Annotated in this window: 49 protein-coding genes, 3 tRNA genes and 2 pseudogenes (1 of these 54 cut by a window edge); 30 read left to right on the forward strand and 24 right to left on the reverse strand. The window is 66.1% G+C overall.

All coding sequences use genetic code 11. The annotated features are described in order from the left end of the window. Positions 1–95: 95 nt before the first annotated feature. From AC07YR_RS08505 to AC07YR_RS08520, 4 genes are all read right to left on the reverse strand, one after another. Positions 96–1,256: a globin domain-containing protein gene (locus AC07YR_RS08505; RefSeq protein WP_028271061.1), complete on the reverse strand. Its 1,161-nt coding sequence runs from the start codon at positions 1,254–1,256 to the stop codon at positions 96–98. A 122-nt stretch (positions 1,257–1,378) separates the two neighbouring features. After that, a complete protein-coding gene (locus AC07YR_RS08510) occupies positions 1,379–1,828 on the reverse strand; it encodes an RrF2 family transcriptional regulator (protein WP_494733696.1) in 450 nt (149 codons plus the stop codon). Between the two features lie 20 nt (positions 1,829–1,848). After that, positions 1,849–2,319, reverse strand: coding sequence for a hypothetical protein (locus AC07YR_RS08515; protein WP_494733697.1), 471 nt, complete (start codon positions 2,317–2,319; stop codon positions 1,849–1,851). A gap of 9 nt (positions 2,320–2,328) precedes the next feature. Further along, complete coding sequence (locus AC07YR_RS08520; protein ID WP_055800691.1) at positions 2,329–3,747, reverse strand: phosphomannomutase/phosphoglucomutase; 1,419 nt, start codon at positions 3,745–3,747, stop codon at positions 2,329–2,331. Between the two features lie 124 nt (positions 3,748–3,871). Here AC07YR_RS08520 and AC07YR_RS08525 point away from each other — a divergent pair, with 124 nt between their 5' ends. Beyond that, entirely contained in the window at positions 3,872–6,061 is a 2,190-nt protein-coding gene (locus AC07YR_RS08525; RefSeq protein WP_494733698.1) for a RecQ family ATP-dependent DNA helicase, read from the forward strand. A 94-nt stretch (positions 6,062–6,155) separates the two neighbouring features. Then, entirely contained in the window at positions 6,156–7,601 is a 1,446-nt protein-coding gene (locus AC07YR_RS08530) for an MFS transporter (RefSeq protein WP_494733699.1), read from the forward strand. On the opposite strand, the gene AC07YR_RS08535 is transcribed toward AC07YR_RS08530, so the two are convergent. The 3 genes from AC07YR_RS08535 to AC07YR_RS08545 all read right to left on the reverse strand — a co-directional run bounded on the left by AC07YR_RS08535 (position 7,598) and on the right by AC07YR_RS08545 (position 11,863). After that, complete coding sequence (locus AC07YR_RS08535) at positions 7,598–9,298, reverse strand: phytoene desaturase family protein (RefSeq protein ID WP_494733700.1); 1,701 nt, start codon at positions 9,296–9,298, stop codon at positions 7,598–7,600. The genes AC07YR_RS08530 and AC07YR_RS08535 overlap by 4 nt on opposite strands. 93 nt (positions 9,299–9,391) lie before the next feature. Further along, positions 9,392–9,479: transfer RNA gene (locus tag AC07YR_RS08540), tRNA-Ser, on the reverse strand. Positions 9,480–9,538: 59 nt separating this feature from the next. Beyond that, positions 9,539–11,863: a prolyl oligopeptidase family serine peptidase gene (locus AC07YR_RS08545; RefSeq protein WP_494733701.1), complete on the reverse strand. Its 2,325-nt coding sequence runs from the start codon at positions 11,861–11,863 to the stop codon at positions 9,539–9,541. A 60-nt stretch (positions 11,864–11,923) separates the two neighbouring features. Between AC07YR_RS08545 and AC07YR_RS08550 the strand changes: the two genes are divergently transcribed. Then, entirely contained in the window at positions 11,924–13,936 is a 2,013-nt protein-coding gene (locus AC07YR_RS08550) for an FAD/NAD(P)-binding protein (RefSeq protein ID WP_494733702.1), read from the forward strand. A gap of 300 nt (positions 13,937–14,236) precedes the next feature. Here the strand turns inward: AC07YR_RS08550 and AC07YR_RS08555 are convergent, their stop codons facing one another. From AC07YR_RS08555 to AC07YR_RS08565, 3 genes are all read right to left on the reverse strand, one after another. Next, complete coding sequence (locus AC07YR_RS08555) at positions 14,237–18,829, reverse strand: ExeM/NucH family extracellular endonuclease (RefSeq protein WP_494733703.1); 4,593 nt, start codon at positions 18,827–18,829, stop codon at positions 14,237–14,239. A 375-nt stretch (positions 18,830–19,204) separates the two neighbouring features. After that, positions 19,205–20,026, reverse strand: coding sequence for a VOC family protein (locus AC07YR_RS08560; protein WP_494733704.1), 822 nt, complete (start codon positions 20,024–20,026; stop codon positions 19,205–19,207). 179 nt (positions 20,027–20,205) lie between these two features. Then, positions 20,206–20,293, reverse strand: a tRNA-Ser gene (locus AC07YR_RS08565). Between the two features lie 123 nt (positions 20,294–20,416). Here AC07YR_RS08565 and AC07YR_RS08570 point away from each other — a divergent pair. The 7 genes from AC07YR_RS08570 to AC07YR_RS08600 all read left to right on the forward strand — a co-directional run bounded on the left by AC07YR_RS08570 (position 20,417) and on the right by AC07YR_RS08600 (position 26,884). Further along, positions 20,417–21,400: an NAD(P)H-quinone oxidoreductase gene (locus AC07YR_RS08570; protein ID WP_494733705.1), complete on the forward strand. Its 984-nt coding sequence runs from the start codon at positions 20,417–20,419 to the stop codon at positions 21,398–21,400. A 134-nt stretch (positions 21,401–21,534) separates the two neighbouring features. Beyond that, complete coding sequence (locus AC07YR_RS08575) at positions 21,535–22,071, forward strand: PadR family transcriptional regulator (protein WP_436056684.1); 537 nt, start codon at positions 21,535–21,537, stop codon at positions 22,069–22,071. A 143-nt stretch (positions 22,072–22,214) separates the two neighbouring features. Further along, positions 22,215–24,515: a carbon starvation CstA family protein gene (locus tag AC07YR_RS08580; RefSeq protein ID WP_494733706.1), complete on the forward strand. Its 2,301-nt coding sequence runs from the start codon at positions 22,215–22,217 to the stop codon at positions 24,513–24,515. 13 nt (positions 24,516–24,528) lie between these two features. Next, the gene (locus AC07YR_RS08585; protein ID WP_055800663.1) at positions 24,529–24,720 is read left to right on the forward strand and encodes a YbdD/YjiX family protein; all 192 of its coding nucleotides are present in this window, start codon (positions 24,529–24,531) and stop codon (positions 24,718–24,720) included. Between the two features lie 155 nt (positions 24,721–24,875). Then, positions 24,876–25,499 carry a bacterial proteasome activator family protein gene (locus AC07YR_RS08590; protein ID WP_055800660.1) on the forward strand — a complete coding sequence of 208 codons (624 nt, stop codon included), beginning with the start codon at positions 24,876–24,878 and terminating at the stop codon, positions 25,497–25,499. A gap of 7 nt (positions 25,500–25,506) precedes the next feature. Beyond that, positions 25,507–25,962, forward strand: a complete 456-nt coding sequence (locus tag AC07YR_RS08595; RefSeq protein WP_055800657.1) for a hypothetical protein — start codon at positions 25,507–25,509, stop codon at positions 25,960–25,962. Positions 25,963–26,038: 76 nt separating this feature from the next. After that, complete coding sequence (locus AC07YR_RS08600) at positions 26,039–26,884, forward strand: aldo/keto reductase (protein ID WP_055800655.1); 846 nt, start codon at positions 26,039–26,041, stop codon at positions 26,882–26,884. Positions 26,885–26,983: 99 nt separating this feature from the next. Here the strand turns inward: AC07YR_RS08600 and AC07YR_RS08605 are convergent, their stop codons facing one another. Beyond that, on the reverse strand, positions 26,984–27,220 hold the full coding sequence (locus AC07YR_RS08605) for a hypothetical protein (protein WP_436056686.1): 237 nt from the start codon (positions 27,218–27,220) through the stop codon (positions 26,984–26,986). 39 nt (positions 27,221–27,259) lie between these two features. Then, positions 27,260–28,264, reverse strand: a complete 1,005-nt coding sequence (locus tag AC07YR_RS08610; RefSeq protein WP_494733707.1) for a hypothetical protein — start codon at positions 28,262–28,264, stop codon at positions 27,260–27,262. Positions 28,265–28,350: 86 nt separating this feature from the next. On the opposite strand from AC07YR_RS08610, the gene AC07YR_RS08615 reads away from it, so the two are divergent. Together AC07YR_RS08615 and AC07YR_RS08620 are read left to right on the forward strand one after the other, a co-directional pair. Continuing rightward, positions 28,351–28,827: a hypothetical protein gene (locus AC07YR_RS08615; RefSeq protein ID WP_494733708.1), complete on the forward strand. Its 477-nt coding sequence runs from the start codon at positions 28,351–28,353 to the stop codon at positions 28,825–28,827. An 81-nt stretch (positions 28,828–28,908) separates the two neighbouring features. Then, positions 28,909–31,788: a cation-translocating P-type ATPase gene (locus AC07YR_RS08620; RefSeq protein ID WP_494733709.1), complete on the forward strand. Its 2,880-nt coding sequence runs from the start codon at positions 28,909–28,911 to the stop codon at positions 31,786–31,788. Here the strand turns inward: AC07YR_RS08620 and AC07YR_RS08625 are convergent. Then, a complete protein-coding gene (locus tag AC07YR_RS08625) occupies positions 31,702–33,027 on the reverse strand; it encodes an MFS transporter (RefSeq protein WP_494733710.1) in 1,326 nt (441 codons plus the stop codon). The genes AC07YR_RS08620 and AC07YR_RS08625 overlap by 87 nt on opposite strands. A gap of 92 nt (positions 33,028–33,119) precedes the next feature. Here AC07YR_RS08625 and AC07YR_RS08630 point away from each other — a divergent pair, with 92 nt between their 5' ends. After that, positions 33,120–33,527: a hypothetical protein gene (locus AC07YR_RS08630; RefSeq protein WP_156372362.1), complete on the forward strand. Its 408-nt coding sequence runs from the start codon at positions 33,120–33,122 to the stop codon at positions 33,525–33,527. A 95-nt stretch (positions 33,528–33,622) separates the two neighbouring features. Beyond that, a pseudogene (gene thyA / locus AC07YR_RS08635) lies at positions 33,623–33,999 on the forward strand (thymidylate synthase); the annotation flags it as partial. On the opposite strand, the gene AC07YR_RS08640 reads toward thyA, so the two are convergent. Both AC07YR_RS08640 and AC07YR_RS08645 read right to left on the reverse strand, forming a co-directional pair. After that, complete coding sequence (locus AC07YR_RS08640; RefSeq protein WP_494733725.1) at positions 33,960–34,547, reverse strand: hypothetical protein; 588 nt, start codon at positions 34,545–34,547, stop codon at positions 33,960–33,962. The pseudogene thyA and the gene AC07YR_RS08640 sit on opposite strands and share 40 nt — an antisense overlap. A 340-nt stretch (positions 34,548–34,887) precedes the next feature. Then, positions 34,888–35,367: a hypothetical protein gene (locus tag AC07YR_RS08645; RefSeq protein ID WP_494733711.1), complete on the reverse strand. Its 480-nt coding sequence runs from the start codon at positions 35,365–35,367 to the stop codon at positions 34,888–34,890. A 125-nt stretch (positions 35,368–35,492) separates the two neighbouring features. On the opposite strand from AC07YR_RS08645, the pseudogene AC07YR_RS08650 reads away from it, so the two are divergent. Then, positions 35,493–35,641 (forward strand): annotated as a pseudogene (locus tag AC07YR_RS08650) (GatB/YqeY domain-containing protein); the annotation flags it as partial. 303 nt (positions 35,642–35,944) lie between these two features. Here AC07YR_RS08650 and AC07YR_RS08655 read toward each other — a convergent pair. Next, a tRNA-Thr gene (locus tag AC07YR_RS08655) sits at positions 35,945–36,017 on the reverse strand. Between the two features lie 236 nt (positions 36,018–36,253). Here AC07YR_RS08655 and AC07YR_RS08660 point away from each other — a divergent pair. Then, entirely contained in the window at positions 36,254–37,009 is a 756-nt protein-coding gene (locus AC07YR_RS08660; protein ID WP_436056692.1) for an HAD family hydrolase, read from the forward strand. 103 nt (positions 37,010–37,112) lie between these two features. Here AC07YR_RS08660 and AC07YR_RS08665 read toward each other — a convergent pair whose 3' ends face one another. From AC07YR_RS08665 to tmk, 3 genes are all read right to left on the reverse strand, one after another. Continuing rightward, complete coding sequence (locus AC07YR_RS08665) at positions 37,113–38,687, reverse strand: alpha/beta hydrolase (RefSeq protein ID WP_436056693.1); 1,575 nt, start codon at positions 38,685–38,687, stop codon at positions 37,113–37,115. Between the two features lie 69 nt (positions 38,688–38,756). Continuing rightward, complete coding sequence (locus AC07YR_RS08670) at positions 38,757–39,899, reverse strand: DNA polymerase III subunit delta' (RefSeq protein WP_436056694.1); 1,143 nt, start codon at positions 39,897–39,899, stop codon at positions 38,757–38,759. Next, the gene (tmk, locus tag AC07YR_RS08675; protein WP_436056695.1) at positions 39,896–40,588 is read right to left on the reverse strand and encodes a dTMP kinase; all 693 of its coding nucleotides are present in this window, start codon (positions 40,586–40,588) and stop codon (positions 39,896–39,898) included. Before tmk ends, AC07YR_RS08670 begins: the two co-directional genes overlap by 4 nt. Before the next feature lie 89 nt (positions 40,589–40,677). On the opposite strand from tmk, the gene AC07YR_RS08680 reads away from it, so the two are divergent. Then, entirely contained in the window at positions 40,678–41,862 is a 1,185-nt protein-coding gene (locus AC07YR_RS08680) for a trans-sulfuration enzyme family protein (protein ID WP_436056696.1), read from the forward strand. A 9-nt stretch (positions 41,863–41,871) separates the two neighbouring features. Further along, positions 41,872–42,261 (forward strand): DUF2516 family protein, encoded by a 390-nt coding sequence (locus AC07YR_RS08685; RefSeq protein WP_055800623.1) that lies wholly within the window; start codon positions 41,872–41,874, stop codon positions 42,259–42,261. 51 nt (positions 42,262–42,312) lie between these two features. Here AC07YR_RS08685 and AC07YR_RS08690 read toward each other — a convergent pair whose 3' ends face one another. Then, positions 42,313–43,140 (reverse strand): class I SAM-dependent methyltransferase, encoded by an 828-nt coding sequence (locus AC07YR_RS08690; protein ID WP_436056697.1) that lies wholly within the window; start codon positions 43,138–43,140, stop codon positions 42,313–42,315. Positions 43,141–43,255: 115 nt separating this feature from the next. Between AC07YR_RS08690 and AC07YR_RS08695 the strand changes: the two genes are divergently transcribed. After that, positions 43,256–44,002: a phosphoglyceromutase gene (locus tag AC07YR_RS08695; RefSeq protein ID WP_055800621.1), complete on the forward strand. Its 747-nt coding sequence runs from the start codon at positions 43,256–43,258 to the stop codon at positions 44,000–44,002. A 77-nt stretch (positions 44,003–44,079) separates the two neighbouring features. Here AC07YR_RS08695 and phoU read toward each other — a convergent pair whose 3' ends face one another. Further along, positions 44,080–44,742 carry a phosphate signaling complex protein PhoU gene (gene phoU, locus AC07YR_RS08700; protein ID WP_055800618.1) on the reverse strand — a complete coding sequence of 221 codons (663 nt, stop codon included), beginning with the start codon at positions 44,740–44,742 and terminating at the stop codon, positions 44,080–44,082. A gap of 203 nt (positions 44,743–44,945) precedes the next feature. Between phoU and AC07YR_RS08705 the strand changes: the two genes are divergently transcribed. After that, the gene (locus AC07YR_RS08705) at positions 44,946–46,166 is read left to right on the forward strand and encodes a sensor histidine kinase (protein WP_494733723.1); all 1,221 of its coding nucleotides are present in this window, start codon (positions 44,946–44,948) and stop codon (positions 46,164–46,166) included. Beyond that, positions 46,163–46,843, forward strand: coding sequence for a winged helix-turn-helix domain-containing protein (locus AC07YR_RS08710; protein WP_011690590.1), 681 nt, complete (start codon positions 46,163–46,165; stop codon positions 46,841–46,843). Before AC07YR_RS08705 ends, AC07YR_RS08710 begins: the two co-directional genes overlap by 4 nt. A 120-nt stretch (positions 46,844–46,963) precedes the next feature. On the opposite strand, the gene AC07YR_RS08715 is transcribed toward AC07YR_RS08710, so the two are convergent. Then, positions 46,964–47,506 carry a hypothetical protein gene (locus AC07YR_RS08715; RefSeq protein WP_055800613.1) on the reverse strand — a complete coding sequence of 181 codons (543 nt, stop codon included), beginning with the start codon at positions 47,504–47,506 and terminating at the stop codon, positions 46,964–46,966. A 351-nt stretch (positions 47,507–47,857) separates the two neighbouring features. Between AC07YR_RS08715 and AC07YR_RS08720 the strand changes: the two genes are divergently transcribed. From AC07YR_RS08720 to rlmB, 6 genes are all read left to right on the forward strand, one after another. After that, positions 47,858–48,340 (forward strand): CarD family transcriptional regulator, encoded by a 483-nt coding sequence (locus AC07YR_RS08720; RefSeq protein WP_011690592.1) that lies wholly within the window; start codon positions 47,858–47,860, stop codon positions 48,338–48,340. A gap of 112 nt (positions 48,341–48,452) precedes the next feature. Beyond that, on the forward strand, positions 48,453–49,274 hold the full coding sequence (ispD, locus tag AC07YR_RS08725; RefSeq protein WP_494733712.1) for a 2-C-methyl-D-erythritol 4-phosphate cytidylyltransferase: 822 nt from the start codon (positions 48,453–48,455) through the stop codon (positions 49,272–49,274). A gap of 2 nt (positions 49,275–49,276) precedes the next feature. Beyond that, on the forward strand, positions 49,277–49,771 hold the full coding sequence (ispF, locus tag AC07YR_RS08730; protein WP_436056699.1) for a 2-C-methyl-D-erythritol 2,4-cyclodiphosphate synthase: 495 nt from the start codon (positions 49,277–49,279) through the stop codon (positions 49,769–49,771). A gap of 68 nt (positions 49,772–49,839) precedes the next feature. After that, a complete protein-coding gene (locus tag AC07YR_RS08735) occupies positions 49,840–50,166 on the forward strand; it encodes a hypothetical protein (protein WP_055800605.1) in 327 nt (108 codons plus the stop codon). Positions 50,167–50,210: 44 nt separating this feature from the next. Beyond that, positions 50,211–51,680, forward strand: coding sequence for a cysteine--tRNA ligase (cysS, locus tag AC07YR_RS08740; protein ID WP_494733713.1), 1,470 nt, complete (start codon positions 50,211–50,213; stop codon positions 51,678–51,680). Between the two features lie 112 nt (positions 51,681–51,792). Continuing rightward, positions 51,793–52,779 carry a 23S rRNA (guanosine(2251)-2'-O)-methyltransferase RlmB gene (rlmB, locus tag AC07YR_RS08745; protein ID WP_055802360.1) on the forward strand — a complete coding sequence of 329 codons (987 nt, stop codon included), beginning with the start codon at positions 51,793–51,795 and terminating at the stop codon, positions 52,777–52,779. A 167-nt stretch (positions 52,780–52,946) separates the two neighbouring features. On the opposite strand, the gene AC07YR_RS08750 is transcribed toward rlmB, so the two are convergent. Beyond that, the gene (locus AC07YR_RS08750; RefSeq protein WP_436056701.1) at positions 52,947–53,765 is read right to left on the reverse strand and encodes a carbon-nitrogen hydrolase family protein; all 819 of its coding nucleotides are present in this window, start codon (positions 53,763–53,765) and stop codon (positions 52,947–52,949) included. Positions 53,766–53,893: 128 nt separating this feature from the next. On the opposite strand from AC07YR_RS08750, the gene glgX reads away from it, so the two are divergent. From glgX to AC07YR_RS08765, 3 genes are read left to right on the forward strand one after another with little or no spacing between them, the layout of a single operon-like run. Next, positions 53,894–56,008 carry a glycogen debranching protein GlgX gene (gene glgX, locus AC07YR_RS08755; RefSeq protein ID WP_055800598.1) on the forward strand — a complete coding sequence of 705 codons (2,115 nt, stop codon included), beginning with the start codon at positions 53,894–53,896 and terminating at the stop codon, positions 56,006–56,008. A 21-nt stretch (positions 56,009–56,029) separates the two neighbouring features. Then, positions 56,030–56,494: a guanyl-specific ribonuclease gene (locus AC07YR_RS08760; RefSeq protein WP_494733714.1), complete on the forward strand. Its 465-nt coding sequence runs from the start codon at positions 56,030–56,032 to the stop codon at positions 56,492–56,494. Positions 56,495–56,501: 7 nt separating this feature from the next. Beyond that, positions 56,502–56,858, forward strand: a complete 357-nt coding sequence (locus AC07YR_RS08765; RefSeq protein ID WP_436056703.1) for a barstar family protein — start codon at positions 56,502–56,504, stop codon at positions 56,856–56,858. A 127-nt stretch (positions 56,859–56,985) separates the two neighbouring features. On the opposite strand, the gene glgP is transcribed toward AC07YR_RS08765, so the two are convergent. Further along, a protein-coding gene (glgP, locus tag AC07YR_RS08770) for an alpha-glucan family phosphorylase (RefSeq protein WP_494733715.1) crosses the window boundary here: on the reverse strand, positions 56,986–57,084 show its 3' end. Its footprint extends 2,520 nt past the window's final position; the window shows 99 of its 2,619 coding nt (coding positions 2,521–2,619); the start codon falls outside the window, past its right edge; its stop codon occupies positions 56,986–56,988.

Genomic DNA, 57,084 nt, shown 5'->3' on the forward strand with positions numbered 1-57,084 from the left:
CCCCCCCCCCCCCCCCGCCGTCGTGCGTTAGCACCGAAGAAGCGCGAACGGGCACTTAAGCCCCGGGGCCTAAATGTCCGTTCGCGCTAGTGACTTTAAGAAGCCAGCCAGATGTCCGGGCCGAAGACTTCGTAGTGGATCTTCGTCGCGGGGATGCCGGCGTTGATGGCCTCGTTGCGGATGTGCTTCATGAACGGAAGCGGGCCGCAGAGGTACAGCGACGCATTGGCGGGCAGGTCCACTTCGCGCAGCGACATGAAGCCGGCATTCGCACCGGCCTGCGGCTCTTCCAGCCAGAGCTGGAGGTCGGCACCCTCGAGGCGCTCGACGTCGTCCGTCATCTGCCCGCGCAGGGCCCAGCTTTCCAGCGTGCTTTCCGCGTGGAGCACCAGCACCCGGCGGTCGGAACCGGCCTCGGCCAGCGACCGCAGGATGGACGCAGTGGGGGTGCAGCCGATGCCTGCCGAAGCCAGGACCACGGGGCCGTCACCCTCCTTGAGCGTGATCTCGCCGTACGGGTTGGAGATTTCCAGGATGTCGCCAACCTCGACGCCGTTGTGCAGCACCGGGGAGACCTCGCCGCCGTCGTCGAGCTTGGTGGTGAAGGTGCGGCTGGTGCCCGCGTCGTCGGAGAGGGAGTACTGGCGGACCTGGCGGAGGCCGTCCGGGAGCTGGACCTTGACGCTGACGTACTGGCCGGGAAGGGCGGGGGTGATCGGGGTGTCGTCGGCCGGTTCCAGGGTGAAGGTCATGGCGCCGGTGCCGGCGGGCGTCTTTGCGGCAACGCGCCAGGGGGTCCACATCTTGTCGTTGGCCTGGATGGCGTAGAGGCCCTTTTCGATCTTGATGAGGGCGTCGGCCATGAGCCAGTAGACCTCGGTCCAGGCTTCGGCGATTTCCGGGGTGATGACCTCGGCGAGGTCCTCGGCGATGGCGGCGAAGAGGTGCTCGTAAACAACCTGGTACTGGGGCTCGGTGATGCCCAGGGAAGCGTGCTTGTGGGCGATCCGGGAAAGGACTGTTTCCGGGAGGGTTCCGGGGTTGTTCACCAGGTGCGTGGCGAAAGCGGCGATGCTTCCGGCCAGGGCCTGCTGCTGGTTGCCGGAGCGCTGGTTGGAACGGCTGAACAGTCCGTCCAGCAGCTCCGGGTGGGCGCCGAAGAGCCGCGCGTAGAACTTGGGGGTGATGTCGCCGATCCGGGATCCGACCAGCGGCAGGGTGGCCTCGATGACAGGGCGGGATTTGTCCGAGAGCATGTGTACTCCTGAGGTAGGGGCCCGGGTTTCGTACGGACCGCGATCAATACATGTATATGAAATACGAGTATTTATACCTAAGTTCTACACGTCGTAGAAAAGAATTCAAAATCGAAGGGGGATCAGAGCCCGGGGCGGAGCCCGATTGCCTGGAAGACCGGCGCCATCTGGCGCGTGCCGGGGAGGGTGGACACCACGATGTCGTCGAGCTCGCGGTAGAAAGCCTCGCGTGCCCGAGCCAGGGCTCCGCGGAGCTTGCATTCGTTGATGAGCGGGCAGTCGCCGTTCACGGAATGGCAGTCGGCCGGATCCGTTCGGGTGTTGAGCTGCCGCAGGAGCTGGCCGACGGTGGCGCGGCGTCCGGCGTCATTCAGCCTGGACCCGCCGTTGCGCCCTCGCTCGACGTCGATGACGCCAAGTTCGCGGAGCTTCGCCATGGCCTTGCTGACATGGTTGTAGGGCGTTCCTACGGCATCGGCGATGCTCTGCGTGGTCAGCAGGCTGCCGTGCGGTGCCGCCGCGAGCACCATCATGGCGCGCAGGCTCACGTCCGCGAACGCATTGATCTTCATGTCAGCAACCCACTGGAGGTCTAGTCCACCCAGATGGCGGGTTCGCTGGAATCAGCTGCAAGCTGTCCGAACTCCCATTCGCGTGACTCGGCGTTGGGCTCGTAGGGCAGCACCGCGGCAAAAACGGATCCGTCGCGGTGCTCGGCCGCCACGTGGACGGCGTCGGTGGCCTCTTCCAGCAGTGTGATGTCACACACCACCGCCGCGGCACGGAAATCGTCCCGGTTCTGCCGGAGCAGCTCCGTGAGGTCACTGATCATCGCGTCGGCGTCGAAGTCGCCCTCAGAGCCGTCTTCCGCATCAGCCGGGGTGACGGCGACAAGGCGGACCTCGCCGTCGTTCTCCACCACCAGGGCGAACGGCAGGAAACCGCCGTTGCGTCCGAGCTGCTCCTGGGCAGCACCGACGCCGGTGCCCAGCAGGTTTTCAAGGTCGGTGGCCGTGGCCTCGGGCACAGAGTCCCGCCAGGACGTTCCGGAAAGTTCAGCCATGCGGGCGGCCTAGCCGTTGACCAGGGCCAGCACGCGGTCGCGGATGCGTTCCATGGTGGGACGGTCCGTGGCCTCGGCGTTAAGGCGGAGGAACGGTTCGGTGTTGGACGGGCGCAGGTTGAACCACCAGCTGCCGTCGCGGGCAGTGAAGGTGCTGCCGTCCAGCATGTCGATCTCGACGTCTTCGCCGGCAAAATCGGCGCGGACCCGCTCCACGGCGCCCGCTTTGTCCTCGATTTCGGAGTTGATTTCCCCGGAGGAGATGTAGGGCTCGTACTCGTGGCCGAGTTCGGACAACGGGCGGTCCTGCTCACCGAGGGCGGCCAGGACATGCATCGCGGCGAGCATGCCGGTGTCTGCGTTCCAGAAATCGCGGAAGTAGAAGTGCGCGGAGTGCTCGCCGCCGAAAACGGCGCCTTCCTCGGCCATGACTGCCTTGATGAACGAGTGGCCCACACGCGTGCGGACCGCGCGGCCGCCGTCGTGCGCCACCAGTTCCGGGACGGCCTTGGAGGTCAGCAGGTTATGGATGATGGTGGGCGTTTCCTCGCCCTGCGCCTTGGCGCGGGCGATTTCGCGGCGGGCCACCATGCCGGTGATGGCCGATGGCGACACGGGGTTGCCCTTCTCGTCGATGACGAAGCAGCGGTCGGCGTCGCCGTCGAAGGCCAGCCCGATGTCCGCGCCGTGTTCGACGACCGCGGCCTGCAGGTCCAGCAGGTTTTCCGGCTCGAGCGGGTTGGCCGGGTGGTTCGGGAAGGACCCGTCCAGCTCGAAGTAGAGGGGAATGATGTCGAACGGCAGCTTGGGCAGCAGGGCGTCGCCGAGGACCGCGGGGGTGGTCAGGCCGGCCATGCCGTTGCCGGCGTCGACGACCACTTTCAGGGGGCGGGATCCCTTGAGGTCCACCAGCTTGCGGAGGTATTCGGAGTAATCCTTCAGGACATCGTGGACTCCGATGAGGCCGCGCTTGCCGGCAGCCGGGATGGATCCGGCGTGGAGGTAGTCCTCCGCGCGGGCCTGGATTTCCTTCAGGCCTGACTCGGACGAAATGGGCTGGGCGCCGGCCTTGGACATCTTGATGCCGTTGTACTCGGCGGGATTGTGGCTGGCGGTGAACGTGGCGCCGGCCGCGTTGAGCGCACCGCAGGCGTAGTAGAGCTCGTCGGTGGAGATGAGGTCCAGCAGCTGGACGTTGGCTCCGCGCGTGGCGGCGCCGTTGGCGAATGCCTTGCTGAACTCCGGGGAGGAGGGGCGCATGTCGCCGCCCACCAGGACCGTCTGGCCCTCGAGCTTCAGGACATCCACGAATGCGGCGCCTACGGCTTCGACGATTTCGGCGGTAATGGACTCGCCCACAATGCCACGCACGTCGTAGGCCTTGAACGATGCCGAAAGGTCAAAAGTCTTTGTCTGGTCGCTAGTCACGCGTTCCATCTTACGGTGAAGCGCAAAATGGCTGTGGAGGAGTAGTTGCATTACGCGGGCGCGCCGTCCACATGGCCCAACCCCCGGCTTCGCGGCTGTCGGAGGGGGCTGGGATACTGAACCAATGGCCAATAACCAGAATGCTGCTGTCCTTTCCGCTTCCGCCGATCTCCCCACAGGTGGAGAGGGGACCCATGCGCAGGCCCTGGAAGTTCTTCGCGGCCTCGTGGGACATCCCGAGGCCAGCTTCCATGACGGCCAGTTTGAGGCGATTGAAGCATTGGTCGACGGCGGGCGCCGCGCCCTTGTAGTCCAGCGCACCGGCTGGGGAAAATCGGCCGTCTATTTTGTGGCATCGCTGCTACTCCGGCGCCGTGGCGCCGGTCCCACGCTGATCGTTTCGCCGCTGCTGGCCCTGATGCGGGACCAAGTGGCGGCAGCCGCGAGGGCAGGAGTCCGTGCGGTTGCCATCAACTCCGCCAACCAGCTCGAATGGGACACCGTACGCGAGCAGCTCGCGGCGGACGAAGTGGACGTGCTGCTCGTGTCCCCGGAGCGGCTCACCAACCCGTCGTTCCGGGAAAACCAGCTGCCGGAACTGATCCGCCGCACCGGGCTCCTGGTGATTGACGAAGCACACTGCATCTCCGACTGGGGCCATGACTTCCGTCCCGACTACCGGCGCATCGCGGACCTCATCACGCAGTTGCCGGACACCGTGCCCGTGCTGGCCACCACAGCCACCGCCAACTCCCGCGTGGTCCACGACATCGAGGAGCAGTTAGGCGACGGCGTGCTCACCATCCGCGGCGCCCTGGGCCGTGAATCGCTCCGGCTCGGTGTGCTGCAGCTGGCGGATTCCCGCGACCGGCTGGGCTGGCTGCTGACCCATCTGGCGGACCTGCCCGGGAGCGGCATCATCTACACCCTCACGGTCTCCGCGGCGGAGGACACCGCCCGGCTGCTCGCTGAAGCCGGCCATGAGGTGCTCGCCTATACCGGCCGTACCGATCCCGCGGACCGGGAACGGGCGGAACAGCTCCTCAAGGACAACCAGGTCAAGGCGCTGGTGGCCACTTCGGCCCTGGGCATGGGTTTCGACAAACCGGACCTGGGCTTCGTGGTGCACCTCGGCGCCCCGTCGTCGCCGGTGGCCTACTACCAGCAGGTGGGCCGCGCGGGGCGTGGCGCTGCCAACGCCGACGTCCTGCTGCTGCCCGGCTCCGAGGACCGCGACATCTGGCAGTACTTTGCTACCGCTTCCATGCCGTCTGAGGAAAAGGCCGCGGCCGTCCTGACCGCCCTCGCCGAGGCCGGTGCCGCCGTGTCCACGGTGGCACTCGAAGCCCGCGTGGACCTGCGGCGCACACCTTTGGAACTGCTGCTCAAGGTCCTGTCCGTGGACGGTGCCGTGGAACGGGTGGGTGGCGGCTGGCGCTCCACCGGCCAGCCCTGGAGCTACGACGCTGACCGGTACACCCGCATCGCCGAGGCCCGCGTGGATGAGCAGGACTCCATGGTGATCTACCAGGACACGGCCGGCTGCCGGATGGAGTACATCACCTCGGTCCTGGACGATGAAACAGCCCGCGCGTGCGGCCGCTGCGACAACTGCGCCGGACCCTGGTTCCCGTCCGACATCGCATCCTCGGCCACAGAAGCGGCCGGCCAGACGCTCAGCCGTGCCGGCATGGCGCTGGAACCGCGGCTGCAGTGGCCCAGCGGCATGGACCGGCTCGGCGTTACCGTCAAGGGCAAGATCAAGCCGGATGAAAGCCTCGCCGAAGGCCGGGTGCTGGCCCGCCTGACCGACCTCGGCTGGGGCGGTGCCCTCCGGGAGATCTTTGCCTCCGGCGCCCCGGACCGCGAGGTGGACCCCGCAATGCTGCAGGCCTGCGTGCAGGTGCTCCGCGAATGGGGCGCCGGGAACGGACGCAGCCCAGGCTGGAGCGGCGTCGGACGTCCGGCAGCCATCGTCAGCATCCCGTCACGCAGCAAGCCGGCCCTGGTCGATTCCCTGGCGCGCGGAATTTCCGGGATTGGCCGCATACCGTACCTGGGCCAGCTGCAGCTGGAACACGGCGGACCCACCGGCGGACGCGGGGGCAACAGCGCCTACCGGCTGGCCGGAGTCTGGGACCGGCTTGTTGTGGGACCGGAGCTGGAGGCAGCCATGGCCGGCATCCAGGGTCAGAGCATCATGTTGGTGGATGACCTCACGGACAGCCGTTGGACGGTCACGGTTGCTGGCCGGGCACTGCGCCGCGCCGGTGCCGGTGCAGTCCTTCCCCTCGTGCTGGGACAGGCCGGGTAGGAGCTCTCCGGCCGGTGTGCGTAAGGGGCGGACTTATTCTGGCACCGTGCCTGGCACGCCTATAGGATCGGCGAATGAGTCCAGGCCAGGAGCCATGAGCGAATCCCAGAGAAGCCCCGCGTCGGCTGTCCGCCAGGAGTGGCAGCCGCGGCTGGCCCTGCTGGTGGCGGCCACCTTCTTCATGGAGTTCCTGGACGGCACCGTGCTGACCACGGCCATCCCCAGCATCGCGGCAGACTTCGCCGTGGCTCCGGCCGACGTCAATATCACCATGACGGCCTACCTGATGACCGTGGCCATGGGTATTCCGGTCAGCGGCTGGCTGGCCGAGCGCGTGGGTGCCCGCCGCGTTTTCTGCGCCGCCATCGCCGTGTTCACCATCGCCTCGCTCCTGTGCGCCCTGAGCCAGGACCTCACCATGCTCACCGTCAGCCGTGTCCTGCAGGGCGCAGGCGGGGCCATGATGGTGCCGGTGGGGACGCTCGTGGTGCTGCGCAGGACACCCAAGGAGGACCTGCTCCGGGCCACGGCCTATCTTGTGTGGCCCGGGCTGCTGGCGCCGGTCCTGGCGCCGCTGGTGGGCGGGGCGCTAACCACCTTCCTGTCCTGGCACTGGATCTTCCTGATCAACATCCCGCTGGGCCTTGCCGCGTTTATTGCTGCCCTTCGCCTGGTTCCGCAGGGAGCCGGAGACCAGTCCCGCCGCCTTGACTGGGTGGGGCTGCTGCTGACGACGGCCGGTGTAGGCGCCCTGGTGGTGGGGCTCGAACTGGCCACGGCGCACCCCTCGGGACCGTTCGGGGCGATCAGCATCGCTGCGGGCGTGGTGTCCATCGCAGGGGCAGTCCTGTGGTTGCGGCGAACCACCAATCCGCTGTTCCAGCTGACTGTCTTCGGCACACGGACGTTCCGCGCAACATCGACCGGCGGGTTCATCTACCGCCTGACCATCAGCGCGGTTCCGTTCCTGCTGCCGCTGATGTTCCAGGACGGGTTCGGGTGGGATCCGCTGCATGCCGGCGTGATGGTGGCGGCGGTCTTCATCGGCAACATCGGCATCAAACCGGCAACCACGCCGCTGATCCGCAGGTTCGGCTTCAAGCCCGTCCTCGTCTTCGCGTCCCTTGCCTCTGCCCTCACTTTTGGCCTGTGCGCGCTGCTGGACGCCGGGACCCCGGAGCCGCTGATCTTCGCCTTGCTGGTCTGCAGCGGCGCGTTCCGCTCCATCGGGTTCTCGGCCTACGCCTCCATCCAGTACGCAGACATCGTTCCCGGACAGCTGCCGTCCGCCAACGCCATTTCGGCCACCCTGGTCCAGCTGGCGGCCGGTGCGGGCATCGCCGTCGGCGCGTTGTTCCTCCGGCTCTTCGCCGCCCCCGCCGCCTTCGGAGCGGACCCTGTTGCGCCGTACCGGGGCGCGTTCCTGGCCATCGCCGTGCTGATGCTGCTGAGCACCGCGGATAGCCTAACGCTGCACCGGCAGGCCGGAGCCGACGTCAGCCGCGGGCGCTCCGCGGCACCCAGGCCAGCGAATCCCTAGAACGTCAAACCCTCGGAGGTCAAACCCTCGGACGTCAATCCCTCGGACGTCAATCCCTCGGACTCCAGCGCCAGGGACTCCAGCACGGCCATGGCAGCATTGTGGCCGCCGATGGCGCTCACCGCCCCTCCGCGCCGGGCTCCGGAGCCGCACAGCAGGATGCGGGGATCGTCGGTCGATACACCCCAGCGCCGGGCGGGAGTGTCCAGCGGGGCCTCGTCCTCCGCGAACGGCCAGTCGAGTCCGCCGTGGAAGATGTTGCCACGCGGCATGCCCACTGCGCGCTGGATATCCAGCGTGGTCTTGGTTTCGATGCACGGCGTTCCGTCTGCGCCGGTCAGCAGCAGATCCTCAATCGGCTCCGCAAGTACCGAGTTGAGCGATTTTACGACGGCGGCCTGCAACGCCGTCCGCATCGCCTCGTTGTTCTCCGCAGTGATAAGCCTGTCCGGCACGTGGAGTCCGAAGACCGTCAGGGTGTGGGCGCCGGAAGCCTGCAGCTCCGCGGAGAGGATGCTGGGATCGGTCAACGAATGGCAGTAGATTTCGCAGGGCAGCGGGTCCGGGACTGTTCCCTGTTCAGCGGCCCGGTAGGCGTCATCCAGCTGGGTCCAGGTTTCGTTGATGTGGAAGGTGCCGCCGAAGGCCGCCTCCGGGCTGACGCTGCGGTCCAGCAGCTGAGGAAGGCGCGTCAGCAGGAGGTTTACTTTGACCTGTGAACCCTCGCGGAGGTGGTTGGGGTTCATAGGCTGCGCCGCGACGGCGCCCTGCAGCCCGTCTGGCACCCGGAGCCCGTCTGGCGCCCGGAGCCGGTCCAGCACCACGGGCGCCACATTGGAGAGCACCCAATCGGCGGAGGCAGAGCGTTCCTGGCCGTCGTGGCGGTAGTCCACTGTGCCGCCGGGCCGGATGCGCGTGACCTCGGCGGTTGTCAGGATGGTGGCGCCGGCCTCGCGGGCGGCGCGCTCCAGTTCACCGGAGACAGTCCCCATGCCGCCAATGGGAACATCCCAGTCCCCGGTTCCGCCGCCCAGGAGGTGGTACAGGAAGCAGATGTTCTGCTGCAGGTCCGCGCTGTCAGCCCGGGCAAACGTACCGATCAGGGCATCCGTCAGCACCACGCCGCGCACCAGGTCACTCTGCAGACTGCGGGTGATGGCTTCGCCGATGGGCCGCTCGATGACTGACTCCCACACATCACCGGCACCGGCGGCTTCGGCGAGTTGCCGGGCCTCAGAACGCGTAGGCATGGGCGACGTCATGGTGGGCCACAGCGCCCCGGTGAGCTTCCGGCACTCCGCATAGAAGCGCTCAAAGGCTGCGGCTTCGGCGGCCGGGGCACCCACTGAAGCAAAGGACGCCGCCGTGGCTGCCGCGTCCCCGTTGTCGATCAGGAGGCCATGGCCGGGGCTGCCCGGGTCCGGCGTGTAGGACGAGTAGCGGCGCCGCGCCAGCCTGATGCGAAGGCCCAGGTCGTCAATGATTTCCTGCGGCAGCAGGCTCACCAGGTAGGAATATCGCGAAAGGCGGGCGTCGACGCCGTCGAACGCCTGGGCGGATACGGCCGCTCCGCCGGCTCGGTCCAGTTTCTCGAGCAGCAGGACGTCGCGTCCGGCCCTGGCCAGATAGGCGGCCGCCGCCAGGCCGTTGTGTCCGCCTCCGATAATGACCACGTCGTGATTGCTGTTCTCCGCCATGGGCCCATCCTGCCACCCCGGCCGGCGCGCAGGCGGACACGCAACCTGCCGAAGAAACGCAAAAGGCCCCGGTCTAGGGACCGGGGCCAAACGCGGAGACGGGGGGATTTGAACCCCCGGTGGAGTTGTGCCCCACACTTCATTAGCAGTGAAGCCCATTCGGCCGCTCTGGCACGTCTCCAATTGCTATTCCTAGCCCACCAAGGATACGCAGAACGGGCCATCCAGTGCAAAACGGTGCTAGTTGTCGGAACGGCCTGCCAGGGAACGCCACAGGAAATGCTGGCTCCGGCTCTGCAGCGCGGCCGCCTGCCGGTTGTCGGAGGCACCGGCGTGTCCGCCCTCCAGCGCCTCGTGGAACCAGACATTGGGGATGCCCATGGCCTGCATGCGGGCCGCCATCTTGCGGGCCTGCACGGGACCCACCCGGTCATCGGACGTTGCGGTCCAGATGAAGGTCTCCGGGTAGTCCACGCCGTCGCGAAGGAGGTGGTACGGCGAGAACGTCCGGATGAACTCCCAGTCCCCGGGCACGTCGGGGTCCCCGTATTCGGCGATCCACGAGTAGCCGGCAGACAGCTTGGTGTAGCGGCGCATGTCCAGCAGGGGCACACCGCAGGATACTGCGCCGAACAGTTCCGGGTACCGGGTCAGCATGTTGCCCACCAGCAGCCCGCCGTTGGAGCCGCCCACACAGCCCAGCCGCTCCTTGGAGGTGACTCCACGGGAGATCAGGTCCCTGGCCACGGCAGCGAAGTCCTCGAACGCGCGGTGGCGCTTTTCCTGCAGCGCGGCGCGGTGCCACGAGGGTCCGTATTCGCCGCCGCCGCGGATGTTCGCCACCACGTAGACGCCGCCACGGGTGTGCGTCGGGCCGGCTGCACCGTCGGCTCCGGCTTCGGCCCCTGCGGCCGGGACCCCGGCGTCCGTCCGGCGTTCCAGCCAGGCCCGGCCGATCGCACCGCTGTAGGCAGGCGTCCGGGAAACCTCGAACCCGCCGTAGCCGGACAGCTGCGTGGGGTTCTGGCCGTCAAGCACCAGGTCCTTGGACGCCACCTGGAAGTAGGGGACCCGGGTGCCGTCGTCGGACACTGCGAAGTGCTGCTGGACTTCGTAGGCGGAGTCGTCAAAGTAGGACGGCGAGGTGCGGATCACCTCGTGCTCGCTCACCACCTCCCCGGTGCTGCCGCGCCGCAGCGTCCCCCGGGTCAGCGTGCTGGGCGTGGTGAAGCCGGTGGCCACGAGCCAGAAGTCGTTCCCTGCGCCGGGGGCTTCCCCTTCCGGTACCGGCACATTGCCGCCGGTACCGTCGTCGTCCGTACCGTCGTCGTCCATGCCTGCCTCGTCCTCGTCGTCGACGGCGAAGGCGTTGACGTCATGCAGAGGCGGGCAGGCGTCCAGCAGCGTGGAGGCCCATGCCGACTCAATCCCGCTCTCGCTCCCCGTCCGTTCCGGATCCAGGACGCGGATCTCCGAAGACACATCCCGCAGGAGGTTGAGCAGGAGGAAGTTTCGCGTCCAGCTCCAGGACTGCAGCGACGTGTGCGCGTCCGGGGTGAACAGGACCGCCAGCTCGCGGCTGCCGGCAAGGTAATCCTCGAACCTGGCGGCGAGCAGCGAACCGGCGGCGTACGTGGTTCCGTCGACGTCCCAGTCGCCCTGCGGACGGAACAGCAGCCACTCCCGGTGCACGCTCAGGTTCACGTCGGTCGGGGCGTCGATGACCACCCACGATCCGTCCCGCAGGACCGACGTGCTCTTGTTGAAGAAGCTGATCCAGTCCATGGCGAAGGTCCGCTCGAACCCCGGCGTGGAGTCGTGCGCCACCAGCGCCATCATGTGGTCTTCGGGGATTTCAAACAGCCGTTCGGCTGCCGGGAGCGATCCCCCGCGGGCAAGCCGGACGGCGGTGCGCGCGTAGGACGAGGTGGTGCTGGGCATGCCTTCCGCGGTGGTGGACACCAGCAGCGTGTCCCGGTCCAACCAGGAAGCGTTGCCTTTGGCCGTGGGCAGGTCGAAGCCGCCGGACGCCGGGTCCACGAACGTCCGGGCCTCGACGTCGAACTCGCGGTAGCGGTTGGCGTCGCCGCCGTCGGGGGAGAGGGCCAGCAGTGCCAGCCGGTGCGGTTCGCCGGGCGCGGGGCGGAGGAAATTGGCGCCGTGGAAAACCCACTCTTCGCCTTCGGCGGCGGCCAGCGCGTCGACGTCCAGCAGCACATCCCATTCGGGCTGCCCGCTCCGGTAGCTTTCCCAGGACGTCCGGCGCCACAGCCCCTTCGGGTTCTGGCCGTCCCGCCAGAAGTTGTAATACCAGTCGCCGTGCTTGCCCACCATGGCGATCTTGTCCGTGGAGTCCAGCACCTCCAGGATGCGGCTTTCGAGCGCGGCATAGTCGGCGTCTTCGAGCAGGTCCTCGGTGCGGGCGTTCTGTTCGCGGACCCAGGCCAGCGGCTCCTCGCCGTAGATCTCCTCAAGCCAGATGTTTTCGTCGGTCGGTTCGGGCGCTTTCCCGGCGGGGGAAGAGGTACCGGACACGGGCTGGTGATCAGCTGCTGTGGTGGTCATGGCCCTACGAAACAGCATCCGCGCGCGGCTAGCAAGTCACATGCAGATACTCTGGAGGGCGTGGGCACATCGCAAAGCATCCGGACGGCACTAATAGGCGCCGGACCCCGCGGCACCAGTGTCCTGGAGCGGCTCCTCGCCAACTGGCAGCTCAGGAACCCCTCCGCTTCCGGGACTTCCGGACCCCGGAGCACCGCGAGCCTCCCCACACCCAGCCTCCATATCGACGTGGTGGACCCGTACCCGGCCGGCCCGGGCCACGTGTGGCAGCCAGGACAGTCGCGGCTGTACCTGATGAACACGCAGTCGTTCTATCCCACCGTCATTCCCGAGGACCCTGAGCTGGCGGCACCCGTGGCCGGCAGCACGTTCGAAAAATGGCGGGCAGCGCAGCAGGACAGCGCGCACCCCTCGCTGACTGAGGACGAACGCCACGAACTGGCCAGCCTCGGATCCCGCGATTTTCCGAGCCGCGCCCTGTACGGCTGCTACCTCCGCTCCACCCTTGACGAACTGCTCGCGCACCTTCCGGAGGGCGTCACCGTCCAGTTCCACCGCACAACCGCCACCGCTGTGCGGCCGGCAGGAAACGGAACGTTCGACGTCGAACTCGAGGACGGCGGGCCGCTCGCCGTCGGTTCCGTGGTGCTGGCCCTGGGCCATCTTGAGTCCAGGCTCAACGCCGAACAGCGCGAGCTCCAGGCAGGCGCCGCCCGGCTGGGCCTCCTGTACCTGCCCCCGGCGGTTCCTGCCGACGTCGACTGGTCAGTGGTGCCGGCAGGCCAGCCCGTGCTGGTCCGCGGCATGGGCCTTAACTTCTTTGACGTTATGGGCCAGCTGACCGAGGGCCGGGGCGGGAAGTTCGTGGCAGCAGAGGGCGACGGCAATGAGGACGGCGTTCCCGGGCAGGGGAGGGCCGGTCTGGAGTATGTCCCGTCCGGCAACGAGCCGCTGATTGTCGCGGCGTCCCGGCGCGGCACCCCTTACCGGGCCAAAGCGGACCTCGCGGGGTACTACCCGTCAGGCGTGACGCTGCGGTACTGCACCGAAGCCGCCGTCGGAAGGTTCGCCGCGGCGGGAATCACCCCCGCCTTCGACCACGACCTGTGGCCCCTCCTGCAGCGCGACGCACTCTGGGCCTACTACTCCACCCTGGTGCGGACCCGTCCGGACGCCGTCACCGAGCCGGAGGCATTCCTGGCCCTGCTCCAGGAGACGATGCGGCCGCACGCCCACAGCGTCTCCCACTGGGAAGCCGAAGTGGACGACCTGGTGGCCGAGCACGTGGCGCCGGACCAGCGGCTGAACCTTCCGGGCCTGGCAGCTCCCCTGGCCGGACGGAACTTCGCGTCGCAGGCTGAGGTGGATGCCGCCGTCGTCGACTACCTGCTCGATGACGCCCGGCGTTCGGCGCTGGGGGAGGACGACCCCGTGAAAATGACCATCGGGGCGCTGCACCACGGGCGGGCGGTGCTGAAGTCAGTGGTGGCCGACGGCGGCATCACCGATGAGTCCTGGGTCGCCGGCCTGCGTGGCTGGTTCGAGTCGTTCGTCGAAGGGCTGGCCAGCGGCCCGCCGGCCATCCGGGCGGAGCAGCTCGCAGCGCTCGCCCGGGCAGGCGTGGTCAGTTTCGTGGGCCCGGACCCTAAATTTTCGCTGGACCGCACGGCCGGTTCCTTCAAGGCCGTGTCGCCGTGGGTCAAAGGCGGGGCCATCCACGCCCGCGCCATGATCGAGGCGCTCGCTCCGGCCAACAGGGTTTCCGTCAACGTGTCGCCTGTGCTGGAACAGCTGCTCTCCGACGGCCTGGTCCGCCCCCGGCTGATGATGACCGTGGAGGGCGCACCGGTGGAGACCTCCGGGCTGGATGTCAGCCCGCACCCCTACCGGCCTCTGGGCGCCAACGGATCCGTCTCGGAAGGACTGTACGTGCTGGGATTGCAGCTGTCCGCCGCGCAGTGGGGGACAGCCATCGCCGCCGAGGCGCGGCCGCAGGAGGGGCCGGTGTACCGCAGCGGCCAGCGGACCCTCCGCGACGCCGACGAGATAGCCCGCCACATCCTCGACCGCTGACCCGCACCCCCAACCCGACCCGGCCCGACCCGACCCTCTCTCCCTTTCTGAGCCTTTTTTGGCGACGCTATCTCACTTTCTTCGCCTTTCTTGGCGACGCTCTCTCACTTTCTTCGAGGAAGTGAGAGAGCGTTGGGGGAGGAGCGGCAGGAAGTGAGAGAGCGTTGCGGGAGGGGCGTCAGGAAGTGAGAGAGGGTCGCAGGTTCCCGGACATGAAAATGCCCCGCGTCCGGGGCCGGGATCCGAATGGATTCGCGGGCCCCGGGGCGGGGCAAGTTCAGTGGCTGTCAGGCCGGAAAACTAGCCTTTCAGGCACTTCTGGTACTGGATCCAGGCCAGGCCGTACTTGATCCAGCCCGCAAAGTCGTACCACTTGGCGGGCGGCACGGGCGCTGTGCAGACCGGCGGCACCGGGCCGCTGGCAGCAACCTGGACCGCGGCCTTGACCACGGTGCCCGATTCAGCAGCGGTCAGCACCAGGGTGCCGGCGCCTGCGGCCGCACCGGCCGGAACCTTCACGTCCACTGCGGCAGCCCCGGCGGACACCGGGATGGTGCCGAGCTGGGTAACCGTGCCCGCGGCGTCCGTAAAGGAGGCCGCCAGCGAGGTGTTGACCGGGCTGCCCAGCGACGTGAGATCCGGCTTGGAGACTGCCAGCGTGATGGAGTCGCCGGCCTTGACCTCGGCCGCCGTGGTGTTCACCACGGCAACAGTGCGGCGGGCAAAGTCCGGCGATGCCGGATTGTGCTCCTGCAGGTACTTGATCCAGGCGTCGCGGTCCACGAGGCCAGAATCCTCAGTGCCGGTTCCTTCCTTGAAAATCCGGAAGTTGTCGCCGCCGGTTGCAAGGAAGCTGAAGGTGCCGACGCGGTAGGACTTGGCTGGATCGATGAGCGAACCGTTGACCCGGATGGACGTGATGCGGTCACCCGCGGCGCGCGCGGCGTCGTAGGTGTAGTTGACGTTCTTGGACAATCCGAGCTGCTGGTAGGCGCGGCTCGGGACCGTGCCGTCCGGGTTGGTCTGCCACTGCTGTTCGAGGAGCGCTTTGAACTGTGCCCCGGTCAGAGACGTGGTCCAGAGGTTGTTCACGAACGGAAGCACGGCGTTCGCTTCCGCGTAGGTGATGGTTCCGTCCGGCGCGAAGTACAGTTCGTTGCGCAGGCCGCCGGGATTCACGACGCCGATTTCGGCGGCGCCGAGGTCCGGTGCCTTGAGTGCGTCCACCAGTGAATCCGCCACAAGGTTGCCCAGGGTGGATTCGCTGGCGCGGTCGTCACGGGATGCCGGGCTTGTTGCCGCGGCGGGCGTGAAGGCCGTGGTGATATCAGCGGTGACTTTGCCCACCGGCTGGTTGCCGATGACTGCGGCGTCGGCCACTGCCTTGTCAACGATCGCCTTGACTGCTGCCACGCGCGGGTACTTGGTCACGAGGTCCGCGGCCGTCTCGGTCGTGGTGGGGACTGTGCGCTTGACGTTGCCCGCTTTGTAGCCGGTCACCTGCATCGTCCTGGTGTCGATCGTCAGCTGGATCTGGCCGATGAACTCGCCGTAGCTGCCGGTCTGGACGATGGGACGCGTCCTGCTTGTTGGCTGGCCGTTGGCATCCAGGACCGGAGCATCCCAGGCATACTGCTTGTGGGTGTGGCCGGTAAAGATGGCGTCCACCTCGGGGGAGGTTTCGTTGACGAGCTTGGCGAAGGGGCCGCCGGCTGCGATTTCCTGCTCCAAAGTGGAACCGTCGGGGGTACCGGACCCTGCGCCGTCGTGGTTTTCCACGATGATGACGTCGGCGAGCTTGTCGGCGGTGATTTTCGCCGTCACGCGGTTGATCGCTTCCACGGCATCGCCGAACTCAAGTTCGGTGATTCCGGCGGGCGTGACCAGCGACGGCACTTCCTGGGTGACGGTACCGATCACGGCCACCTTCACGCCGTTCATCTCCAGCACCGTGTATTCCGGCAGGGCCGGCTCCGTGGTGCCCTTCTTGTAGACGTTGGCGCCGAGGTACGGGAATTTGGCGTTCGTTCCGCCCGCGACGACGCGGTCCCGCAGGTCCGTCCAGCCGCCGTCGAACTCGTGGTTGCCCACGGCGGACGCCTGCAGCTCCAGGGCGTTCAGCACATCGATGGTGGGCTGGTCCTTGGCGACGGCGGAAGCGAACAGCGAGGCGCCGATGTTGTCTCCCGCGGACAGGAAGGCCGTGGCGCCCGGAGCGGCCGCTTCGCGGAGCTTTTCGATGGTGGCGGCAAACAGGACCGTGTTGGAGTCGATGCGGCCGTGGAAATCGTTGATGCCCAGGAAGTTCAGGTCAACGCTCGGAGGCAGGACTGGTGCGGCCGGCAAATCAAGGCCCACCACCACGGGATCGTGGTCGCTTGCCCTGAACTGGTCCGGCGCATAGTAGTTGGTCACATTGTTGTTATACCGGCTGTACTCCAGCGCCACGGACTCCACGGAGTTGATGTTCCAGATGTCGGCGCCCGTGACCACGGCGTTTGCGCCCGGCGAGGCAAGGACGTGGTCCAGCGAACCCACCAGGCCGCCGAACAGGTAGGAGTGCTTGGCGGAGCCGTCAGCGTTCTTGGCCTTCTCGTCCTGGTTGACGTAGCCGGCAGCGGTGAGGACGTTGAGGGGGTCTTCCTTGGCGTAGGAATTGAAGTCGCCCAGCAGGAAGACCTTGTCGGTGCCCGTCGAAGCCTGAAGGTCGTTCGAGAAGGCAAGGAGTGACTTGGCCTGCTCGGTGCGGGCAAGGTTCGAAGCGCCCTGGCCCTGGTCGGTGTCCTCCGGAGTGGCGGCAGAGCCCTTGGACTTGAAGTGGTTGGCGATGGCGATGAACTTCTTGTCCTCGGACGCGCCAACTGGCTTGAAGACCTGGGCCAGCGGTTTGCGGGCGCTGGCGAAGGCCACGGTGTCATTGTGGATGATGGATTCGCCCACCGGTTCCGCGGCGGCCTTCTTGTAAATGAACGCAGTCCGGATCATGTCCTCGTCAGCCAGCGGGGGAGCATTGGCGGGCGTACGGACGTAGTCCCAGATCCCCGGTGTGGAAATGTTCAGAGCCTCCACGAGCTTTGCCAGGGCATCGTCGCGGTCCTTGCCGAACTGCGCGGAGTTCTCAACTTCCATCAAGGACACCACGTCGGCGCCGGACTTGCCGATGGCGGCCACGATCTTGTCCTGCTGGCGTTTGAGGTTCTCGGCATTTGCGGCACCGCGGGCGTCGCACCCGCCGCGGACAGTGATGGGGTTGCCGTCACGGTCGGTGTAGAACGTGCAACCGGTCAGCGTGTCGCCAGTGGTGGGGAAGTAGTTCAGCACGTTGAAGGACGCAATCTTGAGGTTGCCTCCGACGGCGGCGGGGGCCTCGGCGCGGGTGGCGCCAAAGGCGGCCGGCTGGATGAGGCCGGCGTTTTCCGGCGTCAGGTGGGTCAGCGGCTGGAACTTCCAGGAGTTGTTGGCGTAGCTGAGCACCACGTCGGTCTGGAACGTCACGGGTGATCCGACGCGGACGGGATCCGATGTGGTCAGGTACGGCAGCACCTGCGCCTTGGTGGCGGCGTCCTTGAGGAAGTTGGTGGTGGCGCCGTCGTCCAGCTTGATGCCGCGGGCCGCGTTGGCGGCAACGGTTGCGGTGTACTCGGCCGAACGGTACGGGGCCACGGCGGTGGGCTGCTCCAGCGGTGTGGTGCCGCCGGCCAGGCCGATTTCGCCGTACTGGTTCAGGGAGTAGTTGTCCGTGACCGTCACGGGTCCCTGCGGTGCCAGCAGCATGCCTTCCAGGGATTCACGGAAGGCTTCATCCGCCGGGAGGGAGAAGCCGGTGGACTTCACCTCCGGAGCCGCCTCGGCGAGCTTCTTCAGCCCTGCCGCATCAGCAACATTCACCTGGGTCATGCCAAAGAACTCGCTGACGGCGCCGGTGATTTCGACGTAATCACCGATGGTGACCGAGCCAACCGTTGCAGGGGAGTAGACGAAGACAGCGTCCGACGCCGTGTGGTTGGCCGGCGTCAGATCGCCGCCGGATCCGGGGGTCTGGACGTAGAAGCCGGAGAAGCCGCCGGTGGGAAACGCCGCGGTCACCTTGCCCCGCGTCGTGACGCTGGCGCCGACGAACGGACTGGCCGCACCGGAGCCCTGGATTTCAGCGATGGTCTTTGCGCTGGGCGCAGGCGCCGGATCTACGGGACCGGGATCGACGGGACCGGGGTCCACGGTGCCGCCGGCCGCCGTCGGGGTGATGGTGGCGCTGAGGGTGAAGTCGGCCGCGTTGCTGTTGGAGTCCGCTCCGTTGGTGCGGTTCAGGCTCTTGACATCGGTGTTGCTGGCGGGCGCGGTGGCAGCCTGCGTTTCGAACGTATTGGACGTGCCGTACCCCAGCAGGTCAGCCACGTTGGCGGGCTCGATCACCGAACCGGTGGCCAGCGGAGTGAGGGCAGTGGCCTGCCTGGCCAGGACCAGGGTGCCTGTGGTTCCGGACGGGTTCAAGCCGGTGGCCACCAGGTCCGGAGTGGGCAGGTCGGCGCCGGCGGGGCTGGGCGCTCCGTTGGCTCCACCCTGGACCAGGTAGTAACCCTTCGCAGGGATGCTGCCCGTGAGGGCCGCCACTCCATTGGGGGCGGCCGTTCCCGTGCCCGAGCGGTACTGAAGGGACCAGCCATCCAGCGAAACCGGCGCATCGGACGCGTTGTACAGCTCTACGAATTTGTTCTTGTAGGCCGCTCCGGAGCTGCCTCCGCTGAGGTACGCCTCATTGATGACCACTGGTGACGTGCCCGCAGCGGCCGGTGAGACCTCCACTGCGAACGCCGGGACGGCTGTCAGCGGGGCTGCGATAAGCCCCGCTGACAACGCCGTGCCCAGCGTAATTTTCCATGGTGTGCGTTTCATCCGCTCTAACTCTCATTAGGGTGCCCCGGGTAAGGGCTCGGTGGAATGTGTCCGGCTTTGTGGCGCGGACAAAAGGGCCCGGACTTTACTCCTGGTCAAGCAGTTTCCGGCACAGCAAAACAGAGTCGAATGAACGTGTGATTGATTCAGCGTGCATTCTGCGAGACGTCCCCCAGCGAAACGGTCACCGCCGGCCACAGGGCAGCATCGGCCCTGTCCCGGCAACAGTGTTCTGCGGCAGTGCTTTGGTTTCGTGCAGGTGCCGGCCCGCCCCATGTGCCGGACATGGCAAAAGAATACCGGCCAGTAGCTCCGATGGAAGCGGCTGGCCGGTATTTCTTAGATCAATTTTCTTAAATGGAACGCGGCGGCTCGTTAGGCCCCGGTGGTGTCTCCTGAGTCGGCCGGATCGGCGGCGCCCTGCCGGGTGTCCGCAACGATCTTGAACATTGCCCCGGTGGGGTCGGCCAGGGTTGCCAGCCGGCCGAACGGGGTGTCGTCCGGTCCGTCGATCACCCGCGCGCCAAGGCTGACGGCCTTTTCAATGGACGCGTCGGCATCCTCCACGGCGAAGTAGACCTGCCAGTTGGACGGGACTTCCGCCGGCAGGTAGGCCGAGGCGTCCATGATTCCCGCCTTGGCCGAGTCTCCCTTGCCCAGCGTGGTGTAGCGGAATTCGGGAGTGTCGCTCATGACGTCCGTGTCCCAGCCGAAGACGTCCTGGTAGAACTTGACGGCGGTGGCGTAGTCCTTGGTGTGGAGTTCGTGCCAGGCCGCGGCGCCGGGCTCGGCCACGAGTTCGAAGCCTCTCATTTCGCGGGGCTGCCAGATGCCGATGGCCGCGCCGGTGGCGTCGCCGAACATGGCCATGTGGCCCTGCTCCGGGACGTCCATCGGCCCCATGAAGACCTGTCCGCCGTGCGCCGTGACCGCTTCGGCTGTGGCGGCGGCGTCGTCCGAACGCAGGTAGGTGGACCAGGCGTCAGGGAAGCCGGCCATCGTTTCATCCTTTTGCATGAGTCCTGCCACGGACTTCCCGTTTTTCGAGGCCGTGATGTAGCCGCCGTATTTTTCCTCATCGCCGGTCTGGAAGTCCCACCCGAACAGTTCTCCATAGAACTGCTTGGCTTTGGCGGCATCCGATGTCATGAGGTCGATCCAGCAGGGTGCGCCGGGCGTGATGTCAGGGCTGGGCATTGTGGCTCCTGTCGGTGGCCGCGGCAACGGACCGCGGCGGAGGGATGGTCAGTGAAGACAAACCAGACACTATTCCGGAGCACCGACACTTTCAATGGTCCCGGCACAACCAAGCCCTTAACCGGGATTAACGGAAAATGCCCCGGGTCCTGATGGTTCAGGGCCCGGGGCATTCTTCGCGGAAGGTAAGAGATTCGAACTCTTGGTACGGGGTTACCGCACACTGGTTTTCAAGACCAGCTCCTTCGGCCGCTCGGACAACCTTCCTTACCGAGTAGTGTTTCATAGGCAGTTGGCTGCGACAAAAACCGTCCGGAGTGTTTGCGGGCTCGCGCGGCCGCTGCACACTATTTTTTGTGGCAGGAAGCAGCTAGGAATCGGGAGTTTTCCATGAAGGCCGTCTACGTTAGCGAGGCCGGCGGGCCTGAGGTGCTCGAAGTGCGCGAGGTCCCGGCTCCGGTTCCCGGCCCCGGCGAGGTGCTGATCGACGTCGTCGCCGCGGGACTCAACCGGGCAGATGTCCAGCAGCGCAGGGGGTTCTACCCGCCGCCGCCCGGGGGGTCGGACATCCTTGGCCTGGAAGTTTCCGGCCGGATAGCGGGCTTCGGCTCCGGCGTGTCCAAACCGTTTTCGGTGGGGGACAAGGTGGTGGCACTGCTCTCGGGCGGCGGTTACGCCCAGCAGGTGGCGGTCCCGGCCGAACAGGTGCTGAGGATTCCCGACGGCGTGGATCTGGTCACTGCCGCGTCCCTCCCCGAAGTGGCGGCCACCGTCTATTCGAACCTGATCATGACGGCGCAGCTCCAGCCGGGTGAGACCGTGCTGATCCACGGAGCCACCGGCGGAATCGGCACCATGGCCATCCAGCTGGCCAAGGCCTTTGGTGCCACGGTGGCCACCACGGCCGGAACGGCTGAGAAGGTGGGCACCGCCAAAGCCTTCCTCCATGCGGACATCGCCATCAATTACACGGAGGAGGACTTTCCCGAATCCCTCCGTGCGCAAAACGGCGGACACGGGGCCGACGTCATCCTGGACGTTGTAGGCGCCAAGTATCTCGGGCAGAATATTGACGCCCTCGCGGATTACGGCCGGCTGATCGTGATCGGACTCCAGGGCGGCACCAAGGCGGAACTGGACCTTGGAAAGCTCCTCAGCAAGCGGGCCGCCATCATCGGCACGGCGCTCCGCCCGCGCCCGGTGGCGGAGAAGGGCGTGATCATGAACGCCGTCCGGGATGCGGTGTGGCCGCTCCTGTCGGACGGCCGCATCCGGCCCCTGGTAGCCAAGACGTTTCCGCTGGAACAGGTGCGGGCGGCGCACGAATACTTCGACTCCGGCGACCATGTGGGGAAAGTCCTGCTCGTCATGTAGCCGAACGCCAGGCCCGCAAATGAATACCCGGTATTGCCTCGACGTCGAAATCACGCTACTGTAGTTCCATACGCGGTATGCACGCGTCTTGGGGGCGCGTGTATGCCGTCGTCTTTGCGACATCAGGGGGCAGTATGTCCATTCGCCATAGTCTCCTCGCCCTGCTTCAGGACAAGCCCCGTTACGGGTACCAGTTGAGGGTCGAGTTCGAGGACCGCACCGGCTCTGCCTGGCCGCTGAACATCGGGCAGGTCTACACCACCTTGGACCGGCTGGAACGGGACGGGCTGGTCACGAACGACGGCGGCGACGGCGAAGGCCACGTCATCTACAGCATCACCGACGCAGGCCGCGGCGAAGTCACGGGCTGGTTCCAGGCCCCGGTGGCCCGCAGCAATCCTCCCCGGAACGAACTCGCCATCAAGCTCGCCCTCGCCGTGACCATTCCCGGCGTGGACGTCCCGGCCGTCATCCAGGCCCAGCGCACCGCTTCAGTGAAGGCGCTCCAGGACTACACCAAGACCCGTCGCGAGGCCTCCGCCAGCCTGCGCCGGGCGGACACCGCGTGGCTGCTGGTGCTGGACTCACTGATTTTCCAGACCGAAGCAGAGGTCCGGTGGCTGGATCTTTGCGAGGCGCGGATGGCGCAGTTGAACACGCCCGCACCCTAGTCTGCTAACCGCTCAACGCTCCCGTCCGACCGTTCAGCGAGAGCCTCAAGAGCGCCACCCCAAAAGCAGTATCCCTGCGTCCGGGGCGTTGATATGGTGCGAAGGGGAGATCACTTTTCAGCTGGGGTTCTCGAGGAGGAGACATGGGCAAAATGCCGGATGGCAAGGCGCGGACAGCATTATCGGAGGACGCTTTGGTGCATGATCCAAAGCTTCCACCAACATCGGTGGACGAGGCGGTCCGGGAGGCCGAAGAACGCAAATGGACACCGACGAAGATCGCCATCTGGGCCGCGATCTCGCTGCTGGGCGGCCTCTCCTGGTTCATGCTGGCCATCGTCCGAGGCGAGACGGTCAACGCGATCTGGTTCGTGTTCGCCTCCGTCTGCACGTACCTGATCGGCTACCGCTTCTACTCCAAGGTGATCGAACGGTACATCACCAGGCCTAACGACCGCCGGGCCACCCCTGCCGAGTACAAGGCGGACGGCAAGGACTACGTCCGCACCGACCGCAACGTCCTGTTCGGCCACCACTTTGCCGCCATCGCCGGCGCAGGCCCCCTGGTCGGCCCAGTTATTGCGGCCCAGATGGGGTACCTGCCCGGCACCATCTGGATCATCATCGGCGTCGTACTGGCCGGAGCGGTGCAGGACTACCTCGTCCTGTTCTTCTCCATGCGCCGTGGCGGCCGCTCGCTGGGCCAGATGGCCCGTGAGGAACTCGGTGTGATCGGCGGCACCGCCGCCCTGATCGCCACCCTGCTCATCATGGTTATCATCGTCGCGATCCTGGCCCTCGTCGTCGTGAACGCGCTGGGCGAAAGCCCCTGGGGCGTGTTCTCCGTGGGAATGACCATCCCTATTGCCCTCTTCATGGGCGTCTACCTCCGCTTCATCCGCCCAGGCAAAGTCATGGAGGTGTCGCTGATCGGCTTCGTGCTGCTGATGGCCGCCATCATCGGCGGCGGCGCAGTGGCCGGGACCGAGTGGGGCGCGGCGTTCTTCCACCTGGACAAGGTCACCATCGCCTGGGGCCTCATCGTCTACGGCTTCATCGCCGCCATCCTCCCGGTCTGGCTCCTGCTGGCTCCTCGGGACTACCTCTCCACGTTCATGAAAATCGGCGTGATCGTCATGCTTGCGCTGGCCATCATCGTGGTCCGTCCCGAAATCACTGTGCCCGCCTTCAGTGAATTTGCCAGCAGGGAAAACGGGCCGGTGTTCCCCGGGGCGCTCTTCCCGTTCCTGTTCGTCACCATCGCCTGCGGCGCCCTATCCGGCTTCCACGCACTGATCTCTTCCGGCACCACCCCGAAGCTGATCGAAAAGGAACGCCAGGCCCGCCTGATCGGCTACGGCGGCATGCTGATGGAATCCTTCGTGGCCATCATGGCCCTCGTGGCAGCCATCTCCATCGACCGCGGCCTGTACTTCGCCATGAACTCGCCGGCCGCCCTGACCGGCGGCACCGTGGAAACGGCAGCCACCTGGGTCAACAGCCTGGGCCTGTCCGGGGTGAACATCACTCCGGATCTCCTGTCGGAGACCGCCAGAAACGTCGGCGAGCAAAGCATTGTGTCCCGCACCGGCGGTGCGCCCACGCTGGCCGTCGGCCTTGCCCACATCATGCAGCAGTTCATCGGCGGGACGGCCATGATGGCGTTCTGGTACCACTTCGCCATCATGTTCGAAGCACTGTTCATCCTCACCGCCGTGGACGCCGGCACCCGCGTGGCACGCTTCATGCTGCAGGATTCCATCGGCAACTTCATCCCGAAGTTCAAGGAGCACTCCTGGCGGCCGGGAGCCTGGCTCTGCACGGCTGTGATGGTCGGCGCCTGGGGCGCTGTGTTGCTGATGGGCGTCACGGACCCGCTGGGCGGCATCAACACGCTGTTCCCGCTGTTCGGAATCGCCAACCAGTTGCTGGCAGCCATTGCGCTGTCCGTTTGCCTGGCCATCGCGGCACGGCGGGCCTCGTTCAAGTACCTCTGGATTGTGGCCCTTCCGCTTGCTTTCGCAGCCGTCGTCACCATCACTGCCAGCTTCCAGAAGATCTTCTCGCCGGTTCCGGCAGTAGGTTACTTCGCCAACAACGCCGCGTTCTCCAAGGCCCTGGCCGACGGCAAGACGGAATTCGGCACGGCCAAGACGGTTGCGGCCATGGAGGCCGTGGTCCGCAACACCATGATCCAGGGGTGGCTGTCGGTGATCTTCGTAGTGCTGAGCATCATCGTGATCATCACGGCGATGGTGGCCACAGTGAAGGCGTTCCGGGATGCGAAGCAGGGCGTTGCCCACGCAGACCACGAGGACCCGCCCGTGCCGTCCCGCGCCTACGCGCCGGCGGGATTCATTCCCACGGCTGCTGAGCGGGAACTGGTGGCAGAGTGGAACAAACTCCCCGCCGACCTGCGCCTCGAAAAGGCCGCACACCACTGATGCGGGGCTCGTCATGAACGCGATACTCGAAGGGTTCCGTGGCTTCGCCCGTTATTTCGGCGGAGTAATGGGAGCGGATGCCTATGCGAAGTACCTGGAGCACCACGAGGCCTCAGGGCATACGGAAGCGCCCATGACCGAGCGCGAGTTCTGGCGGGACCGCACGGACCGCCAGGACAACAATCCCCAGGGCCGCTGCTGCTGACCGGCCGCTGCTGATGGGAACACCTGCGCCGGGGCGCCGTCGGATCTTAGGGTCCGACGGCGCCTCTGGCCTTTTCGGGGCACCGCCGGTTCCGGCCGGGTCAACTGGCTTCACGGACGCGCGCCTGCGCTCGCGGCTCGTGAGAGTATGAAGCCATGAGCGATCCGAACGACACTCAGCCTGCTGTTGAGGACCCCGTAGAGGGCACCACCCTGGACGACGCTGCATCTTCCCGCCCGGCGTTTGGCCCTCAAACCGGCCCCCGGCCGAGGGGGAGCAACCTCCAGGACCTGGTGGATGAGCCCGCCAAGGTGATGCGGATCGGCACCATGATCAAGCAACTGCTGGATGAAGTGAAATCGGCACCCCTGGACGAAGCCGCACGCGGGCGCCTGGCAGCAATCCACGAACGCTCCATCAAGGAACTCGAGGACGGGTTGGCGCCTGAACTCGTCCAAGAGCTGGAACGGATCAGCCTGCCCTTTCCGGAACAGGCGACTCCTTCGGAGGCGGAACTGCGAATTGCCCAGGCCCAGCTCGTCGGCTGGCTGGAAGGGCTGTTCCACGGCATCCAGACCGCCATCGCCGCCCAGCACGCCGCGCGTGAACACGCCGCGGCGCAGAGGCAACTGCGCCAGCTGCCGCCAGGAACCGTTATTGCTCCGGGTGTGGTGATCGGTGAGGACGGCGAGCCACAGCGTGCCCGGCTGCCGCATCCCGGAGGGGAGCGGGCCGGCACACCGGAAGATCCGGACCACGGTCCCGGCCAGTATCTCTAGGGTCGGCGTGGCATTCTTCGCAGCTGCCCGCCAGGGGCGCAAAGACGACGCCGAGCTCGGCAAAGGGCTGTGGCGGCGCGCCCACGACCGTTTCCTTCGCGGGCTTGACCGGTTCCACCAAGTCCTGGAAGGCGTGGAGGACGATGTGCTGTACGCCGAGCTCGTGGAGATCGCCAACGATCTCGCCGGCCTCGCCATCAGGGTCCGGCAGGTGTGCGTCGAAGCCCAGCGGCGCTCACCCAGTGACGGCCTGGACATCCCGGGCGCATTGGCCGGCGTCCACCGATCACTATCCAAGGCGGGCAACTCCCTGGCGACCACCGCTGAGGCGGCAGCGATGCTGCGCCTCGCCGTCGGGCCGGTGCCGGTAGGCGCTGCCTCGGTCCGCCGACGGGCCGAGTCGGTCTTTGAACAGATCGCCGACGCCGAACGCCGCCTTGCCGAACAGCCGCAGGATTCGTAGCTATTCCCGGTTAAGCGCCTAGCTTAGCCGGGCGTTTTTGCTCGCCGGGCGCTGCTCCCGTTGGCAGTATGAAGTAATGACTTTTTCTCCTGAACTGACTTTCAACGACGGCAACACCATTCCCCAGCTCGGCTACGGAGTGTGGCAGGTTGAGGACGACGTAGCGGAAAAGGTAGTGGTCCAGGCCTTCGAGGCCGGGTTCCGCCACATCGACACCGCCAAGATCTACGGGAACGAAGCAGGCGTGGGCCGCGCCATTGAGCGCTCCGGGTTGAAGCCTGAGGACATCTTCATCACCACCAAGCTGTGGAACGCGGACCAGGGGTACGAGTCCACCCTTGCGGCCTTTGAAGCGTCCATGGAGCGCCTGGGCCTCGAAACCCTGGACCTGTACCTGATCCACTGGCAGCAGCCGCAGCAGGACAAGTACGTGGACACCTGGAAGGCCCTGATCGAGCTGCAGAAGCGCGGCCGGGTCAAGTCCATCGGTGTCTCCAACTTCACCACCGAGGGACTGCAGCAGATCATCGATGAGACCGGTGTTGTTCCGGCCATCAACCAGGTGGAGCTGCACCCGTTCTTCAACCAGGCCGAACTGCGCGAATTCAATGCATCCAAGGGCATCCTCACCCAGGCGTGGTCGCCGTTGGGCCAGGGCGGCGAGCTCCTGGAGCACCCTGCCATCGCGGAGATCGCGGCCAAGCACAGTGCCACGCCTGCGCAGGTGGTCATTGCCTGGCACCTGGCTCTCGGCAACGTGGTGATTCCGAAGTCCGTCACCGAGTCCCGGATCCGCGAAAATTACGCGGCCCTCGACGTGACGCTGGATGAGGCCGACATCGCAACCATCAACGGGCTGGACCGGACTGCCGAAGGCACCGGCCGCATCGGACCGGACCCCGCTGTCTCCGATTTCGCCTAGAGGGCTTCAGCGCTTCCGGCTTAGCTCCACGGAATAGCGTCGAAGACTAGGCCGGTCAGAAGGCCCCGCACTTGCACAGTGCGGGGCCTCTGGCGTTCTTCAGGCCGCCAGCCGTCCCTGTTCCGCGGGCACAGCGTCGATAACGGCCCAGCCCTGCTCGTCGGAAATGTTCCGGTTGGCGAATCGCTCCGCCTCCGGCAGGGAGTCGAACGTTTCCCTGCGGATCAGGCCGCAGTCGGTATCAAAATAGGTGACGTGGAATTCCCGGGGCTCCGGTGCGTCGCCGCCGAGGTTTCCCCGCGTAGTCGCCTGGCTGGTGCTGAGGTTCTTGTCCATGAATCCAGTGTGCAGCCGGCCTCTGACAGTAAAGGCGACTCAGTCCGGCGTGTTGCGAAGCCGGAGCACCCTCTCCCTCGCGAGCACCTCCGCCCGTCGTCCCTTTTCCGCTGCGCGGCCGGCCAGTTGCATCTGAGCAGCAGCGGACTCCCGCCGCCGCCTCGCCAGCTCGAACTCCTCGTCGACCTTCTTGAGGCGCGCGCGAAGGCTCCGGGCCTCGTCGCCCAGCCGGGTCAGGGCTGCCTCGGCTTCGTCGAAATCCGCAGTGCGTTGCTCCGCATCCTCCGCCGCTGACCGGGCGGCTTCTTCCGCCTCGGCCAGGCGGGCCTCGGCGCGCTCGACCGCCGAGGGCGCGGGAGCCGGCCGTTTCGTCCCGACCGCCTTCAACCGCGGTTTTTCGGCGGACCTTTCGGCAGACGGGCTGTCCGGTGGTGCGGGCTCCGGGACGCCGCGTGTCGGTGTCGCGGAGGCCCGCCGCGTCCCCGCGGGCGGGCCACCATCCGGCGTCGGCACTACCGGCTGCGCGGGGGCACCGGGGACCGCCACGGCATCCCGAAGGTCCACCCGGTCCACGCCGTCGGCTGACAGTACCCGGAGCAGGCGGCCGCTCCGCACGGCTGCCGCCGCGCTTTCGTCCACGGTGGCGGCCCGCAACGTCGCTTCAACCTCGGCTGCGACGGCGGCACTCACCTTCCGCCCCTGCTGTTCCGCCACCTCACGTGCCGTCCCCATCACGCGGGTGAGCAGCTGCCGGCGCTCCTGCGAGAGCGCGCGGAGGGCACCGGCGTCGAGGTCTTCCTGGGCGCCGCGCATGGCGGCTCCAAGCTTCTCCAGCTCCCCGAGCGAGTCCGGCCGGTGGACGGCCAGCATGTTCACCGCCCAGGCCGCCGCTGAGGGCTTCGGCAGGGCACGGACGGCATCAGCGAGATCCCGCCCGGCGTCCGCAGCTGCGGCTTTCGCCGCCGCGGTCCTGGCGGCCACGAATCCTTCGAGCGGCAACCGATAGAGCGCGGAGGCAATATCAGCCAATTGTTGCTCTCCCATGCGAGCATCATAGGGGCCCGGTTCACGCGCCGGCGCGACGACGTGTCAATCCATCGGGGACCCGATGCTGTAGTGGAGGAAATCGAATGATCGAAATTGCCGGGCTGCCTGCCCACATTCTGCTGATCCACGGCGTCGTCGTGCTGTCTCCATTGGCGGGGATCGCTGCCATCGTCTATGGCGTATGGCGTGCCGCGCGGGAATATCTGGTGTGGCCGCTGGGCGTGCTCTCCCTCGCCTTGGTCCCGTTGACGCTTATCACCGCCCAAGCCGGTGAACAGTTGGAGAAATCACGCCCGGCGTCGCAGCTCCTCCACGAGCACGTTGAACAGGGCGACCTGTTGAAGTACCTTGCCGTGGCGTTCTTTGTGGTCATGTCGGCGATGCTGGCTGTCACCCACGAACCCTTTGCGCGGCGGCTGGGCACCATCGGGCGGTTGCAGGACAATCGCGCGGTGCGGATCGCCGCGTTGACGGTGGGCGCCCTGGCAGGCGCAGCGCTGATCTACCAGAGCATCATCACCGGCCACTCCGGGGCCGCGTCAGTGTGGGCAGGCCGCTGATTCGACGCCGGACGGGGGCCGTAGGCCCCTTGCGCCACCCCGCCCGGTGGGCAAGGGTTGGGGCATGTGGGTGACAGCGCCATGACGGATGCCCCTCGGCAGGCGGCATCCATCGACGCTGTCCCCTGGTACCTCTGCGAGGCTGCCGAAGCGGTGGCCGCCGGCGGTGTTGACCCCGCGACCGGCCTCTCCTCGGCGGAAGCCGCCCGCAGGCTTGAGCGCGACGGACCCAACGAAATCGAGTCCGCGCCGCCAGCACCCTGGTGGCGACGGGTCGTATCCCAGTTCCAGGATCCGCTGATTTACCTGTTGCTGGCTGCGATCGCCATCTCAGTCGTCGCCTGGGCAGCGGAGGGTGCCCGCGGAGTTCCGGTCGATGCCGTCGTGATCAGCGCCGTGGTCCTGTTCAATGCGGTGCTGGGCTTCGTCCAGGAAAACAAAGCCGAGACAGCCGTGGCGGCCCTGCAGGTCATGACGGCGGCCAACTCCACCGTCCTGCGCGACGGCGAACTTAGGACGGTGCCCTCAGCGGGGCTTGTCCGCGGTGACATCCTTGTCCTGGGCGAAGGCGATGCCGTGGGCGCGGATGCCCGCCTGGTCACCGCCACGTCGCTCCGTGTCAGCGAAGCCTCCCTGACCGGAGAGAGCGAGCCGGTCTTCAAGAACCCGGGAACGCTGTCCGGAAATGTTCCGCTGGGCGACCGGGTGAACATGGTGTTCAAGGGCACGGCCGTCGCCCAGGGCGTGGGACGGGCGGTGGTGACCGGAACGGCCATGGACACGGAAGTTGGCGCCATCGCCGGGATGCTTGAGCGGACGGTCGCCGAGCCGACGCCGCTGCAGAAGGAAATTGCGGGCGTGAGCCGGCTGCTGGGCACTACGGTGATCGTCATCGCCGTCGTCGTAATGGTCACCGTGGTGGCGGTTAACGGCGTCAGTTCACTGAGCGATCTTGTGACTGTGCTGCTGCTCGGCGTGTCGCTCGCAGTGGCGGCTGTCCCGGAGGGGCTGCCCGCCATCCTGTCTGTTGTGCTGGCGTTGGGCGTGCAGCGCATGGCCCGGCGCAACGCCGTCGTGAAGCAGTTGCACTCGGTGGAAACGCTCGGCTCCGCAACGGTGATCGCCTCGGACAAGACCGGAACGCTGACCCGTAACGAGATGACCGTGGGCCGGATTGTCACGGCCTCGGGCGAGGTGGAACTAACGGGCGTGGGCTACCGGCCCGAGGGCCGTGCCCGCCAGGAGGGCAGGGAGGATATCGATCCGGCCGTGCTCCTCGAGGCCGGCCTTGTCCTGGCCGGCGGCACCTTCGCGAACAACGCCCAACTGACAGAGCACGACGGCGAGTGGGAGATCCAGGGGGATCCCACCGAGGCGGCCTTCCTCGTCGCAGCCCGCAAGCTTGAGGGGGTCACGGAGCGCGTCGGCGAATATGAACGTCACGGTGAAGTGCCGTTCACCTCGGAGCGGAAGCTTATGTCAGCGGTGGCGCACCACAAGGAACTGGGCACGCTGTCCCTGGTCACCAAGGGCGCACCCGACGTGCTGCTCGGACGCTGCACCGGGCTGCAGGTGGGTGAAAGCATTGTCCCGCTGGACGGTGCGCGCCGTGACCAGGCGCTTGCAGCGGTTGATGCTTTGTCCGCGCAGGCCTTCCGGACGCTCGGCGTCGCCTACCGCCGGTACGGGGACGCGGACAGGCACGAACTTGAGGTGCTGGACGAGGCTGATGAAAGCACACTGGTATACCTCGGAGTGGTGGGGATTATCGACCCGCCCCGGGCGGAAGCCGCCGCTGCGGTGGCGGCAGCCCAGCACGCCGGCATACGGGTGCTGATGATTACCGGCGACCATCCGCTCAGCGCGGCCCGGATTGCCGGCGACCTGGGGATAGCAGCGGCGGGGGAGCGGGCGGTCACCGGGGCGGAGCTCGATGCGATGGATGAGGCAGGGCTGCACGCCGTCACGGCCGCCACTTCGGTCTACGCGCGGGTGGCACCGCAGAACAAACTGCAGATCATTGATGCGCTCCAGGCGCAGGGCAACGTGGTGGCCATGACGGGGGACGGAGTCAATGACGCACCGGCGCTGAAGTCTGCGGATATCGGCATTGCCATGGGCGTCGCCGGGACGGAAGTGACTAAGGAGGCGTCCAAGATGATTCTGGCTGATGACAACTTCGCCACGATTGTTGCGGCCGTCCGCCAGGGCCGCATCATCTTCGAGAACATCGAAAAATTCCTCCGCTACCTCCTGTCCTCCAATATGGGTGAGGTCTTCACGGTTTTCCTCGGCGTCGTTTTTGCCGGAGCGCTGGGCCTGGCCGGTGCCCCGGGCGAGGCTGGCGCACTGCCCTTGCTCGCCACCCAGATCCTCTGGATCAACCTGGTGACAGATTCCGGCCCGGCGCTCGCCATGGGGGTGGACCCTGAGATCGACGACGTCATGGCGCGCCAGCCACGCAGGACCACCGAGCGGATCATCGGCCGGCGGATGTGGTCCGGCATCCTGTCGGTGGGCCTTATCATGGGGCTCGCGTCCCTGCTCGCCATTGACATCTTCCTGCCGGGCGGGCTGGTGGAAGGTGCCGATTCCCTGGACGTGGCGCGTACCGCCGGGTTCACCACCCTCGTGTTCGCCCAGTTGTTCAACGCATTCAACTCCCGTTCCGAGACTTCCAGTGCGTTCCACCGCCTGTTCGTCAACAGATGGCTCTGGGGCGCTGTGGCGCTGGCTGCGGTTCTTCAGGTCGCCGTGGTTGAGGTGCCATTGCTGCAGCGGGCTTTCGGGACGGCATCCATGGACGCCTACCACTGGGGAACATGCGTGCTCCTGGCATCCGCAGTCCTGGCTTTCGGTGAGCTCCGTAAATTGTCATTCAAGCTCCGGACCATGGGTGGACTCCGGGGCGGGGCCGGTCCCCGGGAAGGGTCCAGGCCCCGGGCCGGGTCGGTGGAATGACCGGACCACGGTTGCCAGCAGCAGGACCATCGAAACCGCCTGGAGGGTCGCCACGGCGGCAATGAGTGCAGGACGGGAGCCGTAGAGCGCGCCGTAAAGGGCGCCGCCGGCGAGTGCGCCGCCCCCTTCGAAACCGGCGAAGATTCCGTAAGCGGTTCCCTGCCTCGCCGGAACCACCAGGTCGGCCACCAGTGCCTTCACCGTGGAGTCCTGGATGCCCGTGGCGGCTCCCCACACGAACACTCCGGCCAGCACCTGTCCCGCGCCCGAGGAGAACGCCAGCACCGGGATCAAGGTAACCAGGGCCGGCAGGACCAGAAGCACGGCGCCGCCGGCGCGATCGTAGGCGTAGCCGCTGGCGAGAGCTCCCAGGGCGGCGGCTGCCATGCCGGCGGCGTAAACCAGCGGAACGGCGGCGACGGCAACGCCAACAGTGGACGTCAGATGGAACGCGATGACTCCGAAGGCCACCAGGCCGGCGCTCCAGAAGAAGGCGGAGACGGCGAAGAGGACGAACACCGCAGAAAGGCGCTCCCTCTGATGTACGGCAGGTGCCCGGGCGTCCGAGGCTTTCTGCACGTCCCGTGCCCCCGGCACAGGTGGTCCGTGTGGATCGGGGATGCGGCGCCGCATCCGGAACAGGAGTGCCATGGCAAACGTGGCGGGAATCGCCAGGACCGCGAACGCCGGCCACAGTGCACCGGTTGCCGCAATGACAGCGGAGGCGATCAGCGGACCGGCAAACGCGCCGGCAAGATCCAGTGACTTGTGCACCGCGAAACCGCGTCCACGCCCGATTGGCTCGGCAACGGCGGCCAGCAGGACGGTCTTCGCGGGGCTCCGGACCGCCTTGCCCACGCGATCGCCAATGATGAGGGCAGAGGCCAGCATGAGCCCTGCGACACCGAGAGCGGGCGTCACGGCAAGCAGCGGGATGCACAGGGCAGTGAGGGCATAGCCCGCCAGCGTGAACGTCCAGTATTTCCCGGTGCGGTCCGCCCACGGCCCGAAGACCAGCCGAAGCCCCTGGGCTGCTGCCTCGGCGCCGCCGGTGACCAGCCCGATCACCAAAGCGGAGGCACCCAACTGGGCAAGGAGCGGTCCGGCGAGCGGGCGTGCGCCGTCGGACACGGCATCAACGGCCAGGCTGACCAGCCCGAACCTGAGCACCATGCCCCACGGTGAGGCCGGAGGTGCCCCGCGCTGGGGAGCTGTCCTGTCCGAAGGGCGCTGTTCCACAGCTCAAGAGTTTCGGACGGCGTGCCGGAATTCAATAGCGCCGGCCTTCGCGGTACGGGTGCCCTGCAGCAGCCAGCGGATAAGATCGCAGAGTGACGAACTCACCGGGAGACGAGCGCTACGTTGTCCGCCGGTGGTGGAGAGGGCGGGCCCTGCCTTGGGCAGGGTTGGTCGGCGTTTCCATCATCCTGACAGGCATTTCCTTGGAGCGGACAATGTTGTTCGCCTACGAGCCGGTGCCTGAGTTTGTGGAGCGGCTGCGTGTGGGCCGGCTGTTTATGCTCGCCGGCTCGGCTGCTTCCATTGCAGCGGCGGTCTGGTCCCAGATCCGGCAATATCCGCTGTGGGTGACGCTCTGCGTTGCGGCGCCGGTTGCACTGGTGGGCCTGGCCACGATGATCACCACGCCGCCGTCGTTGATGCCGCAGATCTTTGGTTTGTTCGCCCTGCCGGCCGCGCTCGTAGGGCTCATCGGGGGCGTTACCTTCAAGCGGCGTTGACCGGGGCGCCTCCCACAGCGTCGTCAGGAAACCCCGGTCACCGGCCTGCTGTCATACGGCCGGGTAGCCGCCGTCCACCAAGTAATAGCCGCACGCCGTGCCACACGATGTTCCAGTTCCACGTCACCCCGGACAGTGACGGCAAGCCCTGGAAGCTGAACTGTCAGCTCTACCAGCGCTCCGGCGACCTCTTCCTGGGCGTCCCCTTCAACATCGCCTCTTATGCCTGCTGACCCACATGGTTGCCGAGCAGACAGGGCTCGAGGTGGGGGAGTTCATCCACACCTTCAGTGACGCACTCGTGTATTCCAACCACCTCGACCAGGTGAAGGAGCAGCTCTCCCGCGAGCCCCGTCCCTACCCGCAGTTGAAGATCACTCGGAAGCCGGAGTCCATTTTCAACTACGAGGTCGGGGACTTCGAGATCATCGGCTACGATCCGCACCCTGTCATCAAAGGCGCCGTGGCCGTCCAAGACTGCTGCTTGGCCAGGGCCCTCATCCCGGTGTGGTACATCATCTCGGTGTCCGGATCGGTGATGGGGGCTTCCGCATGTTCGAACTCGGCCGTGAAGTCGAACCCGTCGATGGTCTCCACTGTGCTGATCTTCGTCAGCGCTCCGAGGAGTGTGCCCTCGGCCAAGCGGAACTCGGTGCCGAAGTGCTTGGAGTTGAGGCTGCGAGCCCGCAGGTACGTCCAGCTGTTGGCTCCGAACCGCTTTTCAGGCGCGACCGGCATCGGGGCGCAGAGGGGCCAAGGCGTGCACGAGGGCAGGCTCTCGATCTGCGCGCGGGTTCTCAGGATCGGCCAGATGGGGATGGGGTCGGCGTCGGGCCCCTCCCCTAAGAGCCGCTCCGGGAAGCGGAAGTTCAAACCCCAGGCGGAGTCACGGTCTACGAACCGACCCATGCTGTCACACGTAGGCAGGTGGACTTTTCCGGCCAGTGAGATGATGTAGCAGTCGCCGGAGTCCAGCCACTCCTTGATGGCCGCCTTCTCCAGATCCGCCGTTACCCGCATGTGTTCGCGAAGCTCCTAATCGCTGAGTCCATCCAGGCTTCGGAGGAAGTCCTCTTGCTTGTACAGCGCCCTGGCAGCCACCGCGGTCCGCTCCGCCCGCGAATCGGTCATGCTCGTCGTTCCCGTCATGCCGTGAGCCTATCCGAGCCGACAGTGGCGGTGGGTTAGGGCCAGCCGCTGTAGGGGTCCGCGTTGTGATTGGTGGGCGGCGAGTCCTTTTAGATCCGGCCTCGCTGGGATTGAGGCTCGCCCTGGTGCTGCGGCGGTCGGGTGCGGCGGTGCTTTCGCTGCCAGTAAGCGTTCAGACCCCGCAGTATGGCCATGGCCGCGAGAACGCAGCCTAAACCAACCAGATACTCCAACAGGGTTGCTCGTCCCGGTGCTTCTGGCCCAACTCAAGGAGATTGATGTCGACCCTTCCGCTGGTGCCCGGCTTGGGCGAACCGCGCCGCTTGCGCAGCTGGGAAGCACGGTACTCGTCGCGGGACAACGCAAATGCATACAGGAAACCGAAAGCTCCCAGGAGGATGGGAAACAGTGCACCCCATTCTCCGTGCCCTTGCAGCAGGGTCACGATCAACATGACCAATGACCCGAGAAACATCAATCCCATGAAGGTACAGATGATGGCCATGCCCCACCAGGTGCTGACCTGGGCCTGGCCGCGGCCGGGCGTGAAGCCGATCTCCTCGCCTGGGTAGCTGTGCAGCTCGCCGGTGCTGGTCGTCCGCAAGACCCGCTTCTCGCCGGCTGCGACAGCCCTCTTGTGTTCGGCATACACGGCGTCATTGCGCCGCTCCTGCTCACTGGTATAGAACACGCGTCCCCCTTTTCCGTTCAGACTCTATGTGTGCGGGTCAGTTCACTCCGGTCGCAGGCTCCCGGTGAACCGCCACGATGCTGCCGCACACATGGGCCTCACCCTAACAAGAATGAGGCAGAACCATGTCCCTGAAGGAAAAGCTAAAGGGCGACGTCGTCGTCCACATGAAGGCTGGCAACACATTGCCCTGACAACCGTCCGCAATGTCCTGGGCGAGATCGAAACCAAGGAGAAGTTCGGCAAAACCCCGGTCGAGCTCGACGATCTCCAGGCTGCCCCGCGCGAAAACGGAGCCGAAATCCGGAACAAGCAGCTCACAATCGATTCGCCCAGGGTTTTTCTCATCGACCCCGTGTAACGGTTCCGGCCACGACGTCAGCATCCCCACGACGATCGTGAAAGTCCTCGGCCAGCCCACGTATTCTGATCCGCGGCTAGAATCGCCTCATGTTTGCAGCTGAACATTGAACGGAGGGAGACCAAAGTGTGCCCTGCCCCTAAGCGAGGGTTCGGGCTTAACCAGTAAAAAACCCCGCAAACCCCTAGAACTAGGGGTCATACGGGGTTCTTCCCGAGCTTCCTATCAGAATCGAACTGATGACCTTTTCATTACGAGTGAAACGCTCTACCGACTGAGCTAAGGAAGCACCGCACGACAAAACCCGGAAGAACCGGGCGGATCATGCAAGAGACAACTGTAATAGAGTCCCCTGCCCGGGTCAAAATGAGCAGATCGAACGTCCGCAGAATGGCCGTGGCGGACGTTGTCTGGATGTTCACCCTGCGGTCGGTGCGGGTTCAGCGCGGGGCCCCGGAGCGCTTGCACTGTGGAACGACCAAAGCGGCCGCGTCGGCGGCCGCATGTCAGCGAAGGGGCTTGGCCATGACTCCGGACACAGCAGACGCATCCGCACCGGAAGCCGCACCCGCACTCCGCGGCACGCTTCCCGGCGCCGCCCACGAGGTACGGCTGGCCGTGCTCGCGATGGTGGGAACAACAGTATTCGACGGCGGCCTGCTGGAACGCGCCATGACCCGCACCCTGGCGGACCAAGGCGTGGGGGAAGGATCGGCCCAGTTCGAGCGCATGCTTCGCTACGCCAAGGACACGGCGGGCATGTCGAAACTCGCTGTCTTCAGCCAGCTGTTCGAGGACCGGCACCGGGCCGCCGCAGCCAACACCTTTTTCGAACGGAGCTGCGACGAGCTGATAGCGGACGGCGTCATCCAGGCTGTTCCGGGCGCGGAGGACGCCATTGCGTGGCTCCGCGAAGCCGGCATCATGGTCTGCCTTGCCACCGGCTTCGGCCGCCACACGCAAAACATGGTGCTGGAGAGCCTCGGCTGGATGGGGCTGGCGGACCTGAGCCTCTGTCCGGCGGATGCCGGGCGGGGCAGGCCCTATCCGGACATGATCCTGACGGCCGTCCTGGCACTGGACCTGGATGACGTCCGCAAGGTCGCCGTGGTGGGGGACAGCTGCGCCGACATCCAGTCGGGCCTGCGGGCAGGCGCGAGCACAGTGGCGGGTGTCCTCACCGGAGCGCACGGGGAACCGGCGCTGCGCGCGGCCGGCGCCACCGCCGTCGTACAGTCCATCCGGGACCTGCCGGTGCTGCTGGAGCCCCGGTCCGAGTAGTCCGGTCCAACTGATCCGGTCTCGTAGTCCGGTTCGTGCAGGCATTACGCCGGGGCTCGCCTATGCAGGGGCTCGCCAGGGCTAGATCAGGCCGCGGGCCGTCCTAGCACTCCGTGTTGTCCGCGGGCGGCTCTCCGGTCAGGAGGTAGCCGTCCACGGCATCGGTGACGCAGCTGTTCGAGCGGCCGTAGGCGGTGTGGCCCTCGCCCTTCCAGGTCACCAGGGAGGCGTTGCCCAGCTGCTTGCGCAGGGCGCCGGCCCATTCCACGGGGGTCGCGGGATCGCCGGTGGTGCCCACCACCACGATCGGGGCCGAGCCCGGGTACTCCACGGGTGCCGGTGTGCGGGTGCTCTTGTAGGGCCAGTCCTGGCAGTTCGTGCCGCCGTAGGCGAAGAAGTAGCCCAAGGTGGGGGAGTCCTGCCGCAGCTTCTGCTCTTCGGCCCGCATGGCAGCCGGGTCACTGACCATGGGGTAGTCCAGGCAGTTGATGGCGTTGAAGGCGAACGCGCTGTTGGACGTGTACTTGCCGCTCGGGTCGCGGTCGGCGCCGAAGTCTGCCAGCCGCAGCATCGGGGAGGCGTCGCCCTTGAGGGCGGCGTCCAGGGCCTGGGTCAGCAACGGCCAGTTGTCGTCGTTGTACAAAGGCAGGATCAGGCCGCTGACGAAGGCCGAGCCGGTCACCATCCTGCCGTCCTGGGCTCGCCGCGGGTTGGCGTCCACGGACTGCACGACGTCGCGGATCTGCTGGACGCCGCTGTCCACGGTTCCGCTCAGGGGGCAGCCGTTGTCACCGAGGCACTTCTCCACGTACGCGCGGATGGCCTTCTCAAAGGCGCGGGCCTGGCCGCTGGTGAGCTCCTCGTTGCTGAGGGACGGGTCCAGGGCGCCGTCGAGCACCATGCGGCCCACGTTGTCCGGAAACAGCGAGGCATAGGTGGATCCCAGGAAGGTGCCGTAGGAGTAGCCGAGGTAGTTCAGTTTGGCGTCGTTGACCACGGCACGCAGGATGTCCAGGTCCCTGGCGGCGCTGACGGTGTCCACGTGTCCCAGCACGGGGCCGGTCTTTTCGGCGCACTTGGCCGCCGTTGCCTTGTTGTCCGCGACAGCGGCCGCCAGTCCGGCGTCCGAGCTGAGGTCATAGTTCTTTGCCCGGGACTCGTCGCGTTCCTGGTCCGTGAGGCAGGTGACGGGGGAGGACCGCTTCACCCCGCGGGGGTCGAAGCCCACCAGGTCGTAGCTGGCGCGCACTTCACTGGAAATGTTCGTGGCGCCGGCGTCCTTGACGAAGTCGTAGCCGGAACCGCCCGGGCCACCGGGGTTAACCAGCAGGCTGCCAGTCTTCTTGCCCGTTGCCTTCATTTTGAGGGCTGCGATCTCGATGCTGTCGCCGTCGGGCTTGCTGTAATCCAGGGGCACCTTGATTTTGGCGCATTCGAGCTTGTCCTCGCAGGACGTCCAGGAAACTTCCTGCGAGTAGAAGTTCCGAAGCTCTTCGGGAGCCGCTTCGGCGATCGAAGGGTCAGCCTTGGCGGTGCTCCCGCGGCCCGATCCGCCGTCGGGCTGGCCGAACACCGTGCAGCCCGTAAGCGCGAGCAATACGGCCAGGGAGCCAGCAGCTGCCTTGGCCGCGGTCGATCCGGACCGTAACCGCAGGGGCAGACGTCGGGCAGGCTTCATGCAGGACTCCTTGAAGGACTTGGCGTGGGCTCGGGCGAACATACGGCGGCGGGACTGGGCGGGGCGGTACTAGATCAGGCTTGCTGCCATGGATTCGATGGCCAGCAGGGGTGCAACATTGGTGGTGGTGATTCGCTGGCGGGCCTTGTTGATCGCATCCATCCGGGCGAGCGTTGCCTCCGCGCTGGACCGCCCGGCAAACTCGGCCAGCTCGCTCCTGAGTTCAACGTTTACCAATTCTACGGCGTTCCCCATCTGGATGATGAGGACGTCCCGGTAAAACGAGAGAAGGTCCGTGAGCGTCCGGTCAAGGGAGTCGGTGATAGAGCGTTTGGCGCGCCTCTTCTGGTCGTCCTCGAGCTGCTTGAGCTGGCTTCTCATGGCGGGCGGCAGCGTGCCGCTTTCCGGCGCGCCAAGGGTGGCCAGCAGGGCTGCCTTTTCCTCGGCGTCGCGCACTTCGTTGGAACTGTTGGCTTCCTCGGTGGCGATCTTCACCAGCTTTTCGGCCATCAGGACCGCTGCGGTAATGCCCCGCAGCCCCAGCGGGAAGCGGACTGTTTCCATGCGCCGTTCGCGGGCATCGGCGTCCCGGGCAAGCCTGCGGGCAATGCCGACGTGGCTCTGTGCCGCGCGGGCCGCGCGTTCGGCGAGGGCCGGATCCACGCCGTCGCGCCTCACCAGGAGAGCTGCGACGTCGGCGGCCGGTGGAAGCCGCAGCGCCACCGGGCGGCAGCGGGACCGGATGGTAACCAGGACGTCCGCCGGTGACGGTGCGCACAGCATCCACACGGTGCGGGGAGTGGGCTCTTCGATGGCCTTGAGCAACACGTTCGTGGTCCGTTCCGCCATGCGGTCGGCGTCTTCGACAACGATGATCCGCCACCGTCCGGAGGAGGGACGGTTTCCGGCGGTCGAGACCAGGTCCCGTGCTTCATCAATGGTGATGGTGACTTTTTCGGTACGGACGAACGCCACGTCCGAGTGTGTTTCGCCCAGGATGGTCAGGCAGGCTGCGCATTCGCCGCAGCCGCGCCTGGAGACGTCCTCCTGGTCGCAGTTGAGGGCGGCGGCAAAGGCTTTCGCGGCGTTGGACCGGCCGGATCCGGGCGGGCCGGTGAACAGCCAGGCGTGCGTCAGGCCTTCGCCCTGGGCGGCCTGGCGGAGCTGGGCGACGACGGCGGGCTGACCCTGAAGATCGTCCCAGACGGTCACGGGGCCACGCCTTCCCTGGCACCCTGGCGGGACACATGACTCGAACCCTGCCTGGACAGGACCAGCGCGTCCACCCGCGCCAGGATGAGACCCGCCAGTTCGGCGACGGGCAGGTGGGCGGCAAGCACCAGGTAATGGTCCGGACGGTCCGCGGCGAGGTCCAGGAACGCGGTACGGATCTTCGCGTGGAATTCGTCTGCTTCGGATTCCATCCGGTCTTCGGCAGCGTCACCCGCGGTCCGGCGAAGGCGGCCGACGGCGGGGTCGACGTCGAGCAGCACCGTGAGGTCCGGCTGCAGGCCCGCTGTTGCCCACTCGTTCAGGTCACGCACGGCAGCGGTTCCGAGCCCCCGTCCGGCACCCTGGTAGGCCACCGAGGAATCGATGTAGCGGTCCGTCAGCACGATGTCGCCGCGTTCCAGTGCAGGCAGGATGACCTGGTCCGCATGGGCCGCGCGGGACGCGGCAAAGATGAGGGCTTCGGTGCGGGCATCGATATGGCCGTGCCCGTGGTCCAGGACCAGGGACCGCAGTTTTTCGCCAATGGGCGTGCCGCCCGGTTCCCGTGTGCGCAGCACCGTGAAGCCGCGCGAATCAAGGGCCCCGGCCAGCGCCGCGGCCTGCGTGGACTTGCCTGCGCCGTCGCCGCCTTCGAAGGCGATGAACAGTCCGGGGTTCTGGGTACTCACTTAACCAGCCTACCGACAATCACCGACACCGCAGGTGCCGGACCGTAACCGCTTTCCTGCGCTGCGGGCCTCCCACGTAGTCTTTGACCATGAGTCTTTCCGAACAGCAGGCCGCCGCGCTGTCGGCTGAAACGGTGGTTGTGGCCGCCGGCCGCCCGCCCCGCAAACGCGATGCGCCAGTCAACCAGCCCATCGTCCTGTCCTCCACCTATTTCGGGACCGGTCCGCTCGCAGACGGCGACCGTGGCTACGGCCGCTACTCCAACCCCACCTGGGACCCGTTTGAAGAAGCGCTTGGCCAGCTTGAGGGCGCGTCCCTTCCCGGCCTGCTGTACGCCTCCGGCCTGGCCGCCGTCAGTTCAGCGCTGTCCCTCATCCCGGCCGGGGGAGTGCTGGTCATGCCCTCGCACAGCTATGCAGGTTCCCTGGTGATGGCCACCGAACTCGCGGAGAAGGGGCTGTTCGAACTCCGCACCGTGGACATCGCGGACACCGACGCCGTGAAGGCGCTACTGGCTCCGGCGGAGGGCAAACCCGCAAGCATGCTCTGGCTGGAAAGCCCCACCAACCCGATGCTCGGGATCGCGGACATCCGCGCCCTCACCGCTGCCGCCCACGAAGCCGGAGCGATCGTTGTCACCGACAACACCTTTTCCACGCCCCTGGTCCAGCAGCCGCTGAGCCTCGGGTCCGACGTCGTCCTGCACTCGGTCACCAAATACCTGGCCGGGCATTCCGACGTCGTCCTCGGCGCCCTGGTCACCTCGGACGCAGCGATCCGTGCAGCGCTGCTTCACCACCGCATCATCCACGGCGGCATTGCCGGACCGTTCGAGGCCTGGCTTGCACTCCGCGGGCTGCGGACGCTGGCACTGCGCATCGAACGCTCCCAGGCGTCGGCGGCCGTCCTTGCCGACCGGCTGAGCAATCACCCCCGGATCGAGAGCATCCGGTTCCCCGGACTGGAAACCGATCCCGGCCACGAACGCGCCAAGTCACAGATGAAGAGCTTCGGCTCGGTGCTGTGCATCCAGATCGCCCCGGCCGGCGGACTCAGCGGTGCCGATGCGGCCGACAAGCTGGTCCGCGCCCTGCAGCTGTGGCTTCCCGCCACGTCTTTGGGCGGGGTTGAGTCCCTGATTGAACGACGACGGCGCCACGCGGCTGAGCCGGTCAGCGTGCCGGACAATCTGGTCCGCCTGAGCGTGGGGATTGAAAATGTCGAAGACCTTTGGGCCGATTTGGACCAGGCACTGGACGCTCTGGGCGGCTAGGCTGGGGACGTGGACGGAAAAGTGTTGATTAACTACGTCGAGACCGGGGTCTATTTCCTCATGGCGCTCGTGGCGTTTGGTCTTGAAGCGTGGGCATTGTTTGATTGCCTTCGCCACAAGGCGAACGCCTTTGAAGCTGTTTCCAAGCGGACCAAGACGTTCTGGCTGGCACTGACCGGCGGCGCCGTGTTCATTGGCGCCCTGTCACTGTATGGCGGCGCCCAGGCCATGGGCGCCCTGTCACCCAATGGCGGTGGCGGCGGCGGTTTCGGCACGTTCGGCCTGTTCGGTCTCGCGGCAGTGACCGCAGCCTCCGTGTACCTGGCCGACGTCCGGCCCGCCGTGAAGGACGCCGGCCGCGGCGGCAGCCGCAACATGGGCCCGTACGGCCCCTGGTAACCGGGAAACACCCCATTTGCGGGGCGGCGCGAGCTAAAGCGGCCGCGCTACTCAGGCGGCCGGCGCGACAGCGTCCCAGCCCACCGTCAACTCGCCCAGCCGCCATCGTGCCGGTCCGTCCTGGACCGGCCAGCCGTCGTCGAGCATGGACCGGCACATGGCCGTCCACCGTTGTTTGTTGCCGAAAGCGGCCAGTGGCGCTGCATCCAGCCAGGCCTTGTCCAGTGCCTGCAGGAAGCCGTGGATCCTCTCGCCGGGCACGTTCCGGTGGATCAGGGCCTTAGGCAGCCGTTCGGCGATTTCCGAGGGCAGTGCAAAGCCGCCGAAGCGCATGGAGATGCTCAGGCTCAGCGGGCCGCCGGCGTCGAGCGCCACCCACGTGACGCGCCGTCCGATTTCGTCGCAGGTGCCGTCGATGAACAGTCCGTTGGGGCCGAGCCGGCCCCGGACCAGGGCCCAGATGGCCTCCACGTCCGCTTCCTCGTACTGCCGCAGGACGTTGAACGCGCGGACGATCACCGGCTGCCCGGGCACCGGAAGCTCGAAGCCGCCCACATGGAAACTCAGCCCGGCCTGTTCCAGTGCCTTGGCTGCCCGGACGCGTTCGGGTTCGATTTCTATCCCGGCCACCCGGACATCCGGGCGCACTGCAGACAGGCGGTGGAAGAGTTCGACGGCGGTGGCCGGTGAGGCGCCGTATCCGAGGTCGATGACGAGGGGGTTGGATGCCCGGCGCAGCCGCCACGCCTGTGTCCCGGTGAGCCACCGGTCCAGCCGCCGCATCCGGTTGGGGTTGGTGGTGCCGCGGGTCACGTTGCCCACCGGCCGGCCGCTTCTGCCCGCGCCGGCCGCGCCCACCCGTTCAGCTTTTTGCACCACGGGACAAGCTTAACGGAGCAGCTCCCTCGCCGAGCACCGGCGGTCGGGTTAGAGGGAGCTGCAGTGTGATGTAACGCTCGGCGGCACAGCCACCTGCTCGGCTAGGATGAAAACCATGACTTACAAGCTGATTCTGCTGCGCCACGGCCACAGCGAATGGAACGCCAAGAACCTGTTCACCGGCTGGGTGGATGTCGATCTCAACGACCAGGGCCGCGAGGAAGCGGCACGCGGCGGCGAGCTCCTGGTTGAGAACAATGTTCTCCCGGACGTCCTGTACACCTCCCTCCTGAAGCGGGCCATCAACACGGCCAACATCGCCCTGGACAAGGCCGACCGCGGCTGGATCCCGGTCAAGCGTGACTGGCGCCTGAACGAACGCCACTACGGCGCCCTGCAGGGCAAGGACAAGGCGCAGACGCTGGCCGAATACGGTGAAGAGCAGTTCATGGAGTGGCGCCGTTCGTACGACACCCCGCCGCCGGCCCTGGACGACAACAGCGAGTTCTCCCAGGCACACGACCCCCGCTACGCAGACCTGGGTGACGCCCTTCCGCGCACCGAGTGCCTCAAGGACGTCCTGATCCGCCTGATGCCCTACTGGGAATCGGACATCAAGGAAGACCTCAAGGCGGGCAAGACCGTGCTGGTCACCGCCCACGGCAACTCCCTGCGCGCGCTCGTCAAGCACCTTGACGGCATCAGCGACGAAGCCATCGCCGGCCTGAACATCCCCACCGGCATCCCGCTGGTCTACGATCTCGACGAGGACTTCAAGCCGCTGAACCCGGGCGGCACGTACCTCGACCCCGAGGCTGCTGCCGAGTCCATCAAGGCTGTTGCCAACCAGGGCAAAAAGTAAGGCAACGCCTTAACGAACGACGGCGGGCTGGTCACCATTGGTGACCAGCCCGCCGTCGTTCTTCCTGCTCCCGGAAGTCAGCTGATTTCGGTGCTGTGCGGGTGCCACGCGCCGGTGACCAGGTAGGTGACCTTCTGGGCCACTGAAACGCCGTGGTCCGCGAAGCGTTCAAAGTAGCGGCTGGCCAGGGCAACGTCCACCGTGGTGGCCGGCGACTCGTTCCAGTCGCTGCGGGCGATGGCCTTGAAGACGCTCAGGTGGAGGTCGTTGACGGTCGCATTCGCCTTGAGGATGTCGCGGGCAACTTCCAGGTCGCGCGTTTCCAAGAGCTCGGTGAGCTTGTCCGCGATCAGCTGGTCCTGCTCGGCGAAGCTCTTGAACGTATCTGCGAGCTGCGGCGGAATTACGTTGGCCGGATAGCGGAGCCGCGCCAGCTGGGCGATGTGCCGGGCGAGGTCTCCCATGCGCTCCAGCGAGGCGCTCATCCGCAGCGAACCCACGATCATCCGAAGGTCGCTGGCCACGGGCCCCTGCAGGGCCAGGATGTCGATGGCCCGCTCGTCCAGGCTGTTCTGCAGGAAGTCGATCCTTGCATCAGCGGCGATGACATCCTGGGCGAGGTCGACGTCGGCCCCTTCGAAGGCCGTCGTGGCCTTGTTGATAGCCTCGCTGACGAGCTTTGAAATCTCGACGAGCTGCTCGCCCACCTGTGTGAGCTCCTCCTGAAAAACCTTGCGCACTACGCGTCCTTTCCTTGGAAACCTGGCCCCACCGGGTGGCGGCCGGATTTCGTGTCACCGCTCTGCAGTCCAACCAATAACTCTGTCAGTGGCCGGTGAACTGTTACGCACCTATAGGTGAACGTTAGCTGAACCCCGCGGTGAATCGCATCAGATTCGCTTCCGGCGCCCGGGCCAGAGCATAAGCTGGAGCCGTGGATCCTATGCTCATCGGTGTCATCGCAGGCCTCGTCGGCCTGTCATTCGGCATCTTTGGCGTGCTCGCGTTCCGGGTCAGCGAACAGCAGCGCAAGCTGGTGGATGTTGAGTTCGACGAACCGGCACTGCCACCGGGCGCCGCGGAGGTGCTCGCCGTCGTCGGACGGGCTTTCGTTGTGGTTGACGCGATAGACGGCGTCGTGAGGGCGAGCCCTGCGGCCTATGCTTTCGGCCTGGTCCGGGGACACACCGTGGTCCACAAACAGCTGCTGGACATGACCGCGAAGGTGCGGCGCGACGGCGTGATCCTCGAGAAGCAGTTTGAACTGCCCCGCGGGCCGCTGGGGCAGGGGACCATCATCGTCCAGGTCCGGGCAGCCATGCTCGGTGAGGAATACATCCTGCTGCTGGCGGACGACCGGACCGAAATCACCCGTACCGAGGAAATCCGCAACGACTTCGTGGCCAACGTTTCCCACGAACTCAAGACGCCGGTGGGTGCCATTTCCCTGCTGGCTGAGGCGCTCGAATCGTCGGCGGACGACGAAGTGGCGGTCCGCCGCTTTGCCCAGCGCATGCAGAAGGAATCGAAGCGGCTCGCGGCGCTCGTGCAGGACATCATTGAGCTGTCCCGGCTGCAGGGCGCCAGCGTCGCGCAGCAAGCGCACCCGGTGGACATCAACTCCGTGGTCACCGAAGCCGTTGACCGTTCGCAGCTGCCCGCCGAAAGCAAGAACATCTCCATTGTGGTGGGCGGCCGCGTGAACGCCATGGTCTACGGCGACCAGGACCTGCTGGTGACGGCGCTGAGAAACCTGATCGACAACGCCATCCGCTACTCCCCGGAGAACACCCGCGTGGGGATAGGCATGCGCTCCAAAGAGGGCCTGGTCTCCATCTCCGTCACGGACCAGGGGGAGGGCATGAGTCCGGAGGACCAGGAACGGGTTTTTGAACGCTTCTACCGCGTGGACGCCGCCCGGTCCCGGCAAACCGGCGGCACCGGCCTGGGCCTGAGCATCGTGAAACACGTCATCTCCAACCACGGCGGGGAAGTGACGCTGTGGTCGCAGCCCGGCCAGGGGTCCACCTTCACCATTCGGCTTCCAGAGATGGAGGGGCAGGACGACGGCGACGCACGCGCTGCGCCGTCAACGGCCGCCCCCAGCAACTCACCACACAGTAGCGACGCCACCGGCGTCCATGAGCAAGGAGCCAGCGCTTGAGCAGGATTCTCATAGTCGAGGATGAGGAGTCGTTCAGCGACCCTCTGTCCTACCTTCTGGGCAAGGAAGGATTCGAGGTGGAAGTCGTGGACAACGGCCTGGACGCCATCACGGAATTCGACCGGAACGGCGCCGACCTGGTGCTCCTGGACCTCCAGCTGCCCGGCCAATCCGGCACTGAGGTCTGCCGGCAGCTGCGCCAGCGCTCCTCTGTGCCTGTCATTATGCTGACGGCCAAGGACGCTGAAATCGACAAGGTGGTGGGGCTGGAACTCGGCGCCGACGATTACGTCACCAAACCCTATTCGTCCAGGGAACTCGTTGCCCGCGTCAGGGCGGTCCTCCGCCGGCAGGGCGAGCCCGAGGAGCTCATCACCAACACCGTCCAGGCCGGCCCCGTCAGGATGGACGTCGAACGCCACGTGGTGAGCGTCGACGGCGAACAGGTGTCGCTGCCCCTGAAAGAATTCGAACTGCTGGAGATGCTGCTGCGCAATTCAGGCAGGGTATTGACCCGGGGCCAGCTCATCGACCGTGTGTGGGGATCGGACTACGTGGGCGATACCAAGACCTTGGACGTCCACGTCAAGAGGCTCCGCAGCAAGATCGAGCCGGACCCGTCCGCCCCGAGGTACCTTGTGACCGTCCGGGGCCTGGGCTACAAGTTCGAGCCGTAGGCGCACGCCCGCCAACAAAACCGGGACAACAAGCCCCGGCAACAAAACCGCAGATGCAAATAAGGAGGGCCCCCGCGTGGCGGGAGCCCTCCTTATTGCTGTGGTGGTCTGTTGTGCCGGTTAGTGGCCCGCGCTGGTCGAAGGCGTGGGGGTCGGCGTGGCCGACTCCGAGCCGGTGGGCTCACTGCCTTCCGGCAGGTACTCCTTGTACTCGGGGAGGGTGGCGTCCAGGACGGGGACCTTGACCTTGGCAGTCTGGTTGGTGCCGTCCTCGGAGATAGTGACCTCGGACAGGGAACCGGGGTTTGCGCCCGTGCTGCTGAGGATAGCCGGATCCGTGGACTCGTTGAGGAGCGCGTACGAATTCTGCTTCACGGACACCTCCGTCTGCGAGCCGCGCGCACCCTTGATGGTCAGCTTGACGTCGCTGGAGGAGGAGTTGTAAACGGCGCCGACCACGCGGCCCTGCTTGTCCTCGCCAGCGGAAACGATCATGAAGTTACGGAGCTGGAGGGGACCGAGGTCTTCCCGGGTTCCGTCCGACGCAGAGTACTGCTCAGAGGTCTGCTGCGGGTTGATGTAGCCGCAGCCGGTCACGGACAGCAGGCCGATGGCAAGTGCTGCCGTTGCCATTGCCAGCTTGCCGCGCTGGCCCCGGTTCATCGCAGTGAAACGCACGTCACGCACTCCTTGAGAGTCTTGAAACATTATTCAGCCATAGCCTATCCTCTTGCGGTCTCAAACAAGGATTCGGGCAGTACACATTCACGTCCGGAAAGCAGTCTCCTCCCGGCCGTTCACTGCATGGCCGGCTGTGCCGGAACCCGGCCGGCGACCGGCCGGACCCGCCCTTGGCGCAGACTCCTTGATGCACTAATATCCGCATCCGTCAAGGGGTTGGAGGGGGTCGATTGGCCCCATTTTCCTTGTATTTCCGCGGTTCGCGGCCCCGATCCGTGCCAGTTGTATGCCTGAATCGTGATAAACTGGTCTGCGGGAAAGGGGAAAGTCCACATGGTTTTTGAGGTCGGCGAGACAGTAGTTTACCCTCACCACGGTGCAGCAAAAATTGAAGAAATCAAGATGCGCACCATCAAGGGCGAAGAGAAGATGTATCTCAAGCTCAAGGTGGCTCAGGGTGATCTGACCATTGAAGTTCCAGCAGAGAACGTTGACCTTGTTGGTGTTCGTGACGTAGTGGGCAAAGAAGGTTTGGAGCATGTCTTTGACGTGCTGCGGGCCGAGTTCACTGAAGAGCCTACCAACTGGTCGCGTCGTTACAAGGCAAATCTGGAGAAGCTTGCTTCCGGGGACGTCATCAAGGTGGCAGAGGTCGTTCGTGACCTGTGGCGCCGTGATCACGACCGCGGCCTTTCCGCAGGTGAGAAGCGTATGCTGGCCAAGGCCCGCCAGATTCTGATTTCAGAATTGGCGCTGGCTGAAAAGACGGATGAAGAGAAGGCTGCAAGCGTTCTCGACGAAGTCTTGGCTTCCTAAGAATTGAACCCCGGTGGCTCACCAGCCGCCGGGGTTTCTTTTTGCCCTTTTTTAGGAGAATCCCGGGATTTTGCCGGGCGTCGGGTGCGCGCAGGCACGTAGTGTTGTGCCCATGAGTGCAACAGAATTTTCGGCCGGGTCCGGGCCGGATGCCGGGGACCGCGCTGTCAGCCCCGTCGTCGCCGTCGTGCTGGTGGCGGCCGGATCAGGGCAGCGGCTTGGTTATGGCATGCCCAAGGCCAGGGTTCCCCTCGGCGGAGAGCCCATCCTGATCCATGCCCTTCGCGGGGTAGTGGCGTCCGGCGTCGCCCAGCAGGTCTGCATAGCGTTGCCGGCCGGCGACGGCGCACTGCGGCGGATGTGCGATGACTTCAAGGCTGAACTCGTCGATGGCGGGCCGCTGCTGACGGTCGTCGACGGCGGCGCGACGCGGGCCGACTCCGTGCGGTCCGCATTGGAGGCATTGGAAGACGGCACCCAGGCGGTGCTGGTCCACGACGCCGCGCGTGCCCTGACCCCGGAGTCCGTCTTCCACCGTGTGGTGGACTCCCTGGCGGCAGGAGCCCTGGCAGTCATCCCGGTGATACCCGTGGTGGACACCGTCAAGACCGTTGAAGCGACGAAAGCCGAAGACGCCCGTATCGCGCCGGAGGTGGTGGTGGGCACGGCGCCGCGGGAGAAGCTCCGGGCCGTGCAGACGCCGCAGGGATTCGACCTTGCCACGCTCCTGAAGGCGCACCGGGAGGTGGCAGGATTCGACGAAGCCCAGGCCGCCGCCATCACCGATGACGCCATGCTGGTGGAACGCCTGGGTGTTCCTGTCCATGCTGTCCGCGGAGCCAGCCAGTCACTCAAGATCACCACTCCCTTGGACCTCATCATCGCGGAGGGCCTGCTGGAAGGTCCCCTGGGCGCACGCTGGGTGGAGGGCTGAGTATGGCGGCTCCCATCATTCCCAGAACCGGAATCGGCATTGATGTCCACGCTTTCGCGTCCCCTGACAGCCCTCGGGAGTTGTGGCTCGGCGGTCTCCTATGGGAGGGCCAGCAGGGCCTGGCCGGCCACTCCGACGGCGACCCCGTAGCCCACGCGGCAGCTGATGCACTCTTCTCGGCAGCCGGGATCGGGGATCTCGGCACGCATTTCGGCACGGACCGGCCGGAATTCGCAGGTGCCTCCGGAGTGACCCTCCTGGCCGAGGCCGCCCGCATTGTCCGGACGGAAGGCTTCGAGATCGGCAACATCGCAGTGCAGTTCGTAGGCAACAGACCCAAATTCGGTCCCCGCCGGGAGGAGTCCCAGGCGGTCCTCACGGCGGCGGCGGGTGCGCCCGTCAGCGTCAGCGCCACCACCAGCGACGGCCTCGGCTTCACGGGCCGCGGCGAAGGCATCTCGGCCCTCGCCACAGCACTGGTGTACCGGGCGGGCTGAGGCGAAGGGCGCCTTTCGCCTAGGCTTAAGGGAGCCCTTCCTTTGCCGAACACCCCAGGAGACCCCTCGTGAACAAGCCGCTTGCCGCCGTCGTACTCGTTGCAGGGATGCTGCTGAGCGGATGCGGCACTCCGAAGATGAGCGTCGAGGAGAGCTGCAAATTCCTCAACGGGGACACGTTCGTGCCAACCGGAAACCAGCAGCAGCAGGCTGACCAGATCGCCAAGCATTACCAGGAAGTGGCGGACAAGGTAGCCCCCGAGGTTGCCGGGCCCATCCAGAAAATGGCCGACATCATGAAGAAGGTCGCGAGCACTTCACTGGGTACCAAGAGCGCCGAACAGACCGCGCAGCTGAGCGAGCAGAACAATAAGATCGGCGAAGTCTGCAAATAGCCCGGATGGGCCCCGGCGCAAAGGCCATCGGCTAATCTGGAGCGGTGACCCTGCGCTTTTACGACACAGCATCCGCCGAAGTCCGCGACTTCGTCCCTCTGATCCCGGGCAGGGTGAGCCTGTACTACTGCGGTGCGACGGTGCAGGGCCTGCCGCACGTGGGGCACATCCGGTCCGCCATCGCCTTTGACCAGCTCACCCGCTGGCTGGAGTACCGCGGTTTCCGCGTGACGGTGGTCCGCAATGTCACCGACATCGACGACAAGATCCTCGCCAAGTCCGCCCTCTCGTTTGAACCGGACTTCGAAGAAAGCCCGGATGATATCCGCGAAGAGGAGTGGTGGGCTCTGGCCTACCGCTATGAGCAGGCGTTCCTCAAGGCGTACGACACCCTGGGTGTGTCCCGTCCTACCTACGAGCCGCGCGCCACCGGTCACATTCCGGAGATGCATGCGCTGATCCAGCAACTCATCGACCGCGGCCACGCCTACCCTGCCCTCGACGATTCCGGCGACGTCTATTTCGACGTCCGCTCCTGGAACCGCTACGGGTCGCTCACGCGCCAAAAGATCGATGACATGCAGGGAGCTCCCGACGCCGACCCCCGGGGGAAGAAGGACCCGAGGGACTTTGCGCTGTGGAAGGGACACAAGGAAGGCGAGCCGACGACGGCGAGCTGGGTTTCGCCCTGGGGCACCGGACGTCCGGGCTGGCACCTGGAGTGCTCGGCCATGGTCACCAAATACCTCGGCACCGAGTTCGACATCCACGGCGGCGGACTGGACCTCCGGTTCCCGCACCATGAGAACGAGATGGCCCAGTCCCAGGCGGCAGGCCACGCCTTCGCCAACTTCTGGATGCACAACGGCATGGTGACCTACCAAGGCGAAAAGATGTCCAAATCCATCGGCAATACGGTCAGCCCCGCGGAAATGCTGGAGCTCGCTTCGCCGCGGGTGGTCCGGTACTACCTCGGCCAGGCGCAGTACCGGTCTGTCCTGGACTACCAGCCAACGTCGCTGCAGGAAGCAGCTGCCGCGGTGGAGCGGATTGACGGGTTTATCGCCCGTGCAGTGCGTACTTTGTCCGACAGTGTTGTTTCCGGCGCGGCCGAACTCCTGTTCGGCACCCATGGCCAAGTACCTGATGCCTTCGCCGCGGCCATGGACGACGACCTCAACGTTCCGCAGGCGCTGGCGGCCCTGCACGACACCGTGCGGGCCGGGAACACAGCCCTCACTGCCGGCGACAACGCAGCCGCCAGGGCAGCCCTGGATTCCGTCACCGATATGCTGCACGTCCTGGGCCTCAACGACGTAGCGGCCCCCGCCCGGGACAACCAGGCGGACGCAGCCCTGGGCGTCCTCGTCGAAGCCCAGCTTGGTGCCCGGGCACAGGCGCGGGCCACCAAGGACTGGGCGGCTTCCGACGCCATCCGGGATACCCTGACAGCGGCCGGCGTCATTGTCGAGGACGGCCCGGACGGTGCCAGCTGGAGCCTCAAGCGCGGCTGAGCCGTGGCAGGCAGGATGCCCGACAGGGCGACCACAGGGCGCTGGGCGGGCGATTTAACCTGAGTAAGTAGACTGGAGGTCAGACTTACTCAACAAAGCAAGGGTGAAACTCATGGCCAACAACGGTCGCCGGTCGGTCAAAGCAAAGAAGGGCCCCACTATCGGAACGGGTGGCCACGGCCGCAAAGCCCTCGAGGGCAAGGGCCCCACTCCCAAGGCGGAGGACCGCCCGTACCACAAGGCCCACAAGAACAAGCAGCTCGCCGAGCGGTCCGCCGCCAAGCGTCCGGGCGCACCCCGCGGCGCAGGTGCCCGTTCGGGCCCGAAGGGCCGTGCCACGGAGGAAGTCGTCACGGGACGCAACTCCGTCGTTGAAGCGCTGCGCGCCGGAATCCCCGCCAAGGCCCTCCACGTTGCCATCCGCATCGAAATGGACGACCGCGTCAAGGAGTCCCTCAAGCTTGCGGCCGAACGCGGCATTCCGCTGATGGAAACGGGCAAGCCTGAGCTGGACCGGATGACGGACGACGCCATCCACCAGGGACTTGTGCTGCAGATTCCGCCGTACGAGTACCAGGACGCGTACGAGCTCGCCGAGGAAACCGTCGAGAGCTGGAAGAAGGGCCACGTGTCCAACGCGCCGCTCTTCGTCGCCCTGGACGGCATCACGGACCCGCGCAACCTCGGCGCGATCATCCGGTCCGTGTCGGCATTCAGCGGCCACGGCGTCATCGTCCCGGAACGCCGCTCGGTCGGCGTCACTGCCTCAGCCTGGAAGACCAGCGCCGGCGCAGCCGTCCGGGTTCCCGTGGCGCGCGCCGCCAACCTGAACAACACCCTCAAGGCGTTCAAGAACATGGGCATCTACGTGCTCGGCCTGGACGGCGACGGCGACGTGTCGCTGCCGGACCTCAGCCTGGCCAAGGAACCCGTATGCATCGTGGTCGGCTCCGAAGGCAAGGGCCTGAGCCGCCTGGTCCGCGAAAACTGCGACCAGATCGTCTCCATCCCGATCGACTCCGCCATGGAATCGCTCAACGCCTCCATGGCAGTCGGCATCTCCCTGTACGAAGTCTCCAGGCAGCGCGCAGTTAAGTAGCAGGCGCGGTGCGGAGTGGGCGGCACGGCCGCCATCCTCCGCGTGCTGCTCCTTCGTCGCTTTGACGCACGCTTCCGGATGCCAGCAGTGCCGCCCAACGCTCCATCACTTCCTGCAACATAACCAGAAATGCTCTCTCGCCTTCGGTGAGGGAGCATTTCTGGTTATTAGAACGCGTGGCGGTTGGCGAGGACCGGGAGCTTTGTCCGGGCATCCTTGACGACGGCGGGGTCCAGGTCAGCGAACAGCAGCCCGGTCCCGCCGTCGAGCTCTGCCAGGACCTCACCGAGCGGCGAAACGACGGCGGAGTGCCCCACGCCGGTGGGCGCGGATCCCTTGGTTTCGATGCCTTCGGTGGCGGGATCGCCCTGGCCGCAGGCCAGCACATACGTAGTGGTGTCCACGGCGCGGGCGCGAGCCAGGAGGCGCCACTGGTCGACTTTCCCGGGCCCGGACCCCCAGGAAGCACACACAATATTGGCCTCGGCGCCGCGGTCTGCATTGGCTGTGAACAGCGCCGGGAAACGGATGTCGTAGCAGGTGGCAAGGCCGAAACTGATGCCGCCGAGCTCAAAGGTCACCGCCCGGGTACCTGCCTCCACAGTGTCTGATTCGGCGAATCCAAAGGCATCGAAGAGGTGGATCTTGTCGTAGCTCGCCTCCACGCCCGGACCGGTGGCAACCAAGGTATTGCGCACTTTCCTCGGGCTGTCGCCGGAGCCATCACCTGACTGCCCCGGGGTGAACATGCCCGCCACGATCACGATGCCGATTTCGCCGGCAATGCCGCGCACCCGGGCAGCCCAGGGGCCGTCCAGCGGCTCGGCAATGTCCACGAGCGAATTCCCGAAGGCGCGCATGGTGGCTTCGGGGAAGACCACCAATTCCGCGCCGCCTTCTTTCGCTTTGCGGGCGAATTTTTCCAAAATGTCCAGATTCGCGGAAATATCGCGGCCTGTAACTACCTGAGCAAGTGCAACTCGCACAATTACCTCCAACGTGGCGTCTCACTTCAGTATGCAACCCAGGATGGGACGCTGAACAAGGCCAGCCCTTTTCCCGACACATTGCGGAGAATATCGGACATTTGTGTGGCACAGCTAATATTTAAGCAATGGTCATGCCACTCCTAGACACAGCCTCAACCGTGGACGCCTCCCGGCCGTTTCCACTGGGTATCAGCGTTCCGCGCACGGGCTCTCCGGCAACGGACGATCCTCAGAGTGCCTGCGCCAACGTCGCGGTTTACGCGCCCGGGGTGGCCACGCTGGAAATCGCCTACTGTGCGCCCGGCGGAACGTGGCAACTGAAGACCCTGCCTAACATCACCAACGACGTCCACCACGGCATTGTGGACGGCTTCCCGGTGGGTTCGCGCTACGGCTTCCGCTCCTCGTCCGAGGATGATGCCCTGCCGGTGTCAGTGCCAACCGTGGCTTTCGACGACGACGGCGAGCAGCCGCTGCTGCTGGATCCCTACGGCCGGGCAGTGGATCAGCGCGACGGGTTCCTCAGTAACGTCCGCATGTCCGGCGGATTCGACTGGGGCGGGGACCGGAACCCGCATGTCTCGTGGCGGAACACCATCATTTATGAAGCCCACGTCCGTGGCCAAAGCATGCTGCACCCGGACATCCCCGAGGAACTCAGGGGCACGTACGCCGGCATGGCGCACCCGGCAATGATTGAACACCTTACCGGCCTGGGGATCACCTCGGTCCAGCTGTTGCCTGTCCATTTCCATCTGGACGAACCCCATCTCCAGAACCTGGGCATGACCAATTACTGGGGCTACAACACGGCGGCCTTTTTTGCCCCGCACCCGGCCTACGCCACCCAGGCCGCCCAGGCGGCCGGTCCGCAGGCGGTGCAGGATGAATTCAAGGGCATGGTCAAGCTCCTGCACGCAGCGGGGCTGGAAGTCATCCTGGACGTTGTGTACAACCACACCGCCGAGGGCGGTCCCGACGGCCAGACGCTCAGCTTCCGCGGGCTGGGGGAGAAGCAGTACTACCGGAACGACGGCCACGGCCGGTACATCGACACCACCGGATGCGGCAACAGCCTGAACTTCGGCCACCCCCGCGTGGTCCAGCTGGTCCTCGACTCGCTGAGGTACTGGGTGGAGGAGTTCCACATCGATGGTTTCCGCTTCGACCTTGCGGTCACGCTCTGCCGCAATGCCGCGAACGACTTCGATCCGCACCACCCCTTCCTCGTGGCCATTGCCGCTGATCCGCTGCTGTCCTCCGTCAAACTGATTGCCGAGCCGTGGGATGTGGGTTACGGCGGCTGGCAGACCGGACGCTTCCCGCCCGGCTGGGTGGACTGGAACGACCACTACCGTGACGCGCTGCGCTCCTTCTGGGTCGGGGACCGGGCCGCGATCGACGCAGGCGGCCAGGGCGGTTCCGTTGCGCGCCTCGCAGATTCCATTTCGGGCTCAGCCGGCCTTTTTGCGGAATCGGGACGGTCCCGCATGGCCTCGCTCAACTTCTTCACGTCGCACGACGGTTTTACCTTGGCTGACCTTGTGTCCTATGACCGCAAACACAACGAGGCCAACGGCGAGCAGAACCGGGACGGCCACGGCGACAACCGCAGCTACAACCACGGCTTCGAGGGACCGACTGAAGACGAGGAAATCCTGGCGCTCCGGGCCCAGACCAGCCGCAACCTGATGGCCACCCTGATGGTGTCCATGGGCATCCCCATGATCACCGCGGGAGACGAGATCGGCCGCACGCAGCAGGGCAACAACAACGCTTACTGCCAGGACAACCCCATCACCTGGCTGGACTGGACCAGCACACCGGAGTCCCATGCCATGCTCCGGAGCACCAAGCGGGTCATCCGTCTGCGTAAGGAGTTCCTGGCGGGCCAGCCGCACCACTATCCCTCGCGGGACAAGCAGGCCTACCTGCACTGGTTCGACGAACACGGCAAGCCCATGTCCATGGATCGCTGGAATGATCCGCAACACCGTGTGGTCCAGCTGCTGCTGGGCTCGGACGACGGCCAGGTGGACGGACTCGTGGTGGTCAACGGCAGCGCCCACGACATCAAGATCACCCTGCCCGACATCAGCAACGACGACGGCACGGGCAAGCGGCTGTTCGAACTCCGGTTGACCACGTCGGAACTCCACGACCGCCGTCAAGGAGTCCGAGTAGCCGCCGGCGAACGCGACGTGGCGCAGTCCAACACCATCAGCATCTACCGCACGTAGGGTTCTGCAGATGGGGACGTCATGAGGGGGATCGGGAGGCTCCTGACGCTGGCTGCGGTCCTGGTGCTGGTGGTCGGTTTGGGCATGATGCTGTCCAGCACGCAGGAGAGCCCGGTCAGCCCGGGCGCTCCCACGGGTTCGACGGCGGCACCCGCTCCCACGGGTTCGACGGCGGCGTCCGCGCCCGCCGTCGACGGTTCCGGCCTGGAAGCCGTGGCCGCGTCCAGCCTGCCGCGGGAGGCACGGGAGACGCTGGACCTGATTGCCCGCGGCGGGCCCTACCCGTATTCCCGTGACGGCGCGGTTTTCAGCAACTTTGAGCGCCTGCTGCCGCGGAAGCCGAGCGGCTACTACAAGGAATTCACGGTCAGGACCCCCGGTGAATCGGACCGGGGTGCCCGCCGGATTGTCGTGGGTGAAACCGGCGAGAAATACTACACACCTGACCACTACGAATCGTTTCTTCAAATTCTGGAAGGCAAATAGAGCACGAATGAAGATTTACTCCGCTGACACCTGGACCATCGATGAGCTCCGCGAGCAGGCGTCCGACGCCGGCCGCCGGGTCCTGGTGATCCCCGCCGCCGATACGAAGAAAGCAGTGCTCCAGACATTCGGGGAAATCCTGGATTTCCCCGAACACTACGGAGTTAACCTTGATGCACTCAACGATTCGCTGCACGACTTCGCCGACACGGTCACGGACGATGGCAAGGAACCGCTGACGTTCATCTGGCAGGTGCCGGCCGTCTTCCGTTCGGACCGGTCGTTCGGCATCATCTGCGAAATCCTGCAGGATGCGGAGAGCTATGCGGGCAAGAGCCTGTCCGTGATCACCGTCTGCCTCTAACCGGATAACCGGACCCTCTCTCACTTCGGGTCGCCTAATACCGGGTCGCTCCCTCACCTTTCGCTGTTAAAGACGTAACGCTCCCTCACTGTGAACCGAGTGAGGGAGCGTTACAGCCGACGGCGGATCAGGCGTTGACGATGAGTCCAAGTTCCGCCCGCGAGGCGAGGGCCGGATGCTTGGGCAGCACGCGCACCGTGTAGCCGAAGGATCCGGACCGGTCGAT

This window comes from Arthrobacter sp. GW460-12-1-14-TSB2 (genome assembly GCF_059423525.1).

Excerpts from the sequence above, each read along its gene's own strand:
- AC07YR_RS08505 (WP_028271061.1), bottom strand. The coding sequence starts at position 1,256 with ATGCTCTCGGACAAATCCCGCCCTGTCATCGAGGCCACCCTGCCGCTG.
- AC07YR_RS08510 (WP_494733696.1), bottom strand. The coding sequence starts at position 1,828 with ATGAAGATCAATGCGTTCGCGGACGTGAGCCTGCGCGCCATGATGGTG.
- AC07YR_RS08515 (WP_494733697.1), bottom strand. The coding sequence starts at position 2,319 with ATGGCTGAACTTTCCGGAACGTCCTGGCGGGACTCTGTGCCCGAGGCC.
- AC07YR_RS08525 (WP_494733698.1), top strand. The coding sequence starts at position 3,872 with ATGGCCAATAACCAGAATGCTGCTGTCCTTTCCGCTTCCGCCGATCTC.
- AC07YR_RS08530 (WP_494733699.1), top strand. The coding sequence starts at position 6,156 with ATGAGCGAATCCCAGAGAAGCCCCGCGTCGGCTGTCCGCCAGGAGTGG.
- AC07YR_RS08535 (WP_494733700.1), bottom strand. The coding sequence starts at position 9,298 with ATGGCGGAGAACAGCAATCACGACGTGGTCATTATCGGAGGCGGACAC.
- AC07YR_RS08545 (WP_494733701.1), bottom strand. The coding sequence starts at position 11,863 with ATGACCACCACAGCAGCTGATCACCAGCCCGTGTCCGGTACCTCTTCC.
- AC07YR_RS08555 (WP_494733703.1), bottom strand. The coding sequence starts at position 18,829 with ATGAAACGCACACCATGGAAAATTACGCTGGGCACGGCGTTGTCAGCG.
- AC07YR_RS08560 (WP_494733704.1), bottom strand. The coding sequence starts at position 20,026 with ATGCCCAGCCCTGACATCACGCCCGGCGCACCCTGCTGGATCGACCTC.
- AC07YR_RS08570 (WP_494733705.1), top strand. The coding sequence starts at position 20,417 with ATGAAGGCCGTCTACGTTAGCGAGGCCGGCGGGCCTGAGGTGCTCGAA.
- AC07YR_RS08575 (WP_436056684.1), top strand. The coding sequence starts at position 21,535 with ATGTCCATTCGCCATAGTCTCCTCGCCCTGCTTCAGGACAAGCCCCGT.
- AC07YR_RS08580 (WP_494733706.1), top strand. The coding sequence starts at position 22,215 with ATGGGCAAAATGCCGGATGGCAAGGCGCGGACAGCATTATCGGAGGAC.
- AC07YR_RS08585 (WP_055800663.1), top strand. The coding sequence starts at position 24,529 with ATGAACGCGATACTCGAAGGGTTCCGTGGCTTCGCCCGTTATTTCGGC.
- AC07YR_RS08590 (WP_055800660.1), top strand. The coding sequence starts at position 24,876 with ATGAGCGATCCGAACGACACTCAGCCTGCTGTTGAGGACCCCGTAGAG.
- AC07YR_RS08600 (WP_055800655.1), top strand. The coding sequence starts at position 26,039 with ATGACTTTTTCTCCTGAACTGACTTTCAACGACGGCAACACCATTCCC.
- AC07YR_RS08605 (WP_436056686.1), bottom strand. The coding sequence starts at position 27,220 with ATGGACAAGAACCTCAGCACCAGCCAGGCGACTACGCGGGGAAACCTC.
- AC07YR_RS08610 (WP_494733707.1), bottom strand. The coding sequence starts at position 28,264 with ATGGGAGAGCAACAATTGGCTGATATTGCCTCCGCGCTCTATCGGTTG.
- AC07YR_RS08615 (WP_494733708.1), top strand. The coding sequence starts at position 28,351 with ATGATCGAAATTGCCGGGCTGCCTGCCCACATTCTGCTGATCCACGGC.
- AC07YR_RS08620 (WP_494733709.1), top strand. The coding sequence starts at position 28,909 with ATGACGGATGCCCCTCGGCAGGCGGCATCCATCGACGCTGTCCCCTGG.
- AC07YR_RS08640 (WP_494733725.1), bottom strand. The coding sequence starts at position 34,547 with ATGCGGGTAACGGCGGATCTGGAGAAGGCGGCCATCAAGGAGTGGCTG.
- AC07YR_RS08660 (WP_436056692.1), top strand. The coding sequence starts at position 36,254 with ATGACTCCGGACACAGCAGACGCATCCGCACCGGAAGCCGCACCCGCA.
- AC07YR_RS08665 (WP_436056693.1), bottom strand. The coding sequence starts at position 38,687 with ATGAAGCCTGCCCGACGTCTGCCCCTGCGGTTACGGTCCGGATCGACC.
- AC07YR_RS08680 (WP_436056696.1), top strand. The coding sequence starts at position 40,678 with ATGAGTCTTTCCGAACAGCAGGCCGCCGCGCTGTCGGCTGAAACGGTG.
- AC07YR_RS08695 (WP_055800621.1), top strand. The coding sequence starts at position 43,256 with ATGACTTACAAGCTGATTCTGCTGCGCCACGGCCACAGCGAATGGAAC.
- AC07YR_RS08705 (WP_494733723.1), top strand. The coding sequence starts at position 44,946 with ATGCTCATCGGTGTCATCGCAGGCCTCGTCGGCCTGTCATTCGGCATC.
- AC07YR_RS08715 (WP_055800613.1), bottom strand. The coding sequence starts at position 47,506 with ATGAACCGGGGCCAGCGCGGCAAGCTGGCAATGGCAACGGCAGCACTT.
- AC07YR_RS08720 (WP_011690592.1), top strand. The coding sequence starts at position 47,858 with ATGGTTTTTGAGGTCGGCGAGACAGTAGTTTACCCTCACCACGGTGCA.
- ispD (WP_494733712.1), top strand. The coding sequence starts at position 48,453 with ATGAGTGCAACAGAATTTTCGGCCGGGTCCGGGCCGGATGCCGGGGAC.
- ispF (WP_436056699.1), top strand. The coding sequence starts at position 49,277 with ATGGCGGCTCCCATCATTCCCAGAACCGGAATCGGCATTGATGTCCAC.
- rlmB (WP_055802360.1), top strand. The coding sequence starts at position 51,793 with ATGGCCAACAACGGTCGCCGGTCGGTCAAAGCAAAGAAGGGCCCCACT.
- glgX (WP_055800598.1), top strand. The coding sequence starts at position 53,894 with ATGGTCATGCCACTCCTAGACACAGCCTCAACCGTGGACGCCTCCCGG.
- AC07YR_RS08760 (WP_494733714.1), top strand. The coding sequence starts at position 56,030 with ATGAGGGGGATCGGGAGGCTCCTGACGCTGGCTGCGGTCCTGGTGCTG.
- AC07YR_RS08765 (WP_436056703.1), top strand. The coding sequence starts at position 56,502 with ATGAAGATTTACTCCGCTGACACCTGGACCATCGATGAGCTCCGCGAG.